Origin of the sequence: Acinetobacter sp. YH12142 (assembly GCF_013418435.1) — a bacterium.
GTDB lineage: Bacteria > Pseudomonadota > Gammaproteobacteria > Pseudomonadales > Moraxellaceae > Acinetobacter > Acinetobacter amyesii.
Window position 1 is genome coordinate 1 of record NZ_VPCB01000004.1, and the last position, 57245, is coordinate 57245.

Sequence of the window (57245 nt, forward strand, 5' to 3'; positions counted from 1 at the left end):
CAAGTAACTTGGACCAGTGTTGATCATTTAGCATTGTTCGAGGCATAGCGAGTGTAAAATTGGGTTTGGCGATTTAATTTTACTATCTCGCTATTTTTTTAATCAACAAATGTCAACAGACCCTAATGTAATAGATTTGATTTTCACAACATACTGTTGTTTTTGATTAGTGAACGACAGCGATAGGCTGTAAATATTTATTGATATACTCATCGCGAATAGCAGGTCTTTCATCAGGACTAGCTTTTTGCATACGTGTCGCGAGTTCTTTACGTTCTAAAGTACTCATTTTTTGCCATGTTTCGCGCATACGCTGCTTTTCACTATCTGGAAGTTGGGTGAACCAATCCATGCGCTGTTGCAAGCTGACACGTTGATCTGCAGGAATCTCTTTGAGAGCCTGATACTTTTTAATTAAAGCCTGTTGTTCTGCTTCAGATAGCGAATCCCAAGTTTCATTGACTTGAGTATTTGCATCTTTTGAAAATATCCAAAAGCGATCAAAGCCAGCAAAACTGGTTTGCAAAAAACTAAAAGCACAGAATGCAATTGCTAATTTTTTAGCTGCCATGTGGAACTTTGTCCTCACCCAGAACCATCAACATTTCAAGATCTTCCACCATTTGAGGGGAGAGCTTAGGGGTTGAAATCACCTGATTTTGTGGTTTGTCATCCAGTACAGTCGCATTCGGTAAAATGACAAAACCTGCAATTGCTGCTGCAAGTGCAAAGCCAGACATTTTCCAGAAACCATAACGTGAAGTTTCGCGCTGATGAATATCTTCAAGCACGTTATTCATGACAGTTGCTTTGTCTTTATGGTGCTGTGCGAGTCCATCAAGTTTGGAAGTTACTTGCTTTAAGAAATCATCTTGTTTCATTCGGATGATCCTCCCATATGTGGATTCAAATGTGCCAAAGCGGTACGTAAACCTTGAATGGCACGGTGGTAATGTGTTTTCACACTGCCTTCGGAACAATTCATAATTTCTGCAGTTGTATGCGTATCAAAGCCTTCCCAAGCTCGCAACATAAATGCTTGTTGCTGGCGGACTGGAAGTTCTGCGATAGCATCTTGTATTTCCTCTGCAGTGACAGCCTGATCCAGAAAGTCGAAAGGGTTTGGTGTAGATTCATCTACAACATCCTGTATTTCGACATCGTCGTCATCTAGGCTGACTTTTCTAAATAAGGAAAACGGCTGCGAACGACGTGCTTCTTTTCGACGCCAGTCTTGCAGCTTGTTATTTAAAATGGTGTAAAACAGGGGATACCATTCCTCTGTGGACTTTTCAGCATAAGCTTTATGTAAGGAAATAAAGGCTTCTTGCACCAAGTCCATGGCAATGCCATGTTGACCGTGCGTTGCACTTTCCATCATTACTAAAGCACGCCCCGTCACTTCATTCATGAAGTTTTTCAGGCGAGACTCAGCCGTGCTTTTTAAAACACTGCTGTCTTGCGTCTCGGACTTTTTGGGTGCTAAATCCATAGAGATGGAAAATCCTGTCATCGGATACCCACCATTATTTCCATATTCATATACAAATAACGATGGAAATAATGGTTAGGTTGACAAAAAGAATTATTATTTTTTCTAGTGTAGTCTATTTTTTTCAGGCTTAAGCGCTAAATACAATAAAATAACGATTTTACTGACGCTGACGTACCATTTCAAAAAAACAGATCGAGCCAGCAATGGCTACGTTTAACGATTCTTGACCACCCGGTTGAGGAATCGCAACGGCTTCTGCATGTTGTAATGCATACTCAGAAACACCTTGACCCTCATTGCCTAAAATCCACACACATTGTTTGCGCAAATTTTTGCTATATAGGTTTTCAGACTGATGTGAGCTTGTTGCATACACTGGAATTTTGAATTTCGTCAAAATATCTTCAAGGGCAATATTTTCAAAGGTATTTAATGAAAAATGTGCGCCCATACCTGCGCGTAATACACGCGGTGACCAGAGTGATGCAGAGCCTTTGGTACAAACGACTTGCTCAATACCTGCTGCGGCAGCAGAACGGAGTAGGGTGCCTACATTACCAGGGTCTTGAATGTTGTCTAAAATTAAGGTGTCTTCACTGAAGTTAAGCGCTTCACTTGAACTTGGTAAATCCACAATCGCTAAGCAAGCAATAGATGTTCCAAGTGTACTGATATCTTTGTATAAAGATTCACTTAGAATAAACACCGCACCTTGATATTGTTCCGCAATGCGGTCGAAGTCGGCATGATTAATTGCTTGTTCAGTGGTGAAAATCGATTTGATTGGACGTTTTGAGTCTAACCATGACAACACCAAGTGTGTGCCTTCCAAAACAGTTTGACCTTGTTTTTTACGGTAGGCATTTTGTTCAATTAAGCCACGTAGGTGCTTAATTTTCGGGTTGTCTTTTGATTCGAGATAAATCAGAGCCATGGGGGAGATATCCACGAAAGTCAGCAAAAATACTGACTTTCGTTATAAGAAATTAATTATGGTATGACGTAACTAGGTCAACTTCGTTTTTAGAACCAATAATCACAGGAACACGTTGATGAAGTTCTGTTGGTTGGATGTCTAGAATGCGGACACGGCCTGTTGTAGAAGCACCGCCAGCTTGTTCCATCAACATACTCATTGGGTTTGCTTCGTACATTAAACGTAGACGGCCTGCTTTTTTCGGATCTTTGAAGTCGTATGGATACATGAAGATACCGCTACGGCAAAGAATACGATGAATATCACCCACCATACATGCGACCCAACGCATATTGAAGTCTTTTTCACGCGGGCCAGTTTTACCTGCAAGAAGTTCGTCGATATAACGTTTTACAGGTTCTTCCCAGTGACGCTGGTTCGATGCATTAATTGCATATTCTTTAGTGTCTGCTGCAACCGCAATCGCATCTTTAGTTAATAAGAATTCTTTGCTTTCTGGATCAAAAGTAAAGAAGACTACGCCAGCACCGACAGTTAGAGCCATCATTGTTGATGGACCATACAGTACATAACCTGCAGCCGCTTGATTCACACCCGCTTGCATGAAATCTTCAGCTTGCGTTACCGCATTTTTTGCAGGAAGAATTGAGAAAATTGTGCCAACACACATGTTGATATCGATGTTGCTTGAACCATCTAATGGGTCGAACAAAACAAGATAATCGCCATTTTCTTGAGCTGGTGTGAATTCATCTAATTCTTCAGATGCCAAACCACCGACATGTGGATGAACTTTTAATGCATCGATGAGGTAATCATTTGAAATGACATCAAGTTTCTTTTGTTCTTCACCTTGAACGTTTTCGTGTTGCGCGCTACCCAATACACCAGCCAAAGCACCTTTTTGTAAAAGAAGGTCGATGTCTTTGCATGTATTACCAATTGTTTCAATAACTTGTGCTAATGCAGGAGTAAGATTACCACTTTGTTGTTGTAGAAATTGGGAAAGGGTGAGATTTGACATAACCGGAAAACTCCAAATATTAATTTATCAAAAATGATAAAAATGTGATTGTGCAACATTTTAGATGAGAACGAAGGAAAAGAAAAATTAAACTAGACTATTTGTCGTGATTTTACCCTTGCAAGTCCTGAATAACATGCTATGTTGAATCTAATGTATAAATCGAAAGACAGGGAGCACAACAATGACCACACAAAAATTTGATGCGACTCCGACTGCAACTGAGGGATTGAATTTAGACGATATTTCTGCGGATACCGTAAAAGCTGCATGGAGCAGTTACGAAGCAAAAGCAGAGTATAAAAAGTTCAATAAACATGACCTCATTGAGTCGATGCAAACAGAAAAAGAAAATGCTGAACATCCAGAAGCAGAAGCTTAATAATTTGGATTGTTAAGCTAATTTTCTAGTTGGTAAAGCTAAGGATCTCATTTTAAAAGTCGTTCATTTGCATTTTAATTTATTATTTTTTATGTTCTAAAGCCGCTAATCGAATTTATCCTGAGTTAAAGGGCTAAATTGCGTTAAAGCACAGAACGTTGCAATAGAATGATGCAAATGAAACGATATAAATTAAATGATACGGGTTAAATAAAAAAGCACTCATTAATGAGTGCTTTTTTTAGCTCAGACTTATTCAAGTCTTATTTAAGTAGCGGAGGAACAGCTTCGTAGTTAATTTCTACGCGGCGGTTTTCTTTCCATGCATTTTCATCATGACCCGCATTGATTGGCATTTCTTTACCATAGCTAACTGCTTCAAGCTGATTTGGACTTACACCCGTTGTAATCAGAAAGCTTTCAACAGCTTTGGCACGACGTTCACCAAGTGCCATGTTGTATTCACGAGTACCACGTTCATCGGTGTGACCTGTTAAAGCCACGCGTGAGTTTGCATTAGCAACAAGGAACTGTGCATGAGCTTGAAGGGTTTGTAAGTCTTCATTGCTTAGCTCGGTACTGTCGTAGTCAAAGTGTACTACGCGCTTCGCTAAAAATGCTTTATTCGCTTCAGTAACACCTTTAGATGATGCACCCGCTAGGTTTTGTGCATTGAGTGCTGCATCTTCACTTAAACCAGAAGTGTTTACAGTGGTTGAGCCATTTGGGTTTTGTCCTGCTTGTACGTCTGCTGCAGGTTTACGGCTGGCACAACCAGTCATTACTAATGCTGTAGCTAAAACAGGTAGCGCAATCAGTTTCATTGCTTTCATATTGATCTCCATGACGGTTATTTATGATGTTTCATTAAAAAGTTATTGTTGAATAAATCATGCAGTGTTTATTTCGGTGCCCAAGCTGGCTCACGAACTTCACCTTGTTCACTTGGTAAGTTCATGCGGAAACGACCATCTAAAGACATGATCGAGAGCAAACCACGGTTTGCTTCACGTGTTGCATACACCACCATTTGACCATTTGGAGAGAAGCTTGGGGATTCATCTAAACTTGTTGGTGTTAAAATATTGGTTACACCAGAACCAATGTCTTGAACCGCAACTTTATAGTTACTACCGCTAGGACGATGCACCAAAGCTAATTTTTTACCATCAGCACTTAAAGTGCCACGGGCATTAAATGCACCACGGAAAGTCAAACGTTTTACACTTTCAGTATTTAAGTTGTAGGTATAAATTTGTGGAGAGCCACCACGGTCAGAGGTAAAAATAAATGATTTACCGTCAGGGGCATAACGTGCTTCTGTATCAATCGCTGTGTCATTGGTCATGCGTTTTAATTGGCGAGTCTGTAAATCCATTTGATAGATTTCAGGATTGCCATGCATTGAAGCGGTAAACAACATGCTTTTACCATCTGGCGAGAAGCTTGGTGCACCATTCAGGCCACGGAAACTTGCTACTTTTTCACGGTTACCACTTGCTAAGTCTTGGATGTAAATCGCAGGGCGCTTGGTTTCAAAAGAAACATAAGCTAGCTTTTTCGCATCAGGTGTCCACGCAGGGGACAGGATTGGATCACGTGAAGTCAAAATGGTGCGTGGCTGCTCCCCATCTGTGTCGGCAATTTGTAGGGTATAGCGCTGATCTGGTGTTGCTGCATTACGCAATACATAGGCAATACGGCCGCTGAAGTCACCTGGAATACCCGTTAAAGCTTGATAGATTGCATCACTGATCATATGCGCTGCTTGACGATAACGTGAAGCAGGTACAGTGAGTAGTTCATTTAACAGGTATTGTTTTTTTTCAACATCATACAGTTGGTAGTGAATTTCATAAGAGCCATCAGCCGTTGTTTTTGATGTGCCTGTCACGACATAGGGTACGCCCGCAGCTTTCCATGCTTCTGCATTAGGTGAATTTATTGTTGCAGTTGCAGGTAAGTTTTTAGAGGCACTGGTAAATTTACCTGAGCGGTTCAAGTCATTTTCAACCACTGGATAAATATTTGAGTCATTACTAAAAGGCACGATCGCAATTTTAGGTGCTTCTTCAGGAGCTTTAGTGATTTCGAGGTGAAGCTGCGCATGCGTTTGAGTCACTAAAACTGGGCTCAAAGCAGTGAATACGGCTAAGCAAAGAAGATGTTTACGCGTCATTTCCATCATTCGCTAACTACTCTAAAAATGTGAGTTATTGTCTGTATTAGGTTGTGTCACATAATGGCATGATTTTGAATTATTAAAAGCACAACATTATGATTAATCTGTTATTCGTCTGTGAATTCGTGTCTAAATGTTTGCCTATTTTGATGATGCTTAATTATAAAAATATAAGGTTCTGCTGAACTGATGTCCTTATTTAGAGTGGAAAGACATATAAATCAACCGAGATTCACGGCGAGCATCTGGATTTTCTGGTAAATCAAAAGGGGCTGAGCTAAGGATGGCTTTTTCAATACTCTTTTTAAATGCACGATTTGGCGCATCAAGAATCACTATCGATTGAATTGAACCAAATGATGTCAGTGTAATTCGAGCATTGGCTTTTTGCCCAGTTGAATCTGCTGGAGCTTGCCAACGGCTCAAGATTAAATGTTTAATTTCGGTTTTGGTCCCAGATGCAAGCTTTTTGGCTTGTGATTTACGAGAAGCCTCAGCGCTTGCTGTTCGTTTAGCTGTCGCAGCAGTTTGTTCACGTTCGCGCTTGTATTGCTCAGACTTTGCCTTTGCGGTAGTCATAGGTACATTCGCGGAACTCACCGCGACCTTTTCAGGTTGAATCTGAGTCGATGCTGGATTGTCAGTAGGGCTGGCTAAGGTTGATGATGAGCCTGCCATTACAGAAAATAGAAACAAAAATTTCAAATGTGCCATAAGTTGTAATTAGTCCAATGATCAATTTAAAAATTTAAATGGGTATCGTTATTTCGCTATAAATTTTGTTATAAAAATGCGCGCTTGTTTACGTGCCTCTGGATCAGATGGCATGGGATAAGGTGCAGCATCGCGAACGGCAGTTTCAATACTGGCTTTCAAATCTGGATCGCTAGAATTGATAATAATAGAATGTACACGTCCATTGTCTGCGAGATTAACACGTACAGATGCCGATTTTCCTGTAGAACCTTTGGGAACTTGCCAAGCACGGCGAATTTTATCTGCAAAATCTTTTTTTGCTGTGAGAGCAATTTTTTTGGCTTCAGCTTTTTTCTTTGCAGCCTCATCATTTGAATTTTTTGCCATGGCTGTAGGCGGAAATTGTACTTCTTGTAAAGCTTGCTCAGGTTGATTTGTTTTAGCATTATCCTTCAGCAAAGCTTTAAATTGTTCGGATGATATATTTTCAGGCGTTGCCGAAGAGGGGATATAAATTGACCGACTTTGAGCAATTGTTTGGCTGCAAATAAGTAAGAGTGTAGAAAATAAAAAAAGTGGTTTCATCTTTTATGATTCTTTATAGAAGTAAATGAAAAATCCCCACAAGGTTTGCAGGGATTTAAAAATTAACGTGATGACTTGAAGGTGGACGTAAACCTTTGAGCTTCACGTTTTGCATCTGGGTCACTCGGCATTGGGTATGGTGCAGCAGCTCGAACAGCAGCCTCAATACTGGCTTTCATATCAGGGTCACTAGAGTTCACAATCACTGACTGAACTGAACCACTTTCCGTAAGGGTAACGCGAGCAGTTGCCGATTTACCAGCAGAGTCAAAAGGTGTATCCCATGCACGGCGGATTTTGTTTTCAAAATCACGTTTAGCAGTTGAGGCAATTTTCTTCGCTTCAGCCTTTTTCTGTGCGGCTTCTTCAGCTGCTTTTTTAGCTGATGAAGCTTTGGCTTCTTCGGCTGCACGTTCGCGTGCTTCGGCATCGGCTTTAGCCTTTGCATCTGCCTTGGCTTTTGCATCGGCATCTGCTTTACGTTTTGCAACTTCTGCATTGGCCTTGGCTTTCGCATCAGCATCTGCTTTACGTTTTGCAGCTTCCGCATTGGCCTTAGCTTTGGCATCAGCATCTGCTTTACGTTTTGCAGCTTCCGCATTGGCTTTAGCTTTTGCATCGGCATCTGCTTTACGTTTTGCAGCTTCTGCATTGGCCTTAGCTTTGGCATCAGCATCTGCTTTACGTTTTGCAGCTTCTGCATTGGCCTTGGCTTTCGCATCAGCATCTGCTTTACGTTTTGCAGCTTCCGCATTGGCTTTAGCTTTCGCGTCTGCATCTGCTTTACGTTTTGCAGCATCCGCATTGGCCTTGGCTTTGGCATCAGCATCTGCTTTACGTTTTGCTGCTTCAGCATTGGCTTTCGCCGTAGCATCTGCTTTTGCCTTAGCCGCATCCGCTTTAGCTTCTTGTTGTGCTTTTAGTTTTGCAGCTTCAGCCGCTTTAGCTTGTTCTTGAGCACGCTTTGCATTGTCCGCAGCTTTTTGTTCAGCAAGCTGCTGTGCTTTTGCCGCAGCGAGTGCCTGTTGAGCAGCAACCTGTGGATCTGCCTTAGGTGGTTCTGCTGGTTTAGGTGGTGCAGCCGTTGGAATCTCGGGTGCTGGTTCAACGCTAGGTTCTGCTGTTTGCGTGATTTGTTCAGCTACATTTTCATGCGCGGTTTCATCAAACTCTGTGACTTCACGAGTTACAGGTTTCAAATCTTCCGGTTTTACCAAAACAGTGGTTATTTTTTTAGGGGGCTCAGGTGGTTTACTCATGCCAAGATAAAGTAAGCCAACCACAGCGACGATATGCACACCTAGTGTGAAACCAATCGCAACGGCTTTTTGTTTAAAAGGCGGCTTGTTGAAATCTTTCATAAATTATTTTAATGGCTCAGTCAGTAAACCTACTTGTGTTAAACCTGCATCTTGAAGGGCAGACATGAGTTTCATGACTTCACCATAAGGACGAGATTCACTGCCGTTAATCAGGACACTCATTTGCTTTTTCTGTTCGTTCGCTTCATTTTGTGAAGCAGTTAAAACAGATTTTAGTTCATCAAGTGTGAGTACATCATTCTGATGATTTTTATCTTCGAGTTTGATCGTTCCATCCGCCTCAAGTGTAACAATCGCAGGGCGATCTTCCACTTGCATAGGCGTGCCATTTGCCTGTGGTAAGTCGACTTTGACGCCTGTGGTGATCATAGGTGCAGTGACCATGAAAATCACCAATAAAACCAACATGACATCAATATAAGGTACGACGTTCATGTCACTTTTTAATGGTTTTTTGATGCGCTCAAAGCGTCCAGAACGTTGAATAGCCATTAGTCATTGTCCTGAGTTGAACCTACAGACTGGCGTTGTAATAACGCAACCATTTCTTCGGCAAAAAGCGCACGATCGTTATAAACGGCTTCACCTTTGGCTGTGAAATGGTTAAATGCAAGTACAGCAGGAATCGCTGCAAAAAGACCAATTGCCGTTGCAATCAATGCCTCTGCAATACCAGGAGCAACCGTAGCAAGGGTGACTTGGTCAACATCTGCCAAACCAATAAAGGCGTTCATAATGCCCCAAACGGTACCAAATAAACCAACATAGGGAGCAACTGAGCCAATACTCGCAAGCGCGCCTAAACCATTTTCTAAATGTCCTTGGTCACGGCTTAAACCCACACGAAGAATACGTTCTGTACCTTCAATTGATTGTTCTGCACTGGCATGACGTTTTTTAAGTTTGAAAAACTCGCCTAAACCTTGATAGAAGACATCTTCAAGGCCAACACGTTTCGAGTTGAGTTGAGCATTGTTGTATAAAGTGTTGAGTTCGGCGCCAGACCAAAAGATTTTTTGGAAATGTTCATCATCAGCCTGCGCTTTTTTATAACTCATGTGTAACTTGGCAATCAGATACCAACTGAATAACGAAGCTAAGAGCAGCAGGAGCATTACCAGTTGTACGACAGGACTTGCTTGTAAGATGAGGTCTGAAACTTTGAGTGTTGATTCTAGTTGAGTTGCCATAGTTACTACATGTGCCAAATAATTTTTTTAATCTTGTTCCAATTCTTTCAGAATCAGTTCACGTATTTCATCAGGAAGGCGACGGGGTTTCATCTCTGCACTGATACATGCCAATTCTACCTCACCTGATGCCAGCATAATATCACCACGATAAATATTTTGTTGCAACACAAATGACGTAGCCTTACACGAAACTACACTTGCTGTAACAGTAATCAGGTCATCCATTAATATAGGGCGTGAATATTTCACATTAATTTTATGAACGACAAAGTTGTAATCTTTTTGATGCCAATAATGGTCTACACCTGAAGCGCGTAGCCATTCTGTGCGGGTACGCTCCATAAAGCGAATATGATTTGCGTGGTAAACAATGCCACCTGCATCTGTATCTTCAATATATACACGAATGTTGAATTCGAATTTATTCGCCATGAGAGTGTTCCGTCTTTATAAAATCTGAAAAATATTGTTCTGCACTTCAGCATAGAATTAGAGCATTTAAAAATGGCGATAATTCAATGATTCGTCAAGTGCTTCAATGACGGGCAGTTTAGCACCGTGAGTCATCAGTCCAATGGCACAAGGTTTCAACTCACGTAAATCTTTAACTTCCGTAGTTGTAATTATTGATTAAAAAAGAGACTGCTTTTAATTTGTTTGTTCATCTAATTTAAATTTTGTATCGACAAAATCCTGTAGATGAGCTGCTAAATATCCCGCAATATGAAAGTGAGTTTCTTCCATTTTCTTTTTCTGTTGCTTTGGGAGTAATGCTTTTAAAGATTCATACATATACGTTAAGCAGCAAAAGCCAAGGCCAATAACTAACATGAGTAAAAGTTTATTAGGTAGATCTATCCAGAAAAACACATAAACGAGTATGACTAAAGTAAAGAATGAGAAGCTGAAATACAACGTATTAATTTTTGCTGGCTTAAAGTTTTCCTTGACCAAAGCTTGTACGTCGTCGTGATAGTACGTCCCAATAAAAATGAGGGCAGAAGTATAGTTGAAGCTCAGGTTTTTTATACGATATGCAGAAGGCGATTGTTTAATAGTTAAGATATTATCTTCACTTACTTCTATGGTTTCTTTGCTAAGAATGTTTTCACATTCGACAGTGATAAAATAATTGTATTCGGTGTGGAATAAGCTTTCAAAATCACTCATTTGTTTTGGGCTAAATGAACTGATAGGTTGTTCTCTGGGAATGTGTTCAATGGCACTGTCTAATGGTAGGTTTTGAATGTAGTCGCTATTAATTTTGTTAATTATTCTATTCTCAAGATTTATCATTTTAGTCTATTGTTTGTAGTGGCTTGAATTTATTTTAAAAATTTAAATAAACATGCAGGGAGCATTTAACTCCCTGAAGTCGTTCAGTGAATTATCGTTTACTTATCTTTCGGCTCTGGTGGTGTCATCCCAAACTGTAAATACGCCATATTGGTGGCAATACGTCCACGCGCAGTACGCATGACATAGCCTTGCTGAATGAGGTAGGGCTCGATTACATCTTCTAGCGTCCCTGAGTCTTCTGCCATAGCAGCAGCTAGAGCTTCTACACCTGCAGGGCCACCATCAAAACGCTCTAGTAGCATTGATAAATAACGGCGGTCTAGCGTATCTAAACCATCTTTATCGACATTTAGCATGTCCAAAGCACGTTGAGCCATCTCTTGGGTTACTTCACCTGTGCCTTTGACTTGCGCATAATCACGGACCCGGCGTAATAAACGGTTTGCAATACGAGGTGTCCCACGAGCACGGCGTGCAACTTCTTGAGCACCTTCGGCGGTCATGGGCACATCCATCAAGTTGGCAGAACGAGTCACAATATGCGTTAAGTCTTTGACAGAATAGAACTCTAAACGTTGTACGATACCGAAACGGTCACGTAAAGGAGAGGTCAGTAGGCCTGCACGAGTCGTCGCTGCAACAAGAGTGAAGGGTGGTAAATCCAGTTTGATCGAACGGGCAGCAGGGCCTTCACCAATCATGATGTCGAGTTGGTAATCCTCCATCGCTGGATAGAGAATTTCCTCGATGACCGGTGAAAGACGATGGATCTCATCAATAAATAAAACATCACCTTCTTCGAGGTTGGTTAGCATTGCAGCCAAATCGCCTGCACGCTCAAGGACGGGGCCTGATGTTGATTTTAAGTTGCCGCCCATTTCACGGGCAATAATATTGGCCAGTGTGGTTTTACCTAAACCCGGTGGGCCAAAAATTAAGGTGTGATCAAGTGCTTCTTCACGGCCACGTGCAGCACCGATAAAGATTTCCATTTGTTCACGGACGACAGGCTGCCCGATGTAGTCATCAAGGGAAGTTGGGCGGATGGCGCGGTCGAAGTGGTCTTCGGGCTTTTCGGAACCACTGATAAGACGGTCTTGCATATAATTAAATCAATCTCTGGCTGAACTTTCGAGGCACAGCCTCAAGTTGTGATTTGTGTTAAGGTGCCATTGTGTAGGCATTGCTTTACTTTTGAAAGATCAAAAGTAACAAAAATCTTGTGTTGGATTGAGGATATATCCTTATATCCCAATCCAACATGGCGACATTCATGTCGCCTTCGTGTATACAATTTAGGTGTATTGGTATGTCTATTTGAATTATTTATTCATCGACTTAAGTGCTGCACGGATAATGTCGCTGGCTTCAGTATAATCAGCTTTGACGGCATTAATTAGCTTTTGTGCTTCAATTGGCTTGTAACCTAATGATTGCAATGCCGCCTCAGCTTCGGCAACGGCAGAGTTGCCTGTAAATTGAATTTGTTCAACAGTTGAATTGGTTGGTGCAGTCCCTGAAGCCATGGCTTTAAAGCGATCACGTAACTCAATCATGAGGCGTTCAGCGGTCTTTTTGCCTACACCCGGAACTTTGACTAAAGTGTTTACATCTTCATGTTCAACCGTGTGAATCAGCATTTCAACACTTAATGTTGATAAAATGCCCAGTGCCATTTTAGGGCCTACGCCGTTAACTTTTAACAGTGTGCGGAAGATCAGTTTTTCTTGAGCATTGCTAAATCCATACAGCAGTTGTGCATCTTCACGTACAGCCAGATGTGTCCACAAGGTAATTTTTTGACCTTTCTGTAGTTGGCAAAATGTTGAAAGTGGGGTGTCAATTTCATAGCCCACACCATTTACATTGAGTAATACCGTTGGTGCTTCCAATGCCAGCACTTCGCCAATTAAACATCCGATCATGTCATTTATTCACTTTATTTCAGTTTAGTCTGAGCTATTTGCTCAATTTCAATTTGTTGCGAGATTAGCGTGAAGGCCAGCGAATTACTAGCCTTCACATTTTTTCAGCTTTAAAAGAAACCAACTTTATTGCCTTGAAGTTCCTGTGCAAGGTTATAAGCCTGATGGTCTGAAAATTTAGAGATAATATCCAATACTTGCATGATGTTTTCATAATGCAACGGCCCAAAATGTGCCCCCGAACGGTGGAGAATGGACATCAGTCGCTGTTCTTTAAAACTCAAGGTTTTATTTGGCGTAGTTAGAGGAATAAATGCATCTAAAATATTTTGTAGACTTTGATGCGCAATAATCTCTAAGCCGGCTTTTTGTGGATGTTCAAAAATTTTATCGCGAGCTAATTCTTTTGCTCGGTTAATTCCACGCTCAATATCTTCACTGCAATATTGCAATAAACTGCCTTTGAGTTGACCTGACAAAATATCATGATGATGACGGGCAAAGGCAGTCGTGACTTCTTCGACTAGACGTTTCATCACACGACCTCGTAATGCGGCAATTTTTTGTTGCCAAGTGGTATCAGTCATAGCCAATTCGGCAGGTATGCCATAGTCACCGACCAAATCAAGGAAAATGGGCTCAACTTCGTTATAGTTCAACATGTTGAGGATAATGCCATCTTCAAGGTCAATTAAGGCATAACAAATATCATCTGCGGCTTCAAGCAAATAAGTCAACGGATGACGACAGTAGTGATATTCGCCCAGTTGAATTAAACCGAGTTGTTCTGCAATTTGCTGCAAGATTTCTTTTTCTGCTTGATAACAACCAAACTTTGCTCGTTGGCTCGCAGGTTTATTGCCTTGCGATGCAATGGTTTTTGAAAGCCAGGGGTATTTTAAATATGCACCTAAAGTTGCATAGGTTAAACGCATACCCCCATCATTTGGATGATAATCAATTTTAGTCAGTAGGCGTAAACCTTGGGCATTGCCTTCAAACTGTCTCACGTCGGCTTCTTCTTCAGGGCTTAAGTCCTGTAAAAAGTTGGTGTGTGATGCATCATCAAACCATTCTCGAATAGCATATTCACCTGCATGGCCAAAAGGTGGATTACCAATATCGTGTGCCAAGCACGCAGCTTGAATAATTGCACCGACATCGGCAGGTGAAATCCACATCGGGAGTTCATCTTTAATTTTTTCAGCCGCGAGCATCCCCAATGAACGTCCAATACAAGACACTTCTAAAGAGTGAGTCAGGCGAGTATGAATGCCATCATGTTGGGTGAGGGGATGGACTTGGGTCTTGTGGTTTAATTGTCGAAAGCTTTGCGAAAAAATAATGCGGTCGTAGTCTTTGTGGAAAGGGCTACGTGCCTGTTCAGAGCTATGTTTATTACTACCAATACGAACTGTAGAAAGCAGTTCAAGCCAACGCATTTGAGTCATTTATCATTATTCAGTTATTTACTAAAAACTATGATGCCAAACTTGTGACTAAAGTAATAGTGGGTCGCGTCATAGCTTGACACTTTATTTAAGGGTATCGGTGGAGGTATAGAGTTATTCGTATTAAGGTAGGGTGTTTTTAAGATAAATATTATTCATTGGCCAGACTATTCGCTGATTCAAACCGATTGGGAATGTCGCCTTGAAAACCTCAAAATTCTAAATTTGATATTAATTTTCGATTAATGTTTTTTACAATTTATTTTGTGCTAAGCTGCACTGCTGTATTCAATCTTTTTGACTGAAAATAAAAACAAAATTTAAAAAATCTTGTGCCATTCTCGAACAGAAAATGCTTTTCCCATCTAGCTGATTTCGCCAATACACAGTAGAATATGCGCTCTCTTCAAGTCACATTGCGGCTTGGTTCAAAAGACCAGCCCGTGGAGCCAAAATCAGCATGTTTATCGTGGCCGGTGCACCAGCACACTCTTCTTTTAAGAAAACGCAACTATTAACACGTCTATCTTCGATTAGTTCTGTTCAGGAAATTGAAAGCCAATTGGTCTATCTATTTGACCAAGCGCTAAGCGAACAGCAACAGCAATCTGCTTTACAGCTGCTTAATGATGGTCAATCTTTTGAATTGCGCCAGCCAGCAAGTGATGAAGTCCAAATATTAGTGACGCCACGCGTTGGGACAATCTCTCCGTGGTCGTCTAAGGCAACAGACATTTTTGCCAACTGTAATACACCGGTTCATCGCCTTGAACGCGGTGTTTTGTTTACTTTGAAGGGTGTAAATGCTGTTTCTGATGAAGTAAAACTAGCATTACATGATCGCATGACTGAAAGCGTTTTCAATGCTATTGAAGATGCTGCGGCACTTTTCTCTGAAACTGAACCAAAGCCTTTAAACTCAATTGATATTTTGGGTCAAGGTAAAGAAGCGTTGGTGAAAGCTAACTCTGAATTTGGTTTTGCGCTTTCTGATGAAGAAATCGATTATTTAACCGATGCATTCACAAAAATGGGTCGCAACCCGCATGACATCGAATTGATGATGTTTGCTCAAGCAAACTCTGAACACTGCCGTCATAAAATCTTTGGTTCAGAATGGACAATTGATGGTGAAGTTCAACCATTGTCATTGTTCCAAATGATTAAAAACACCTATAAAGAATCACCTACAGATGTATTGTCGGCATATAAAGACAACGCTTCTGTAATTGTGGGTTTTGACACACAGCGTTTTTATCCAAAACTAGATGCTGAAACAGGTCACCACGTTTATAAATACAAGAGTCAAGCCGCTCACATCTTGATGAAAGTGGAAACACATAACCATCCGACAGCGATTGCACCATTTGCTGGTGCAGCAACAGGTTCGGGCGGTGAAATCCGTGACGAAGGCGCAACAGGTCGTGGTGGTAAGCCAAAAGCAGGTTTAACAGGTTTCACTGTTTCTAACTTGAACATTCCGGGTTTTGAACAGCCATGGGAAGAAAACTACGGCAAACCATCTCGTATGGCATCTCCACTTCAAATTATGATTGAAGGCCCATTGGGTGGTGCAGCGTTTAACAATGAATTTGGTCGTCCTGCGTTAAATGGTTACTTCCGTACATTTGAACAAAATGTCAATGGTGATGTAAAAGGCTTCCATAAGCCAATTATGATTGCCGGTGGTTACGGTAACATCCGTCCTGACCATGTAGAAAAAGATGCGATTCAACCAGGCGATTTACTGATCGTACTAGGTGGTCCTGCAATGCTGATTGGTTTAGGCGGCGGTGCAGCGTCTTCTGTAGACAGCGGTAAGTTGGGTGAAAACCTAGACTTCGCATCTGTACAGCGTGAAAACCCAGAAATGGAACGCCGTTGCCAAGAAGTGATTGATGCTTGCTGGCGCATGGAAGATCATAACCCAATCGTGTCTGTACATGACGTAGGCGCGGGCGGTATCTCAAATGCCATGCCTGAACTTGTGAACGATCACGAGTTAGGTGCGGTACTTGATCTGCGTAAAATTCCATCGCTTGAAAAAGGCATGTCTCCGATGGAGATCTGGTCGAATGAAGCGCAAGAACGTTATGTTTTGGCGATCCGTCCAAGCTCATTAGAATTATTTGAATCACTGTGTGCACGTGAACGCTGTCCATTCGCCGTACTTGGTGAAGCAACTGAAGCGCGTCAATTGACAGTGAACGATCCACTGTTTGAAAACAAAGCTGTGGATATGCCAATGCAAGTGATGCTTGGCGGTACACCACGCATGAGCCGTTCATACGAAACCATTGAACGTAAAGGCGATGACTTCACTGCTGAAACAGTAACAGATTTGAAAGATGCGATTTACCGCGTTCTTAAGAATCCAACTGTTGCATCTAAATCGTTCTTGATCACGATTGGTGACCGTTCGATTACAGGTATGGTTGCACGTGATCAGTTCGTCGGTAAGTGGCAAGTGCCTGTAGCGGATGCTGCAGTAACAACGACTAGCCTTGTTGGTTATACAGGTGAAGCGATGGCAATGGGTGAGCGTCCACCAGTTGCGTTGTTGAATCCTGCTGCTTCTGCACGTTTATCTGTAGCAGAATCAATTTCAAACATCATGTCTGCAAAAATCGACCAGATCAGCGACATTAAATTGTCTGCAAACTGGATGGCTGCTGCAGGTCAACAAGGTGAAGACCAAGCGCTATTCGAAGGTGTTAAAGCCATCGGTATGGAAATGTGTCCTGCTTTAGGTATCGCAATTCCTGTAGGTAAAGACTCATTGTCTATGCGTACAACTTGGAATGATGACGGTGTTGATAAATCTGTAACATCTCCTATGACAGGCGTGATCACAGCATTTGCACCTGTAACAGATGTTCGTAAAACATTAACACCTGAACTTAAAAATATCGAGTCTGTACTTGTACGTATCGATCTTTCTAAAGGTCAATTCCGCCTTGGCGGTTCGATCCTTGCTCAGGTTTATAAAGCAATTGGTTCTGTAACACCTGATGTAGACAGTTTTGATGACTTCAAAGCATTCTTTGCGTTGGTTCAAGATTGGAACAACCGTGGTCTAATCAAGGCTTACCATGACATCGGTGATGGCGGTCTATTGGCAACTGTTGCAGAAATGATGTTTGCTTCACGCCTAGGTGCAGCACTTGAAGATCAATCTGTTGAATCTCTATTTGCAGAAGAAATTGGTGCAGTGCTTCAAATCAGCAAAGCGGATTGGGCTGCATTAGAAGCTGAAGTTGCAGCGTCTTCATTGCGCGATGCAATTGCAGTGGTAGGTACTGTAAACGATACAGATACTTTAACTGTAAATGGTTTGAGCTTAGACCGTGCTGAATTACAGCAAGCATGGACTGAAGTGTCACATCAAATCCAACGTCTGCGTGACAACGTAGAAACTGCGGATCAAGAATATGCGTTAATCGCGGACAAATCACATGCAGGTTTAATTGCAAAACCAACATTTGATTTGAACGAGCCAATCGAAGCACCGTACATCAATGAACGCCGTCCAAACATGGTGATTCTGCGTGAACAAGGTGTAAACGGTCATGTAGAAATGGCTGCTGCATTCGATAAAGTCGGCTTCAACACTGTAGATGTACACATGAGCGACTTGCTTGCTGGCCGTATCAGTCTTGATGACTTTGAAGGTTTAGTCGCGTGTGGCGGTTTCTCTTACGGTGACGTATTGGGCGCAGGCGGCGGTTGGGCTAAATCTGTATTGTTCAATCCTAAACTTCGTGACCAATTTGAGAAATTCTTCAACCGTGATGAAACTTTCTCTCTAGGTATTTGTAACGGCTGTCAAATGTTGTCTCAGCTTGCACCATTAATTCCAGGTGCAGACGCTTGGCCTCGTTTCCACCGCAATACTTCAGAGATGTTTGAAGCTCGTGCTGTAAACGTACGCGTTGAAAAATCAAATTCTGTATTGTTAGAAGGTATGGAAGGTTCGATTCTTCCTATCGCTGTAGCACATGGTGAAGGTCGTGTGGTTACAAGCGCAGAAAACATTGCAGCATTGAATGCTGGCGATCAGGTGATCTTGCGTTATGTAGATAGTCAAGGCAACCCAACGCAGCATTACCCAATGAACCCGAATGGTTCGCCAGAAGCGATTTCAGGTGTAACGTCTAAAGACGGTCGTGCAACGATTATGATGCCGCACCCTGAACGTAACTTCCGTGCGATTCAGCATTCTTGGAAACCAGAAGATTGGGATCAAGACGGTGCTTGGTTACGTATGTTCCGTAATGCACGTAAATTTATTGGTTAATCTTAGATAGATGAATAATAGAAAAGAGCCGCCTTCGGGTGGCTTTTTTTATGTTTAAAATTTACCAAAAGATATATTAATTATTGTGAATGCTTATTTTTACACATATAATCGCTTTCGATTTTTAACCACCTGCGGGTGGTTTTTTGTTGGTTTTAAATTTTTATTTCTCCCACTGAACTTGGTTTAGATTTTGCTTTTATATTTGTGGAAACATGCTAGTGTGTAATTTATGCACAATAACTATGCAAGATTAAAGACTAGCAAGATAAAAGAAAGATGGATAAGTAAACGAGTTCAGTATCAACACTCATGATGAGGTGATGACATGATTAAAATAGTAGAATATTCGGCAGTGGATAAGTCTGCGCTGCGTAAAAAGGGTTGGAAGCTTTTTGGTGCAGTGGTGTGTTTGCAGTTGGTGTTTTTATTTTTGGGTTATGCGTTGCAGATGTAATATTTGAACAATTGAAACCGCCGTGAGGCGGTTTTTATAAGCCTTCCGCGTTAGATGGTAACAAAGCACTATATTTTTCTTTCAATTGCTTTTTAAACTTCTTATCCCAAATAATAAAATCAATACCACCATCATAAGGTGCAACAATAATTTTTTTTTCAAATGAAACGAGAAATGCATGAATTTCTTCATTTGCAATTTTTAATAATAAATCATCATGTTTTTTAGGTTCCCATATTATTTGAGTGTATAAGGGTATAAAACAGACATCATTTTCATCACCATCATCAAAGTATTCAGGATCTATCTGATGTAGATTCATAGAAGGTGATTCTATTAAATTGTAGGAAATGATTTTTCTTCTATCATACTCAGGGTGGAAATAATTTGGCTCTGGCTGAGAATAATGTGGCGTAACATAATTACCTGTCACAAGGTAAACCGAGGTATCTAAGCCTAAACAATCTGTGATGATCTGATTTTGACGATCTAATAAAAGTAGCACTTCTTCTGTTGTGTCTGCATATTGTTTAGACTCGGGCAAGCTATGCATACGAAACCAATATTCCGAAAAATAAAATTTTAATACGTAAGGAATAGGTACTTTATTTGGAAAGTGATCATTCCATTGTTGTTCAAAGGTTTTAGTCATTGTTAATCTTTATATATTCTTAATGGGTTTAATATAACTTAGCATTAGGTAAATTTTCATATATCAAATGCAATGCTCAAGCTTATCTACTTCATACCTGAATAGCATCTTGAATCTACCAAACTTGCCGTATTTGAAGCAGGTGTCAGAGGTAGGCAATTTTGAGCACTGTACGTGGTAAATTTAGAGACAATACCAACTCAACATTTAGTCCGACAGAGTCTAACGGGCGACATCCATGTCGCAGGTTCCGTGATCAAATATTAAAATTTGATTTGATGATTGACTGTTAATGATTCTATTTAAATCATTAACTGAATCTGCTTTAAGACAGCCTTCAACGTATTTTCATAATCAAAAGCAGCATTAGTACTGTCTTGGTATCGCCAAGCGACATAACCATCTGGACGGACTAATACTGCACCTGATTCATGGATTTCAGATTTCGCATTCCATGTGCCATACACATCACGGTATTCACGAGAACCAATTTGAATCACATCTAAATAAGGTAGATTCAAAGATTCGGTAGCAGTTTTCCAACCTTTGCCTGAAAGACCTGTCAGTAGGGTAAAGCGACCATGCCCAGTAATATCTAAGGTTGATTGCTTATCACCTTTGGCATCAATAATCCAAGTATGTGGAACTTTTGCCCCCGGACGTGTGGTCGCTTGTAAGTACAGTTGTTGATCTTTGGCAAAGATCTCAGGCTCAGATTCAGCAATCATGGCATTGGATGTATAGCGCTGATTCAACTCTACACCTTGGGCATTAAATTCAAAGTTTTTAATTTCTAAGGCTTGATATAGCTTTTGGCGAATTTCTGCAGCTTGTTCATCTTCCGCAAAAATACGTTGCATCATTTGAGCTTGAGTTGTGATGCCTTGGTCAAAACCAAATACCTCTTTGAGATGCTTATAGTCAAAGCGAGATTGATTGGCACGCGCCACGATTTGCTTGCCGACAGGCGCACGCTCTAATGTATAAGAATCAAGTAGAGCAGGAGTAGCCCAACCTTTGATGGCATACGCTAATTTCCAACCGAGGTTAAAGGCATCTTGCATACAGGTATTTGAACCTAAGCCACTTGATGGTGGATGACGATGCACCGCATCACCGCCGCAGAATACACGACCTTTTGAATATTCGGTTGCCCATGTTTGGTTCACATACCAATAAGACAATTTTTGAATTTCGACATTTTCTACTTCAGCACCGACAAAGGCATTTAAACGCGCACGAACTTGCTCTTCGGTGACTTGTGGTTCGCCTTTGGAAATATCAAAGCCCCAACCCATAATCCATTCATTCCAAGGTGTAATGGCACGGAGTAAGCCCATGCCCAGATCACCAAAGCTCGCTTCAGGGTTAACAATCCATTGCAAAATAGCAGGGCGGTTTTTCACATATTGAGAGAGATCTGCTTTAAAAGTCACATACACCGTTCCTGCACGAGCCATGATCCCTTCGAGGGGTAAATCAAGCTCTTCAAGCACTTTAGAGCGAGCACCATCCATACCAATTAAATATTTGGCACGTAAGCTAAATTCAGTTTGGGTAATGCGATTAAGGAATGTTGCTGTTACGCCATGTTCATCTTGTATATGCGATAAATATTCAGTATTAAAATTATAAATCGCACCACGCTCGGCTGCATTTTTTACCAACAAAGCTTCCATTTTCGGTTGAATAAGATCGACCAATGGACAAGGACTGCCTTTAATATAATCGCCATGACGTTCATCGCCCGTTCCCCAAGCACTCATGCGGGCAATTTCTTCACCGACAAGACTTGTGGTAATGAGGCTTTCACCCATCTGTTCCCAAGGTGTGGCAATGTCGAGAACTTGTACTTCGATACCTAAGTCACGTAACACTTCCATCGCACGTTGGTTGGTAATATGGGCACGCGGACTATTGGCTAACCAATTAAATTGGGTAAAAAGCTGAACCTGTATGCCGTAATTTGCCAAGGCCAAACCTAAAGTAGAACCTGCAGGCCCTGTGCCAATAATCAGAACATCGGTATCGAATTGCTGTGTCATACAAAACTCCATGTGTATGTGAAGCGCAAACTTGGAATAGTCCGCAGTCTAGGCAAATGATTTTCCGAGTAGAATGGATATTCATATAAACTAAAGATCTATTGGTATTTTGACTGCATGACACGGGTGATGTAGTGAGTGTGTGGAGTGAAGCGAATGGAATTACGACATTTACGTTATTTTGTGACGGTGGCGAAAGAACAGAGCTTTACCAAGGCAGCGGAAAAACTATTTACAGCACAACCATCGCTCAGTCAGCAAATTAAAGACTTAGAGCAAGAGGTTGGGGTGCAATTATTTGAACGTTCTGCCCGAAAAGTCTTGCTGACCGATGAAGGGCAGGCTTTTCTCAAATATGCCGAGCAAGCACTTGAAAATGCCAAACAAGCTGTAGCTGCAGCTCGCCACGTGGCGCAAGCCAAAAATAATCAAATACATATTGGCTTTTTAAATGTCGCAGAATTGAAAATTATGCCGAGTATTTTGGCGCAATTAAAACAGCATATTCCTGATTTGAAAATTCATTTACATAGCTTGACGTGTACAGAGCAAATTCAAAAACTAAAAAATACCGAACTGGATATTAGCTTTACTCGTTACCACTTAAGCCATGATGACTTTACCAATATTCAGGTTTTAAGTGAGCAAATTTATTTGGTTGGCGCAGCGCATCTGCATCCATCAGATCGCATCTTAAAACTTCAAGAGTTAAAAAATCACACCATTATTATGTGTGAACAAAATGCTTCTCCCGTGTTTTACGATACCTTAAATGCCTTGATTCCTTTTGATCAGCATCAACATGATCATATGCTGTGGGTAACAAATGTCATGCAGCATTTAAATTTGATTAATATGGGCATGGGCCTGAGTTTTGTGCCCGAATATTTACTCAAATTTTTAAATGATTCGGTCAAAGTCATTCAAACAGATGTGGAATTACCGAAACTAGGTTTATATGCAACCTATCCGAATGCATCGAATAATGTTGCATTGAAAATGATTTACAGTGCTTTAAATAATGTAACTGCACAATAGCGTCTGGAATAACCAATGTTAAAACTGATTTATTATGTACCTGAGTCTCACCTAGAGTCGACTAAACTGGCTGTTTTTGAAGCTGGAGCAGGCGGTATAGGCAACTATGAACACTGCGCTTGGCAGGTGTTAGGTACAGGGCAATTTAAACCTGTAAAAGGCGCAAATCCTTTTATTGGTGAGTTGGATCAGCTGGAGTCTATCCCTGAATGGCGAGTGGAAACCATCGTGCCTGAAGAGAAGGCGAGTGAGGTCGCAAGGTCTTTAAAAGCAAGTCATCCTTATGAAGAGCCGGCATTTGAGTTTATTCAAATGGTGGATATTCAATTTTAATGATGCTTTTAAATTTTTAAGTTATAGAAAAAAGTAGATACACGAAGGGTGACATGGATGTCACCCGTTAGACAGAGATTCAAGGATGAATCTTCTGTCTAACAAGGGATTTTGGTTACTTTGATCCTTCAAAGTAACGTAATACCTACGCGTTATACACTAAAGTCACGTAGCTAATTGAGGTTGTGAGTATTCAATTGAAAGCAAGTTAAACCTTCTGAATAAATAAATCACGATCAAAACGATACTGCGGGAAGAACACACCATCTTTAGCACGTTCACCTGCACCAATCACCATCACTGGGTATTGCTGAGCATTTAATCCTAAAATCTTCTTCACCAAAGGTTCATCAAAACCTTCCATCATACAACTGTCAAAACCATAGGCACGTAATGCCAAAACTAAGTTTTCACAAGCCAATGCTGTAGTTTTGCTCGCCCAAAGTTTCGCATCTGCTTCATTAAATGCTGTTACAGGCAATTGTTTATCCAGTGTACGTGCAACTTTGAAAGCTACTTTCTTAAAGTTACCTAGTGCGTTGAAGTAACCTGTTTTATAGTTATAGGGAATAAACTTGTAATACTTTTGCACAGCTGCAGGTGCTTCAGGAAATGGAAATTCCGAAATATTACGTTTAGCCATTTCATCTACACGGTCGGTACGCGCGACACAGACAATCAATTCAGCAGCAGTTTTTGCCGCAAGTTGCCCTAAGCAAGCTTTCACCAACTGTTTTTTCTTTGCAGGGTTCTGAACGACATAGAATGTCCAAGGCTGTAAATTTGATGAATTTGGCGCAAGCAGGGCAAGGTCTAAGCATTCATCTAAAACATCGTTTGGAATGGCCTTGTCGGTAAACTTACGTACAGAACGACGGCTTTGTACAACTTTTTTAAAATTTTCGATATCGATGCCTTCAGGTGCAGGTTCGTAGTAGCGTTTCTTTTCAGGTTTATTTTCAGTTTGTGATGCTGCAGTCATGTGGAAACATCCAGTTTTTAATTTAGAAAATAGATTGGGGCTGAGATGAAAAAAACCACCCAAATATGAGTGGTTTTTAAGTTCCATTACAAATTAATTGAACTGAGAGAAGTCAGGTTTGCGTTTTTGCATAAAGGCTGCAACAGCTTCCATCATTTCTGGAGAACCTACTCGATCCATGAAAATCTCAGCTTCATGGTCAATCCATGCCACGATTTCATCTACATTATGTTTCATTAATGCTTTTGATTGAACCAAAGAAGCTAGTGGTAGTGCAGATAACTGTGCTGCTTTTTTCGCAGCCGTCGCATAAGCATCTTCTTCAATACTATTGACCAAATTTGCTGAAAGCGCTGTCGCACTATCAAACTTTTGAGCAGTTAACAGTAATTCAGCAGCTTTATGGTAGCCGGCTTGTTGAACCAATAGCTTGCTCGATGCACCTTCAGGTGATAAACCAAGGCTCACAAAGGGAATTTGGAATAGGGCGGTATTGTCGCTGTAGACTAGATCGCAATGAAGCAGAATCGTAACACCAATCCCAATGGCAACACCGCGAACCGCAGCAATCAGCGGCTTAGAAAATTGAGCAGCAGATTTTAATAAAATGAACGGTGCGCCTTCTGAAGCTGGAGCTTGTCCTTTTTGAGCAGCAGATTTCATAAAATCTTGCATGTCATTGCCCGCACTGAAGTCCGCATCTTGACCACGGAGTACAATTACACGCACTGAAGTATCCTGATCAGCTTCATCTAATGCTTTTGCAATCCACAGATATAATTCTGTATACAGCGCGTTCTTCGCCTGAGGTCGGTTAATGGCTAAGGTCAGTACGCCATTGTCCAAATTCGCATTCAAATGTTCATGGGGTTGTTGAATACAGCTCAGTGTCATCGTACTATCCTTGCGTAAAAGTTTCGTTTTGATTTTATGCTCAACATTATGTCGCATATTTCAGCCTGTGGCACAACTGCTCAGTTCATAAAAAGTTTGATTTGATATGAAATATACATTTGATTATTTGGTTTTCATTGGGCGTTTTCAGCCGTTCCATTTAGCGCATTTGCAAACCATTAAAATTGCCTTGCAACAAAGTCAATATGTGCTTTTAGCACTGGGTTCGGCGCAAAATGAACGTAATATCAAAAATCCATTTTTAGCGTCAGAACGTGAGCAGATGATCCTGTCGAATTTTTCAGAGCAAGATCAGAAGCGAATTAAGTTTGTGCATGTGATTGATGTATATAACGATGAAAAATGGCAAAAGTTAGTCAAATCTTTAGTAAGTGACGTGGTTGAAACGAATGCAAAAGTCGGTTTGATCGGGCATTTTAAAGATGATTCTTCTTATTATTTAAAATTCTTCCCCGAATGGGAAATGGTTGAGTTGGATAGTCTAGAAGGAGCCATTTCAGCGACACCGGTACGTGAAGCGTATTATCGTGGTGAAATTCAGCATGATGCTTTTCCTCAAGGTACCGTCGATTTTTTGAAAAAATTTCAACAGACAGACATTTATAAACAACTTCAACACAAATTTATGACTCAGGATAAAACAAATCTGCTATAAAAAAACGCTAAAATTTCTAGCACTACAATGGAGCAAAAAAATAAACATTGTAGTGATTTTAGGCTGTGTTTTATTCAGGAGAAAAACATGAATTTGCGTCACGGAACCTTAGCAAAATATATGGGAGCCTTCGCTTTATGCTGCGTATTGCCCCTACATGCTGCTGAGTGGACGCTAACGCCTAATAGTCAGGTCACATTTGGCATTAAATCTGTGGGGCTATCTATTGTTGAAGGGCGCTTTAATAAGGTTCAATCGAACCTAAAATTTGATCCTGAAATTCCGCATAAAGGTTCAGCGCATTTACTGTTAGATGTAGATAGCATCAGTTTTAGTAATCCAAGCTTAAAGGGATTAATCTTGGGCAGTGAATATTTTGATGCCGCTGAATTTAAGCAAGTGAAGTTTGTAAGTAAACAAATCGAACCCGTGGCTTATGCGAAATATATGATTCGAGGGGATCTCACCATTCGTGGTATCACTAAACCTGTGATCTTCGATACCACACTCACCCCAAATCCGCAAAATCCAAAAGTGTTGGATGTTCAATCTTTAGCAACCATTAAGCGTAGTGATTTTGGTATGCGTAAAGCACTGGGTGGTGTTGGTGAGCAAGTATTGATACAGCTCAAAGGCCAATGGCGGCTTGAATAACCGCAGTCTTACAGGGTTTAACACATATGATCTTTGGCATGTTGCAGCACAACAGCAGTCAATTTTTGTAATTGAACAGATTGTTGGTTCCAGTGATGCCAATACAAGGCTAAATCAATACTGAGTTCTGTTGAAAGCTCTATCAATTTTCCCTCTGCCAATAAGTCTTTGCTTTGATAGTCGGGTAACCATCCATAGCCCAAGCCCATCGTAATGGCATCAAAAAATGCCGTTGAAGAGGGAATGAAATGATGTGGATATTGTGAAGGATTGAGTCCGAAATTTTTCTGAATCGATTGCGTATGTAGGTCATCTTTCTCATTAAAAATCAGTGCAGGCGCAGCCCTTAACGCATTTCGCGTCACGCCTTGACCGAACCATCTTTGTATAAAATCAGGGGTTGCTACAAAGCGATAATGCATTTCACCCAGATATTCTGCGACGCAGCCTTTCATGGCTTCTGATTCTGTTGTGACACAGGCATTGACCAGTCCTGCTTCTAATAAATGATGTGTTTGTGACTGATCATCGACCTGAAAATGAATCACGATTTTTTCTTCAATTAAGAGATCTTTGAGTAGTGGAAGCAGCCATGTCGCAAGTGAGTCAGCATTGGTTGCAATATTGACTTGATAGAAAGCATTCGCCGTTTGTCCTGTTAGATTTTGCAGAAAATTATGTTCTAGTAATTTGCTGTGTTGTAAATAATGCAATAAAGATTGGCCTGCGAGTGTTGGGCGGCAGGGCCGTTCACGCACAATGAGCACATGACCTAATTTCTTTTCTAAGGTTTGTAGCCTGAGCGTGACCGCAGATGCCGTAATATTTAAACGCAGTGCCGCTTGTTCAAAGCTTCCTGTTTCTGCAACCGCAAGAAATGCTTCACTATGTTTGCTTTGTAACATGAGTCACCTACGAGTATTAGAAATTACATAAACTAAGAAAAACTTAGTTATATTGATATTTATTTATAAATACTTATTTTTAGCAATAAGCTTAGATAATAGCAAGATTCATTTAAAGCTTTGAAAGTGTAGTTAAAAATGTTGCACAGTTATATGCAAGGGCTCGCAATTGGATTTAGCCTAATTATCGCGATTGGTGCGCAAAATGCGTTTATTCTCAAGCAAGGGTTAAAAAAGCAGTATGTCTTTTGGCTCTGCGCTATTTGTGCTGCTTCTGATTCGATACTCATCTTATTGGGAGTGCTCGGATTCTCCCAATTGGTTGAAAGTCATCCGGAAATTGTGAGTGGGGCGAAATATTTGGGCGCAACCTTTTTAGCAGTTTATGGGGCACAGCATTTTCTGCAAGCCTTTAAAACTTCGAGCAGTTTAGCGCCCAGTGAGAAGAATGAAACCAAATTATTGAAACTGGTACTGATCTGCTTGGCTTTAACGTGGTTGAATCCACATGTGTATCTCGATACGGTTGTGCTGATTGGGTCTATTTCAACGAAGTTTGAATCGACAGCCGTATATTTTGCGATTGGGGCAATTACAGCTTCATGGGTGTTTTTCTTTGTCCTCGGATTTGGTGCGCGCTATTTATTACCGCTCTTCCAAAGTGCAAAGGCATGGAAAGTTTTAGACTTTATTATTGGCGTTGTGATGTGGGGAATTGCAATTTCATTATTGCTCTAGTTATATGTCCTCATTAAATTTGAGCCCATTCCTAAAGGAGCGGGCTCAAATCATTACTTTTATGCTGCTTGTAATGCTTTTAAATCTTCTAAGACTTGTTCTGCATGGCCTGCGGCTTTGACTTTACGATATTCTTTTACCAGCTTGCCATGATGGAAAATAAAGGTTGAGCGTTCGATGCCCATAACCTTTTTGCCATACATATTTTTTTCTTTAATCACATCGAAATGCTGACATAGCACTTCTTCTTTATCACTGATTAAATCAATGCTTAGATTTTGCTTTTCAGTGAAGTTTTGATGGGCTTTAACCGAGTCGCGAGAAATGCCGTAGATTGGTGTATTAAGCGCATCAAACTGATCTTTTAAGCATGAAAACCCAATGGCTTGCGTCGTACATCCTGGTGTTGAATCTTTAGGGTAGAAGTAGATGATCAGCCAGTCATTGTTTAGTTCTGCAAGGTTGACTTCACCTGAGGTGGTTGGGAAGGTTTGATTTGGTAAGCTAATTTCAGTCATGAAGATTTCCTTTTTCATGTCTTATCCCTAAATGGGCTTAAACAAAGTATGTGAAATATGACCATCATACAGAATTTACTTTGAACTTAAAGCAATAAAAAAGCCTGCATTTGCAGGCTTTTTTAAGACGAAAATTATTTTTTCGCTTGAGCAGATTTCATTGCTTCTTCAGTTAAATTTTTTAATTTACCTGTTAACTGAGGACCGAAACATGCTTGAAGGTCTTTATTTTGTTTTTGAACAAAAGCGAGTGTTGCAGGGCTTTTCTTCTGGTTGATTGTGCTTTGGATTTCCCATTTTTGAGCATTGGTTAAACGACCATCTGCTTCAACAGCACAAGTACAGTATTTGCTAACTTCAGCGGCAGTTAGTTTTTTACCTTTGCCAGTTTCTTCTTTACAAACATTAATTAACGAAGATTTTACGTTAGTGCTCTTATATGCTTGTTGAAGCTTGTCGTTGTCAGCGTGTGCAACTGAAGCAAACAATGCAGCTGCAGAGAAAGCAGCAGAAAGAATAATGTTTGATTTTAAATTTTTCATAAACCCTACCTTGTTATTTCGGTATGTAACGTGTCGGATCTTCAACACCTGCGTCAACGAAACCTTGTTTACGAAGACGGCAGCTATCGCATTTACCGCAAGCACGACCTTGGTCATCTGCTTGATAGCAAGACACCGTTTGACTGTAGTCTACGCCATGTTCTATACCTAAGCGAATGATATTTGCTTTGGATAAATGTAACAGAGGTGTTTCAAATTTAAGTGGTTTTCCTTCAACGCCAACTTTAGTTGCAAGGCGAGCCATGTTGGCAAAGGCTTCGATAAACTCTGGACGGCAGTCTGGATAGCCTGAGTAATCAACCGCATTAATACCAATGACAATTGCTTCTGCACCAAAAACTTCCGCCGCAGCTAAAGCATATGACAAGAAAATCGTGTTACGCGCTGGTACATAAGTTACAGGAATACCGGCTTGTTCATGATCAGGAACTTCAATGCTATGGTCCGTTAACGCAGAGCCACCTAAGTTACCTAAATCGATATTAATGACACGATGTTCTACACCAGCCTGCTTGGTTAACTCACGAGCAGCATCCAGTTCTGTCGTAGAACGTTGACCATACATAAAACTTAAGGCGATACATTCATAACGTGCTTGAGCCCAAGCTAAACAAGTGGTTGAGTCTAAGCCGCCAGACAATAAAACTATGGCACGAGGGCGCATATGCATTACTCCAAATAATTCTTTAAAACTTAACGACCAGTTTCATCGTTCCAAAGCAATTTATGTAATTGCAATTGGAAGCGAACAGGGAGATGGTCTTCTAAAATCCACTGTGCTAAATCACGTGCAAGCTGAGGTAAACGAACAGCGCCTTTTTCAACGGCAAAGGCCGGAGAGAACCAAATGGTGTTGACTTTTTCGTTTAGCTTATAGCGCTCAACTTGCTGTTTTGACCATTCATAGTCTTCACGATGACAAATCACAAATTTGATTTGATCATGTGGCGTTAAATGGTCGAAGTTGCTAAGCAAGTTTCGTGCAACTTCACCCGATGTTGGGGTTTTTAAATCCATAACTTTTGAAACACGTGGGTCAACTTTAGACACATCTAAAGCACCACTGGTTTCTAAAGAGACTTCGCAGCCTAAATCGGCCAGACGAGTCATGAGGGGAAGGGCGTTCGGTTGAGCAAGTGGCTCACCACCCGTCACGCAAATATAAGGAGTTTTAAAATCTAAAGTGGTTTGAATAATTTCTTCTAATGATTGGCGTTCACCGCCTTCAAACGAATAGGTTGTATCACAATAAGTGCAACGTAAGGGACAGCCCGTCAAGCGGATAAAGACCGTAGGCAAACCTGCGGTATTGGCTTCACCTTGCAATGAATAAAAAATCTCCGTAATACGTAAACCCGCAGACGGATCAGAAACAGGAATAGCGGAAGATCGAAGGGTACTCATAACAAAATTAACCAGATATAAAAAAACAAAAAATCTCTACGATCATTGCTAACCGTAGAGACGAGGAGCGATAGAAGCTCCACGGAACACGAATGCTCCGCTGAAATAAAGACTTAGTCTTCGCGTAATAATTCGTTCAAGCTTGTTTTCGCACGAGTTTTCGCGTCAACTTTTTTCACGATTACAGCAGCATATAGGCTGTATTTACCGCATTTAGAAGGCAGGCTGCCAGAAACCACAACAGAGCCAGCAGGAACACGACCGTAATGGATTTCGCCAGTTTCACGGTCATAAATCTTAGTCGATTGACCAATAAATACGCCCATTGAAATCACAGAACCTTCTTCTACGATCACACCTTCAACGATCTCAGAACGCGCGCCAATAAAGCAATTGTCTTCAATGATTGTTGGGTTCGCTTGAAGTGGTTCAAGAACACCACCAATACCAACACCACCAGACAAATGTACGTTTTTACCAATTTGTGCACATGAACCAACGGTTGCCCATGTATCAACCATTGTACCTTCGTCAACATATGCACCAATATTGACATATGAAGGCATCAATACAACATTTTTTGCTTGGAAAGAACCTTTACGTGCTACAGCAGGTGGTACTACACGTACACCAGCAGCTTTAAATTGTTCTTCAGTCCAGTCAGAGAACTTAGTATCTACTTTGTCATAGAAGCGTAAGTCACAAGCTTCCATTGGTTTGTTGTCGTTCAATTTGAATGAAAGCAAAACGGCTTTTTTCACCCATTGATGAACAATCCATTCACCATCAATTTTTTCAGCAACACGTAATGTACCGTTATCTAGGCCAGCGATTACTTCTTCTACTGCTGCGCGTACTTCAGCAGGACAGTCAGCTGCAGTGAAATTAGCACGGTCTTCAAACGCTTGTTCAATGATTGTTGAAAGCTGAGACATGTTCTTCCATCCAGAAAAAAATTTTCCAAGATTTTACACTAAATTGAGTTAAAAATAGATGGTAAATCGGCCTAGGATCGGAATTAATTATTAAGCAAGTACTAAAACCAAGAAATTAAGAGTGATGGATGTAGCACTTTCATAAGGTTTGTATAAAAAATACGCAAAATATACAGAATTGTTCTCAAGCATCATTATTATATTTAAAAAAGTGAAACAAAAACTCTTTATTAATCAATATTAAAATCTAAATGTATCAAAAGTTAACAAAAAATCAGTAAATTTGCATAAATGTTGAGCTTTGTTTCCTTTTAACATGTGCCATATAACAAGTCTGTAAAATCTGAATAACAGTTTATTTTGAGGAGAAACACATGAAATCATTACGTTTATTAACAGTAGCTGCTCTACTTACTGCTGCAGGTACTGCAATGGCAGATACCTCTGTAGTTCATGATGGCTATGCATTTGATCAAAACCAACTTATCCCAACTGGCGCTCGTCTAGAAGTGGGTACGACTGGTTATGGTGGTGCGTTACTTTGGACTGCGAACCCATACGTCGGCCTTGCTTTAGGTTATAACGGTGGTGATATTTCGTGGACAGACGATGTTTCTATTGATGGTACAAAGTACGATCTAGATATGGAAAATAGCACTGCATATTTGAATGCTGAGATTCGTCCTTGGGGGGCAAGTGCAAATCCATGGGCACAAGGTTTATACGTTGCAGCAGGGGTGGGTTACATTGATAACGAATATGACCTAACTAAACGTTCTAAAGATGGCACAATTAAAATCAATGGTACTAATTATTCGTATAACGGATCTGTTAACGGAAACATGTCTTACGAAAATGATATTGCACCGTATGTAGGTTTGGGTTTTGCGCCTAAATTAAATAAAAACTGGGGTGTTTTTGGTGAAGTAGGTGCTTACTACACAGGTAATCCTGCAGTTGATTTAGATAAATCTGGTACATTTGTTAATGCTGCTGGTGGTAATGCTTCTGCTGATTTACGAGCAGAAGAGCAAAAAATCCGTGAAGATGATAAATATCAATGGCTTCCAGTAGGTAAAGTAGGTGTGAGCTACCATTGGTAAGTTCTTACTGAAATAAAAAAACGAGCTTCGGCTCGTTTTTTTGTTGATACTGTTTTTAGAACCTGTGACCAAATTTCAAACCATAGATCATGGCATCATTGTCTGAGACACTTGCAAGACCTGAAATATGAGATTTTTCAGTATTCGATGGTTTTGAGAGTTTCATATAATACAGGCCAGTCGCTAGAAAATTGTTCGGGTTAAATTTATACATCATACCTAAACCTAAACCTCGATAGCCATCACTTGGGTTTAAGGTAGACACCGCATTTCCTGTCCCGTTGTCCCAAATAAATTCTGCAGCAGCGAGCCAACTCGGATTAAATTGATGTGCAATCCCCAATTTTCCTGACCATTGATCTTTTTGATATTCCACCAATTGGATATCAGCTAAATCACGGTATTGCGGATCGAGTGCTGCATATTGAAGCACGGCATTAAACTGCGGTGGTTGAATGCTAAAATCTTTCCAATTAATCCAACGAATTGTGCCATATACAACATTATGTGAGCTAACAGCTGTTTGAAATTCAAAATTGACGCTTTGTGGCGTTTGAATGGATGTATGGATGTCAGGGACTAACTGAAAAGGACCATTTGAATACAAAGTCGATTCAGATGTTTTATTGTCATGTTTGATTTTTGAACGATAGGTTAGGCTGGTTTTAAGTGCGTATTCAGGAATTTGATAACTGAAACCGAGCAGCCAGCCGATCGCTTCATCTTGTTTTAAATAAACATGATAGCCATTGAGAGCAGCATATTGTTGCCCAGAAATTTTTAAATCACCTTTAAATGTTTGTAGGCTTAAACCGCTATAAATATTCCAATTATTATTGGGTTGATAGCCTACCAGTCCAGTTAGGTTATGCGTTCTAAAGTTAATATCGGCGCTTTCAATATCGATATTTGAGCTATCTGGTAAGCGAGGACTATATTGATAATTGATATCAGTATGAAAAGGTTGCTCATAAATTACTCCCGCAGAAATATTTTCATGTGGTTGAATTTTAAGTGCAAATTTCCCAGAAAATTGTTGATGGGCGAGATTCCCTGTAGAAAAATCAGTGATGCCCAACTCACTGATTAAACCTTGGTTTTGAACTTTGCCGTCCACTTGAGCATCGACGTAAGCGAAACTGACTTCAGTATAATTTCCGGGTTCAAGAAAGGCCGAGATCGATTGATCTGAGTTTTCTATCCCTGCTGCATACATGATTTGTATGGGACAGACGATACCGACTGCCACTGCGACGAATTGATTTTTCATAAATATGGGTCGGAAGTAATAAGGTTTTAATTTTTATTGTGTTGGATGTATTTTAATCAAAATTAAAAATAAAGCCAAGAAAACTTAGATAAAATATGTGTTTACCAAAAAAAGAGGACAGTAGGTGTCCTCTTTAATTCGTCAATTGGCCTATCATTCTTCTGGGTAAGCGACTTTTTTCAACGCTTTGATGTCAGCATCTGGTGAACATAAAGAAATAAACTCATAGCCATAACCGCGTAGTAAATGTCCTTTGCGAACAGCAATCCAAGTGGTATTGACCCCAAAAATATCGGTTGGAATTTGTTTTAAACGGTAGTCACGTTCTGGGTCATATGCCACATCGTTGACAATACCAACCCCCATATTGAGTTCAACATAGGTTTTAATAACGTCTGCATCAAGTGCGGACATCACGATATCAACATCAAAGCCTGAATCTTCAAAGGCTTTATCAATTTTTGAACGACCCGTAAAACCACCGTGGTAAGTAATAATTGGATAGTTCGACAAATCTTCAATGGTGATATTTGATTTTTGGGTGAGTGGGTGCTCTTGTGGTGTGATGATACTGTGTTGCCAGTTATAGTAAGGCACACTTGCAAGGTTATCTTCGGTGGTTAACGATTCGGTTGCGATCCCGATATCCGCTTCACCTTGAAGGAGCATTTCTGTAATTTCAACAGGGCTTGCTTGTTGCAAAATTAGATGAACTTTTGGAAATTCTTTTTTAAATTGGTTCACAATCGGCGGCAAGACATAACGTGCTTGCGTATGTGTGGTCGCAATCGTCAATGTCCCTTCATCTACTTTGTTAAAGTCATCTGCCAGACGTTTAATATTGTCAGCATCCACGAGCATGCGTTCAACGATACCCAATAAAGACTGGCCTGGTTCGGTTAAACCGAGTAGACGTTTACCTTTACGAATAAACAGCTGTACACCAAGTTCATCTTCTAAATCTTTGATGTGTTTACTCACGCCAGACTGCGAGGTGTAAAGTGCAGCAGATGCTTCTGTTAAATTAAAATTCTGACGTACGGTTTCTCGAATAATTCTTAATTGTTGGAAATTCATAATTTTATTTTACCTTAAAAGCAAGTGGGGCTTGTGAAGGCCCCAACTTTTTGTTTTATGCAACTTGGTTTTCAAATAAATGCAAGTTAGTTGCACTTAACCATACCGTTTGATTTGGGCGGAATTGATGCGCTTTCGCTTCATCTGCCGTTAATGAAATTTCAATCAGATTGCCTTGACGGTCATGCAATTCAGCAATCACTTTACCTGCAATCCAAAGCTCACGTACAAAAGTCGCTTGAATGGCATTTTCTTGCGGCTGTGCATGAATACGCAGTTCATCCGGACGTGCGAAGGCAATGACATTGCCTTGCGGCGCATTGGCGTTTTGTGGCAACAAAATTCGGTCTTCACCAATTTGAATGAGGCCATTGCTATTTTGACCTTCAAAACGGTTGGCTTGACCTAAAAAGTCAAATACAAACGGTGTTGCAGGTTTTTCATAAACTTCACGTGGCGAGCCAATCTGTTCTACGTTACCTTTGTTCATCACAATGATTTGATCGGCCACTTCAAGTGCTTCTTCTTGGTCATGGGTCACGAAAATAGAGGTGATGTGGAGTTCGTCATGCAGGGTGCGTAACCAGCGGCGTAATTCCTTACGAACTTTGGCATCCAATGCACCGAAAGGTTCATCCAGTAATAACACACGCGGTTCAACCGCTAAAGCACGTGCTAGGGCAATACGTTGGCGTTGACCACCTGAAAGTTGTGCAGGGTAACGGTCAGCCAAGAAACCAAGCTGAACAAGATCAAGCAAACGAGTAACCCGTTTTTTGATTTCCGCTTCTGATGGACGTGTTGCACGTGGGCGTACGCGTAAACCAAAAGCAATGTTGTCAAATACGGTCATGTGGCGGAACAGTGCATAATGCTGGAATACAAAACCAACTTCACGTTCACGGACATGAACTTTAGTGGCATCTTCACCTTCTAGAATGACTTGACCGCCATCGGCAGATTCAAGTCCTGCAATGATACGGAGCAGGGTGGTTTTACCACAGCCTGATGGACCAAGTAACGCAACGAGCTGGCCATCAGGGAAATCTAAAGAGATATTTTTAAGTGCATGGAATGCACCAAAGTGTTTTTCAATATTTTTTACTTGAATACTCATGAGGTCATTCCTTAAGAAACTTGTGAATCTTCTTTACGCTTGTCTTGTCGTTCCTGACGTAGTTCAACCCATGTTTTTAAAATCAGGGTCACAATCGCCAAGAGCGCTAATAGTGAAGACACAGCAAAAGCAGCACTAAAGGTATATTCGTTATAAAGGATTTCTACGTGTAGCGGTAAGGTGTTGGTTTCGCCGCGAATGTGACCTGAAACCACAGAAACAGCACCAAACTCACCCATTGCACGTGCATTACATAGAATCACGCCGTAGATTAAGCCCCATTTAATATTTGGAAGTGTCACTTTCCAGAAGGTCTGCCAACCTGAAGCACCCAATACGATTGCCGCTTCTTCTTCCTCTGTCCCTTGAGCTTCCATTAACGGAATTAGCTCACGTGCCACAAAAGGAACGGTAATAAACACAGTAGCAAGGACAATGGCTGGAACGGCATATAAAATTTTGATGTCGTTATCCATTAGCCAGCCGCCTAACAAACCTTGAGTACCAAAAATCAATACCAACATTAAGCCAGCAATAACTGGAGAGACTGAAAATGGCATATCAATAATCGTGGTTAATATAGATTTACCACGGAAATTAAACTTGGCAACACACCATGCCGCAGCTACACCAAAGACCACGTTTAGCGGTACGGCAATCACAGCTGTTAATAATGTCAATTTCACCGCAGATAAGGTGTCTGGATGAACCAGTGCTTGGAAGTAAACGCCAACACCTTGCTTAAAGGCTTCAACGAAAACCAAAACCAATGGCAGAATCAGGCAGCTTAAGAAGAAAATTAAAGCAATGATGATCAGGGTATAACGAACCCATGTCGGTTCACGCGTTGCATCACGCGACTGTAATTTTTCCGCAAGCGCATTACTGTTCGTATTCATCGTGCAGTTCTCCCTGTACGGCGACTTGCCCATGCTTGAACCAAGTTAATTAAGAATAAAATGGCAAAAGAAATCACCAGCATCACGACTGCAATCGTGGTCGCGCCTGCATAATCATATTCTTCAAGGCGAGAGATGATCATCAATGGCGCAATTTCAGTTTTGAAGGGTTGGTTACCTGCGATAAAAATCACCGATCCATATTCACCCACACCGCGTGCAAAGGCCAAAGCAAAACCTGTTAACAGCGCAGGAAATAGAATAGGTAAGATCACTTTGGTCACGATCTGAAAGCGATTTGCGCCCAGTGCCGAAGCTGCTTCTTCAAGTTCAGTTTCTAGGTCGCTCAGTACAGGCTGTACAGTACGAACCACAAAAGGAATACCAATAAAGATGAGGGCTAAGGTAATACCGATCGGGGTATATGCGACTTTAATGCCAATAGGTTCAAGGTACTGACCGATCCAACCAGTCGGTGCATATAACGAAGTTAATGCAATACCAGCAACGGCAGTTGGCAATGCAAAAGGTAAATCAACCAATGCATCGACAATACGTTTACCCGGGAAGGTATAACGAACCAAACACCATGCTAAGAGTAAACCAAAAACCACATTAACTAACGCAGCAATAATGGCGGCACTAAAACTCAGATGTAACGATTTTAAAATACGTTCTGAGCTTAAAATCTCCCATAGTCCATCCCAACCGATACCTAAAGATTTAATAAATACGGCCGAAAGGGGGATGAGCACAATTAAGGATAAATACGCTAGGGTAAAGCCTAGAGAAAGACCAAATCCTGGCAGCACTCGGGATCGCTGCGACATGATGACTCCTCAAAATGAGAAAAGCTGACTTAAAAGGTCAGCAAAATTGAATAAATGATTTTGCGACAAGCTTAAAGCTCAGTACTTAAAAAGCAAATTGAAATAAATACTTGTTTTCATCAGTAAAGCTGATATGTTTCATGTGGTTTTCTGAAATTAAGTAATTGAAAATTTCAGGAAACGGTCCAAAACCTGATGCAACATTAATGTGTCCTACAGCGCCCATATTTACAGGGTAGAGCTTCCAAGCATCTGCAAGTTGTTTTGCATCTTCAAAGCCAAGCCAAGGATCATTTTCACTAATCAACATCGTTGTCGGCACACGAATACTCAGCTGATGAAAAAATGCTTTGTAATCCGTTGTACTGTCGCGTGCAAAGCCGTTTTCACCAAAGCGTGCTGGATTGGCTGGTGCGACCAAAACTAAATTTTTGATTTTTTTATTGAGTTCTGGATGCAATGCCAATGCTGCCACCGTGGTTAAACAACCAAAGCTATGCGCCACAATTTGAATTTCACCCTGTAAAGGTCGTACGGTTTGAACGAATTGTTTAATCCAGTCCTTGAGTACAGGATGATTCCAATCTTTTTGCTGAACACGAGAGCTAGACATGAGCTGACGTTGTAACCAAGATTGCCAATGTGCGTGTTCACTACCGCCTACACCCGGGACAATTACTGTATGTGTCATGTCAAGTTCTCCTGATTCAGTCAATGACTGGTCTTATTTTCCGTTGTTGGCTTTAACGATTTGGTCAAACACGCCGCCATTTTCAAAGTGTGCTTTTTGGACTTTATCCCAACCACCAAATTCTTTATCAATGGTCACGAGTTTAAGTGGCTTAAAGACTGATGTGTATTGTGCAAGCGTTGTAGCGTTGCGTGGACGGTAAAAATTCTGAGCTGCGATTTGCTGACCACGTGGTGAATAAAGGAAGTTTAAATAACCTTTGGCTAAATAAAGATTGCCTTTTTTCTCCGCATTTTTTTCAAGAACACCAACAGGTGGCTCAGCTAAAATTGAAAGTGAAGGGGTTACAATTTCAAACTTACCCGGTTGTTCACGAATCGCTAAATGTGCTTCATTTTCCCAAGCTAGTAATACATCACCAATACCACGTTCAGCAAAGGTCGTAGTCGAACCACGTGCGCCTGAATCGAGTACTTTGGTGTTTTTATAAATCTTACGGACGAATTCTTGAGCCGTTGTATCATTACCACCCGCTTGATGTTTTGCCCAAGCCCACGCAGCTAAATAGTTCCAACGTGCACCGCCTGAGGTTTTCGGGTTTGGGGTGATAATACCCACGCCTGGTTTAACCAGATCGCCCCAATCTTTAACTGCTTTTGGGTTGCCTTTACGGACTAAGAACACAATGGTTGAAGTATATGGTGTTGAGTTTTGTGGAAGTTTCTTTTGCCAATCTGCAGGTAAAAGTTTGGCTTTTTCTGCAATCACATCAATATCCGCTGCAAGTGCTAAAGTCACTACATCGGCATCTAAGCCATCAATGACTGCACGCGCTTGTTTGCCTGAACCACCATGAGATTGTTTAAAATTAATTTTTTGACCTGTACGGCTTTCCCAATATTTGCTGAAGTCTTTATTCACACTTTCATAGAGTTCACGCGTTGGGTCGTAAGATACGTTTAAAAAATCTTTCGCAGCTGCGCCAAAAGAAACCGTCGAAATGACTGCAGCAAGAACACCCAATTTTAACTTTGCGGAAATACTCATGTGAACCTCAATAATTTTTACTTTATCTGTAACATGGGTGAAGAATAGCGCCAATCTTTATGCATAAAAAATAATTAAAAACGAATTTTATATGAATAAAAAAGATAAAAGGCATGTCTATGAAAAAAAAGCATCGACCTTATTCGAAAGGAAGATGCTTTTCAGTATTTAAAGCATTATTTTGAATTATTGATCTTCACGATTTGATCAAAGACACCACCATTTTCAAAATGTTTTTTCTGCACTTTGCTCCAACCACCAAACTCTTTATCAATCGTGACGAGTTTTAAAGGTTTAAAAACATTTTTATATTTTGCTAAAACTGCCGCATTACGTGGACGATAATAGTTCTGTGCGGCAATAGTTTGACCTGCAGGTGAGTACAGATAATTTAAATACGCTTTGGCTAAATTTTCATTGCCATCTTTCTTAGCATTTTTTTCTACAATCGCAACAGGTGGCTCGGCCAAGATAGAAAGTGAAGGGGTCACGATCTCAAACTTACCCGGCTGTTCACGAACTGCCAAATGTGCTTCATTTTCCCAAGCCAATAGCACGTCACCAATACCACGTTCTGCGAATGTAGTTGTTGCACCACGTGCGCCTGAGTCGAGGACTTTGGTTTGCTTATAGATTTGGCGGACAAATTCTTGGGCTTTTGTATCATTGCCACCTGCTTGATGTTTGGCCCAAGCCCACGCTGCTAGATAGTTCCAACGCGCTCCCCCCGATGTTTTTGGGTTCGGGGTAATAATGTCGACACCCGGTTTAATTAAATCGCCCCAGTCCTTAATGCCTTTCGGGTTACCTTTATGCACTAGGAACACAATGGTCGATGTATATGGCGTTGAGTTTTGTGGGAATTTCTTTTGCCAGTCTTTTGCAACTAAACCACGTGCAGCTATTTCATCAATATCTGCAGCCAAAGCCAACGTAACAACATCGGCATCTAGACCATCAATAACAGCACGAGCCTGTTTACCTGATCCACCATGAGATTGTTTAAAGTTAATGTCTTGGCCTGTGGTTTTTTTCCAGTAAACACTAAAGTCTTTATTGAAGTTGTCATACAATTCACGGGTTGGATCATATGACACATTTAAGAAATCTTTGGCAGATGCACTAAATGCTGTGGCAGAAATGAATGCAGCCAAAACCCCAAGTTTTAATTTCGATAGATTCATGTTGTCCTCAATTTTTATACATGTTTTGTTGGATGAGGCAAGAATATCTGTAGTTTTTATGCAGAAAAAAATAATTAAAAAAGAATTTAATATGAACAAAAAAGAAATATATGCTGAACGATTATTTTTTAAAATAAAGTGATGTAATTGGGATGACGACGTATGCAGTGTTTTAAAAATGCGCAGCAAATAGAACAAGTTAATTTACTGGATCGCGCCTTTCACTATGGCGATGGTTGTTTTAGCACGGCACGTATTCGCCAAGGACAAATAGAACTTTTAGCTTTGCATATTGCACGATTAAAACTGAGTAATGAACGTTTAAAGCTAAATGCAGATTTAAGCCTTATTGAATACACTCTAAAATTGTTACGTAAACAAGATGTCGTCAATGGCACTTTAAAAATTGTGTTGAGTCGTGGTATTGGTCAGCGTGGCTATAGTTTACCTGAGCACCCAGCAGATGTTTGGGTGTTTTATTACCCCAAAACCGTTGCAGATTTTGAGTACGAAACTGTCGAAAGTGGTGTATTACATCAAGCTATTGGGTTAACCATGCCAAGTTTGGTGGGCTTAAAGTCCTTAAATCGATTAGAACAAGTCATGCTCAAAGCAGAGTTGGATCAAACCCCATGGGGCGAAGCTTTGGTGACGGATGTGCAAGGTACAGTTGTCGAAGGTGTGAGCAGTAATTGTTTTATTCGTACAAATGAAGGATGGATTACGCCCGAACTTCGTTATAATGGCGTGCATGGTGTCATGCGTGCAGAAATTTTAAAACGGATGCAGCAGCATCAGATTGCATGTACTCAACGTCACGTCAATATGGATGAAATTACGCATTTTCAGAGTGTTTTTTTCTGCAATGCTTTAAGTCCCATGAAAATTGCATCAACTCTGAATGGAGTTGAGTTAGATGTTCAAGCTTGTATTGAACTTTTCCGAACACTTCAATTAAGTCAGATTCGTTAATATGTCCACCGCGTCTAAAAAAACAAATAAGAAAAAATCTGCCAAAGCAGGTTTTCCATTTAAAGCATGTTTGGTTGTGCTACTTGGTATCGTTGTACTTGTGGCGATTTTACTGTGGTCGAGTTTATTTAAAGCCTATCCTGTGGAAGGCAAAAAGCAAATGTTGGCGATTGGTGCAGGGGATACCTATTCAGGTTTTATTGACCGACTTTCCAAAGAGAAACAAGTTCATTTTCCTATTATTTTAAAGTTGTACCAAAAGTTCATGATCAATGACACCCTGAAAGCGGGTGTATATGAAATTCATGAAGGCATGAGCGTACGTGAAGTCATGAAACTGATTTCTAACTCTGAAAATGCGCAAATGAATCGAATTTTAGTGATCGAAGGGACGACATTTAAGCAACTGATAGATGCTTTAAAAAATGACCCTTTGGTGACGCATGACATCAGTCATTTACCGTATGCAGAAATCTTAAAAGAGCTCGGCATTCCGTATTCACACCCTGAAGGATTATTTGCACCGAATACGTATTTCTTTGCAAAAGGCGAGTCTGATCGAAAAATTTTGAAGGATTTGTATAACCGACAAATCAAAGCCTTAGATCAGGCTTGGACTAATCGAGCTCAAAATTTACCGTACAAAGATAAATATGAAACCTTAATTATGGCGTCGATTATTGAAAAAGAAACCAGTATTGATAGTGAGCTTGAACAAGTGTCTGGTGTATTTGTGCGTCGTTTACAACAAGGCATGCGTTTACAAACGGACCCTACGGTTATTTATGGCATGGGCGATAAATACCAAGGTAATATCACTCGCCAAGATTTACGTACACCTACAGCATATAATACGTATACGATCAACGGCTTACCGCCTACACCGATTGCTTTGCCAAGTCAAAAAGCTATTGAAGCTGCGATGCATCCAGATGCGTCAAATAACATCTATTTCGTGGCAACAGGTAACGGTGGTCATAAATTTAGCAGTAATTTGTCAGACCATAACCGCGCAGTACAAGAATATTTATCTGTAATTCGTGCGAAAAACTAAGGAGTGAGCATGTTTATTAGCTTTGAAGGCACGGAAGGTGTGGGTAAAACTACACTCATTCGTAAATTACATGATCATTTCCAAAATTTGGGTAAAAATGTCGTACTTACACGTGAGCCGGGTGGTACACCTATGGCTGAACAAATTCGTGCATTACTTTTGGCCGTCAATCATGATGAAGCAATGAGTGATGATACAGAGTTGTTACTTATGTATGCTGCACGCGCACAGCATTTGGCGCGCGTGATTTTACCTGCATTGGCAGAAGGTAAAATCGTTTTATGTGATCGTTTTGCCGATTCGAGTTTTGCTTATCAATGTGCAGGACGTGGTTTAGATCGTGACAAGCTCAATGTCTTAAATGCAAGTTTTGTTGCGCGTATACCTGATATTACTTTTTGGCTTGATGCACCGATTGAAACAGGAATGTTAAGAGCAAGAGAGCGTGGTGCTTTAGACCGTTTTGAACAAGAGAAAGCAACTTTCTTTGAGAAAGTAAGATCAGGTTTTGCTGAGATTCATCAAACGCACCCTGAACGAATGAAACGCCTTGACGCAACCCAAACACCTGAGCATGTTTTCCAACAGGCATTATCGCATCTACAGCAGATCTAAAATGCCATAGTATTTGTTAGGCAATTGATTTAAAAATCATCCATAGCAAAAGTTATGGATGATTTTTTATGCATGCTACAAAACAGGAGATTATCAATTTCCTTAAGACTGAATTTGCGCCAAGCTTAAAGCATTGCACTATCGTTGAAGTTGGTGAAAAGGCTGCCACTTTAATTTGGCATGTGACTGAAAAAGATTTGCGGCCTGGCAATACTGTTTCAGGCCCGACTATGATGACTTTGGCGGACTTTGCGCTATATGTGGCTATATTGGGGGAGATCGGGATTGTAGGACTGGCGGTCACGACCAATATGAATATTAATTTTTTAAGAAAACCCGAAGCCAATCAAGATTTAATAGGCGAGTGTCGATTGCTGAAAGTGGGCAAAAGTATAATTTATGGTGAGGTGTTGGTGTATTCAGCAGGTGTGGATGAGCCTGTTGCACATATAACAGGGAGTTATTCTATTCCACCAAAACGAATATAAAGGCTCAATTGCATTTGCTGATTCAAATAAAAAGCCGAATTTATATTCGGCTTTTTATGGTTTTTAGACATTTTAGATGTTTAAGAAACCAGTTCTGTATTCACCAATGGACATTCCACTTGGAAATTGGGTGGAGTTAGGACTGTTTTTCGTAATTCTGCTGCTTGTTCAGGATAGTCTAAAGTGAAATGCAGACCACGAGATTCTTTACGTTCCATTGCACAGCGCACAATCATTTCTGATACCAGTACCAAGTTACGTAGTTCAATCAGATTTTTACTGACTTGGTAGTCTTGGTAATACTCGGTAATTTCACGATTAAGCATTTCAATACGATGGAGCGCTCGTTGAAGCCGCTTGGTCGTTCTGACAATGCCCACGTAGTTCCACATGGTTTGGCGAAGCTCGTCCCAATTTTGCAAAATCACTACATCTTCATCAGGGTTAGTCACTTGCGAGTCATCCCATTCTGGGACATGAGGCGCCTGATAAGTCCCTTGATGTTGTGCTGTGATATGTGTTGAAGCACTCATACCATAGACGAAACATTCAAGTAAGGAGTTACTGGCCATACGGTTTGCACCATGTAGGCCGGTATAAGAGGTTTCTCCAATGGCATATAGGCCTGGAATATCGGTCTGACTGTTTTCATCAACCACAACGCCACCACAGGTGTAGTGTGCTGCCGGAACCACCGGAATCATTTCTTTGGTAATATCAATACCGAGTTCCATTAAGCGTTCATACAATGTTGGGAAATGTTCTTTGACAAATTCTGCAGGTTTATGGGTGATATCAAGCCAAACATGACGGATTCCTAGACGTTTGATTTCATAATCAATAGCGCGCGCTACGATATCGCGTGGTGCTAATTCGGCACGCTCATCAAAGCGCAGCATAAAGCGTTCACCATCTGGAAGACGTAAATAGGCACCTTCGCCACGCATCGCTTCGGTAATTAAGAAAGAGCGAGCTTGAGGATGATATAAACAGGTTGGATGGAATTGGTTAAACTCCATATTGGCAACACGGCAGCCTGCACGATACGCCATGGCAATACCATCACCCGTCGCAATGTCGGGATTTGATGTATATAAATATGCCTTCATGGCACCACCACAGGCAAGGGCAGTGAACGGTGCTAAAAAGGTATGTACTTTTTCGGTTTTTTCATCTAAAGCATATAGACCGAGAGCACGGTTTTCAGCTTCAGGATTTAATTTTTGTGCGGTGATTAAATCGATTGCAATAAAATTTTCAAAAATATGAATATTGGCTTTTTCTTGCGCACGTTCAACCAATGTTGTGGAAATAGCACGACCTGTGGCATCTGCTGCATGGATAATCCGCCGGTGAGAGTGACCACCTTCACGTGTCAGATGTAACTGTTCTTGGTCGTCTAAAGTAAATTGCACACCCTGATTCAGTAGAAAATCGACAGAAGATTTACCACCTTCAACGGTTTGTTTTACCGCTGCCATTTCACATAAATGCGCACCGGCAATCATGGTGTCATTGATATGTTGTTCAATAGAATCTGTTTTATCGAGGACGGCAGCAACACCACCTTGGGCATAATATGTACTGGCATCCGTCAGCGTCGATTTAGCTAAAACAGCAATATTAAAATGATCTGGTAACGATAGGGCTAAACTTAGGCCTGCACCGCCACTTCCCACAATAATCACATCAAATTGATGTGTCGTGTTTAAATTAGACATGTCCATCAGCTAATTTTAAAAATGTCCGATCATCACAACTGTTTTTGCCTAAAAACGCAATGACTATAAATTAACTAAATAATGAAAAATATTCATAGATCTGTAATATTTAAGGAATGTTTAAGATTGTTTATCATAAATAATCATCAAACATTTTATTACGAAGCTTAGACTTGCATTGTGATAAAAACTAACGTATTTCAAATGATAAGCACAATTGAGTGAATGCTAACAATGAATAAATCGTATTTACAAAAGGGACTCTATGCAGCTGTGTTTACGGTTGCTAGCGTGCAGACTCAGGCAGCGGGTCCTGTTGATTTTTCCAATTTGGTTGAACAAGTCAGCCCAGCTGTCGTAAGCGTGAATGTGGTTAAAAAGCTTAGTCAAGAAGAGCTTTTGCAGCAACAAGTCCCAGAAATATTACGACGCTTTTTCGGTAATCAGGTGGTTATTCCGCAGCAAAAAATGCCGCAAGAAAAGACCGGTTATGGAAGCGCATTCTTTATTAGTAAAGATGGTTATCTGTTAACCAATCACCATGTGGTAGAAGATGCCTCGAAAGTCACCATCGTGCTGAATGACCGCCGTGAAATTGATGCCACAGTTGTGGGTAGTGATGAGCGGACTGACGTGGCTTTGTTAAAGGTCAAAGGTTCAAATTTTCCTGAGCTACGCACAGGCAATGTTGACCGTTTACGTGTAGGTGAGCCAGTGTTGGCCATTGGTTCACCATTTGGCTTTGACTATTCAGCTTCGGCAGGAATCGTTAGTGCTAAAATGCGTAATATGATGGGAGAAACCTCGGTTCCATTCATTCAAACCGACGTGGCATTGAACCCGGGTAATTCTGGTGGTCCATTATTTAATCAGTCTGGTGAAGTAGTCGGGGTAAATTCTCGTATCTTTAGTGGTACAGGCGGTTATATGGGGTTATCGTTCTCGATTCCCATTGATGTTGCAATGGATGTTGCAGACCAATTAAAGAAAAACGGCAAGGTAACACGTGCTTATTTAGGCGTCATGCTACAAGATATCGATCGTAATCTTGCAGAGTCTTATAACCTTTCAAAACCAGAAGGCTCTTTGATTACTCAAGTTGCACCAAATTCACCTGCTGCAAAAGCTGGCTTTAAAGTGGGTGATGTCATTTTGAAATTTAATGGCACACCAATTTCACGTACAGGCGAACTGCTGAATTATCTCAATCGTACAGGTCCTAATCAAAGTATTCAGCTTGAAGTATTACGTGATGATAAACGCCAAAACATTTCAGCAACCTTGATCACTGCACCAGATGATACGCCTGCAAAAGCTGAAATTGCACCTGTGAAAAAAGGCCCGGTGATTGGGGTGTCAATTCGTAATTTAACTGCAGATGAATTAAAACAACTGAGTCTAAAAGGCGGTGTCTTAATTCAAGATGTACGTGCAGGAGGTATAGCTTCACAGGCGCGAATTCAGCCGGGTGACGTTGTGACTCAAGTTAATAATAAAGCTGTGAATAATGCAGAAGATTTTGTGAAAGTTATTTCAGAATTGAAAAATGGCAGCATTGCACGTGTTTCTTTGATTCGTCAGGGGCAACGTGCGATTGTGGGCATGCGCATTCAATAATGATTTACTAAATGAAAACCACTCCAAGCGAGTGGTTTTTTAACTTTAGCGTTTTTGCAATTCACCCTTAGATAAAAATGGGTAGACTGTGGAGCATATTTTAAAATTTGCAGGACGCTATGAGCGATATCTTTGATTTAAAAATTACAGTTCAAGCTGAACATATCGACACATTAAATCATGTGAATAACGTGGTGTACGTCAGTTGGATGCAAGATGTCGCGACAGCACATATTGAAGCCTTGGGTTTAGGTTTAAAAGAATATATTGAATTGAAGCATGCCATGGTTGCTGTTGAGCATCATGTGCAATATCGCAAAGCAGCAGTTGAAGGTGAAGAGATTATTCTGCGAACGTGGCTCAATGATATCAATGCGTTGTATTCATTTCGTCAGTATGTATTTTATCGACCTAAAGACAAAGCGATATTATTTACAGGCAATACGCAGTGGGCATGCATTGAAATTGCCACAGGTCGTCCAAAACGCATGTCGCCAACCTTTACCCAAGCGTATCAACCTATTGCGGATAGCCTAAATCCGCTGGATTTTAGTGCTTATGATCTTTGAGTTTGATTTTATCGCAAAATTTCAAACCAAGACTAGCCAAGTTCTCCATGTAGGATGAATGACTTGCATAAAAGCAATGCATTATTTTCGATACTTTGAAAAATCCATCTGCTATAATCCTCGGCAATTTCTATTCGGCTTTTGCTATGCATAAAGAATTGCATGTATAGCGCTTTTATTTTTCCAAGGTAGCCCATGGCGCAAGCTAAAAAATCTGTTGATATAAAAAACATTCGTAACTTCTCGATCATTGCGCATATCGACCATGGTAAGTCGACCCTTGCCGACCGATTTATTCAAACTTGTGGTGGTTTGCAAGATCGTGAAATGCAGGCGCAGGTTCTAGATTCTATGGAATTGGAACGTGAGCGTGGTATTACGATTAAAGCTGCGTCAGTGACTTTGTATTACACCCATCCTAATGGTGAAGAATACCAACTCAACTTCATTGACACACCGGGGCACGTTGACTTTTCTTATGAAGTTTCACGTTCATTGGCTGCGTGTGAAGGTGCACTATTGGTTGTCGATGCTGCACAAGGGGTAGAAGCACAATCTGTAGCGAATTGCTATACCGCAATTGAACAAGGTTTAGAAGTCCTACCTGTTTTAAATAAAATTGATTTGCCGCAAGCAGAGCCAGAGCGTGTTATTCAAGAAATTGAAGACATTATTGGTATCGAAGCGACTGAAGCACCTACATGTTCAGCTAAAACCGGTCTAGGCATTGAAGGGGTGCTTGAAACACTGGTAAATGTTATTCCTGCACCCGAAGGCGATCGTAATGCACCATTACAAGCCTTAATTGTTGACTCTTGGTTCGACAACTATTTGGGCGTGGTTTCTTTAGTTCGTATTAAAGAAGGTCGTGTGCGTAAAGGCGATAAAATGTTGATGAAATCAACAGGTCAAACGCACATCATTACTTCAGTAGGTATTTTTAATCCGAAACACACAGAAACGGACATGCTCGAAGCAGGTGAAGTTGGTTTCGTGATCGCGGGTATTAAAGATATTTTTGGTGCTCCAGTTGGTGATACGATTACCTTGGCAACTACACCAGAAGTTGAAAGCTTACCGGGTTTCAAAAAAGTGAAACCACAGGTCTATGCAGGTTTATTCCCAATCGATTCAAGTGAATTTGAACCGTTCCGTGAGGCGCTGCACAAACTGCAAATTAATGACTCAGCGTTGTTCTTTGAACCTGAAAGTTCAGATGCACTTGGTTTTGGCTTCCGTTGTGGCTTCTTGGGTATGCTGCACATGGAAATTGTACAAGAACGTTTAGAACGTGAGTATGATCTGGACCTGATTTCTTCAGCACCAACCGTAATTTATGAAGCGGTGATGAAAAATGGTCAAACCATTTATATCGATAGTCCTTCTAAAATGCCGGATGGTTCAACAGTTGAAGACTTACGTGAGCCAATTGCTGAATGTCACATTTTAGTACCGCAAGAATACTTGGGTAATGTGATGACTTTATGTGTTGAACGTCGCGGCGTTCAAAAGAATATGAAGTTCATGGCGAACCAAGTGGCCATTACGTTTGAAATTCCAATGGCTGAAGTGGTAATGGATTTCTTTGATAAGTTGAAATCATGTTCACGTGGCTTTGCATCGCTTGACTATAGCTTTGTCCGTTTTGAGAGTTCATCTTTGGTTAAGGTAGATGTGCTAATTAATGGTGAGAAGGTTGATGCCTTGGCCATGATTTGTCACCGCCAAGATGCTCGTCATCGTGGTATTGCTCTAGTTGAAAAAATGAAAGATTTGATTCCACGTCAAATGTTTGATGTGGCTATTCAAGCAGCAATTGGTGCGCAAATCATTGCACGTTCAACTGTAAAAGCGATGCGTAAAAACGTATTGGCAAAATGTTATGGTGGTGACGTGTCACGTAAGAAGAAACTTCTTGCGAAACAAAAAGAAGGTAAGAAACGTATGAAGCAAGTGGGTAGTGTTGAAATCCCACAAGAAGCGTTCCTTGCGGTATTGAAAGTAGAAAGATAATAAATAGAGGTTTATGAGCTCATGGATTTTGACTTTAATTTGATCCTTGTTCCTGCCACAGTCATTTTTTTCCTAATTTGGCTGTTGGATAAGTTTGTCTGGAAACAACGGCAGACCAAAGGTAAAGGGAATGAAAACGTCGTTATCGCGTGGGCTTATGACTTCTGGCCGATTCTAGCGATAGTTTTGGTGATGCGTTCATTCTTATATGAGCCATTTAATATTCCATCAGACTCTATGGTTCCAACTTTAGAGACAGGTGATTTTATTGTGGTGAATAAATATCAGTATGGTGTACGATTACCTATTATTAATAAAAAAATTATTGATGTTGGTGAACCTGAGCGTGGAGATGTAATTGTATTCCGTTATCCACCGCAACCAACCATTAGCTATATTAAACGTGTGGTCGGTTTACCAGGTGATCATATTATTTATGATCATGGTCAACTGAGTGTGAATGGTCAGAAAGTGGCAAAAGTTCCAGTTGAATTTAGCCGTGAAAAAGATCAACTCGATACACCTACATCGATTTATCATAAAGAAACCATGGGTAAGCATACGTTTACCATGCGTGAGCTTGACGGCGTCAATGTTGCGCGCCAAGCGCCATTTATCAACTATGTTGAAAATGGTAAATATTCAACAGAAAATGGTTTATATTGGGAAGTTAAGGTTCCTGAAGGTCACTATTTCGCGATGGGGGATAATCGCGATCAAAGTGCGGACAGTCGTTTTTGGGGCTTTGTGCCTGAAGAAAACCTCACTGGACGTGCTTTTTACAAGTGGATGCATAAGGAACCTGGTTTAAAACTGCCTTCATTTAGTCGTAATGGCAGTATTGATTAGTCTTACATCAGGAAAATAAAATGAGACATCAACGGGGAACGTCTTATATTGCAATTTTAATTGCTATTATTGGTTTTGCTTTTTTAGCTAAAGCATTAATTGCGGTTTGGGGACCGTATGTTGACGACCGTCTCGTCAACAATGAAATTGAAGATTTGATGAAGAGCAGTCCTAAAAATATTGCTCCTAGTAAGTTTGAGTCACAAATGTCACAACGCTTAGATATGAATGGTGTGCGTGATTTAAACTTTAAAGATATTGCTCAAGTCACTAATGTAGACGGTCTACAAGTGAAAACAGATTATGAAATAAGAAAGCCTTTCTTATTGAATATTGATATTGTGTTGAAGTTCGAGAAAAGTTTTGATCAAAGCTCAGTCCAAGCTAAATGAAGCTCGTTTAGCAAGTCGTATCGGTTATCAGTTTAAACAACCTGAATTGTTACAACTGGCCTTGACCCACCGATCGGTGAGCCATAAATACAATTATGAACGCCTAGAATATCTGGGCGATTCATTATTGGGTATGATAATTGCCAATTATCTATACCATGCCTACCCGCATGAAAATGAAGGGCGTCTAACGCGTATGCGTGCGACACTGGTTCGTCAGGAAGCGTTAGGTAAAATTGCCAATGACTTAAAACTCAGTCAAGAATTAATCTTGAGTACAGGTGAGTTGAAATCTGGCGGTCATCATCGCGAGTCTATACTGGCGGATACTGTTGAATCGATCATTGGAGCAATCTATGTCGATTGTCAGGATTTAAAAATTCTGGAACCGATTGTTCTTAAATGGTATGTGCCATATTTAGATCATATTGAACCGACCGATCAACTGAAAGACCCTAAATCACGTTTACAAGAGTATTTACAAGCACGTAAAAAACCTCTCCCGGTTTACGAGGTTGTAGATATTCAGGGTGATGCTCCAAACCAACATTTTAAAGTTGAATGTACGGTAGAAGGGCTACCTGTTAAATACGGTGAAGGTTCAAGCCGTCGCTTTGCTGAACAGGCAGTAGCGGCAGAAATCTTAGAAATTTTGGAGAAAAAGTCTTAATGACTACTCATTCCGATCACGTAGATGCTGATCACGAGTCGCAAGGCGACAGTAACGATTTAATTAGTCAGTTTTTTAGTGCACAAGGTACTGAAATTCCTGCCGATTTTAAAAGTGGTTTTGTGGCGATTGTCGGTCGTCCAAACGTGGGTAAATCAACGTTAATGAACCATATTTTGGGTCAAAAACTTTCCATTACCTCTCGTAAACCACAGACCACACGTCATAAAATTGTGGGTATTGACTCACGCGAAAAATCTCAAGCGGTATTTGTAGATACCCCGGGGATGCACAAAAAAGAAGTCCGTGCCATCAATAAAATGATGAACCGTGCGGCACATTCTGCACTTCGTGATGTGAACTTAGTTTTGTTTGTGATTGATGCAGACAAATGGACACAGAATGATGATTTAGTGTTAGAAAAGCTAAAAAATGCCGATATGCCAGTGATTCTTGTGATCAATAAAATTGATACACTAGAGAATAAAAACCATGCATTACCATTGATACAAGAGCGTGCAAAATTAATGAATTTTGCAGAAATTGTTCCTGTATCAGCATTACGTGGTGCAAATTTAGATCATTTGCGCAGCACGATTGAGAAATATTTACCATTCCAACCACCACTGTATTCACTTGAGCAATTGACTGATCGTTCAGAGCGTTTCCTTGCCTCTGAAATTATCCGTGAAAAAATCATGCGCCAATTGGGGGAAGAGCTTCCTTATGATCTAACCGTTCAAATTGAGTCGTTTAAAACAGAAGAAGCAACAGTTAATCCAAAAACGGGTCGTCCTAAAGCGGCGTGTACCTATATTGATGCGACGATTTTTGTTGATCGCTCTGGCCAAAAAGCCATTGTGATTGGTGAAAAAGGTGCCAAACTGAAGAAAATCGGTATGGATGCACGTGTGGATATGGAAAAAATGTTCGAGCAAAAAATCATGCTAACACTTTGGGTGAAAGTCAAAGGTGGTTGGTCTGATGATGAACGTGCATTGAAAAGCTTGGGTTATAGCGATATTTAATTGCTAGACATTTAAAACTTTGAGGGAAGAGTAATGATGAAAGTATTAGCTGTAGTGGCGTTTGTATTGTTTCTACAAGGGTGTATTCATAAAATCGTTACTGTTCCTGTCAAAGTGGCTTATAAAACCACAAAAGGCGTGGTCAAAGGGACCGCTGCAGTTGTAGGTGCAGTCATTCCAGATGGGGATGATGAAGAAGAAGACGACAAGAAAAAGAAAGACAAGGATTAATATTTTAAATCATGCGTAATGAGATACTGCATGGTTATTTAATTCACCATCGTAAATATCGTGAAAAAAGTCATATCGTGCACCTGTTTACGCAGGAGCATGGCCGAGTTGACGGTATTCTCAGACAAACACCTCCGCCACAGTATCAACCGATTTGCTTGCAAGCATCCGGCAAGTCTGAACTTAAAAATTTCAGTAAACTTGAAATTGTAAATCAACCCATTTTCTTTTTTGGGGATGCTTTTTTTTCAGGGTTTTATTTGAATGAAGTCTTATTGAGGCTATGTCCCTTAGAGGTTGAGATGCCAGAGACATTTGCTCAATATGCGCATACATTAGAACAACTCCAATGCATGTCTGCGCAGGATAATCCTGACCTGTTTTTGCGACAAATCCTTAGACAGTTTGAGCATGAGTTGCTTGAAGAATTGGGTTATGCACTAGATTATTCAACTGATGCAAATCAACAGCAAATTCAGCCTCATGAAAATTATCAATTTCATTTAAACGAAGGTTTTCAACCTGTCATTAAAGCCTCACGCGCAACATTGTCAGGTCAACATATTTTAAGTATGTGTGATTATGAAAAAGGTGGGGAATTTAATCCTGAACAGTTACAATTACTGTCTAAGTTGTACCGACAAATGATTACTTCCTTGCTTGGCGATCGTCCATTAAAAAGTCGTCAATTGTGGATACAGAATTCTCAAACTCAACGTCATTAGGAAAGAATTATGGCAGCTTTGCTTGGTGTAAATATTGACCATGTGGCAACACTACGAAATGCACGTGGGACAACTTATCCAGATCCTGTGAATGCCGCAATTATTTGTGAGCAAGCGGGGGCGGAAGGGATTACGCTGCATTTACGTGAAGATCGTCGCCATATTAAGGATGATGATGTACGTCGTATGCGTTCTGTATTAAAAACCCATATGAATCTTGAAATGGCAGTGACCAATGAAATGGTTGAATTTGCCAAAGAGATTCAGCCGCATCATGTATGCTTTGTTCCTGAAAAGCGTGAAGAAGTGACGACTGAGGGTGGTTTAGATGTTGTTGGGCATTTTGAAGATGTAAAAAACGCGACTCAAGCACTCGCAGCGATTGGTTGCGAAGTTTCATTATTTATTGATGCTGACTTTGCTCAAATTGATGCAGCAATTGCCTGTGGCGCACCTACGATTGAGTTGCATACAGGTGCATATGCAGATGCTGAAACACCTGAAGCGCAGAAGGCAGAGCTGGAACGTATTATTCAAGGTGCTGAATATGCCGCATCTAAAGGTTTGATTGTGAATGCTGGCCATGGCTTAAATCTTGACAATGTCACTCCGATTGCGCGCATTGCGCAAATTCATGAACTAAATATTGGTCACTCGATTATTGCTGATGCTGTATTTATTGGATTGGCACAGTCTGTAAAACAAATGAAAGCTGCGATTAAAGCCGCACGTTAATTATTTAAGTAAAGTATATGTCAAATATTGATTATGATGCCCTAATGAAGCCAGTCATTGGCTTCTTGGGGTGTGAAACACCAAAAGCATGGCTAGATGAAGCTTTAAATAATTTGGATATCCTGATGCAGGATCATGCCAATTGTGAAAAGAAAGCAGCAAGTACAGCAATGAATTTGATGTTTCGTTATAGTTTTTTCTCGGATTTACAAATCAAACTGGCACAGCTAGTACGCGAAGAAATGCTGCACTATGAGCAAGTGCTGGAACTGATGGCAAAACGTGGTCAGAAATGGACTGCAATCAGTGCTGGTCGGTATGCAGGTGGTCTACGTAAAGAAGTGCGGACTTACGAGCCAGAAGCGTTAATTGATATCTTGGTGATTGGCGCATTTGTTGAAGCACGGTCATGTGAGCGTTTCTATGCGCTTGCACCACATGTGGATGAAGAGTTGGGGCGTTACTACCGCTATTTGCTAAAGTCTGAATCACGCCATTATGAGGACTATTTAGCATTGGCCATGGATGTGGCGACGACCAATAAGCTAAAGAATCCGAAAGAAGATATTCAGATGCGTATTGAGCATATTCGTGAAGTTGAAAAAAATTTGATTAGCAGCCCAGATGATTTATTCCGCTTTCATAGTGGTGTGCCAGTCAAAGCAGCTTGATAAAATAATCCTCCAGAATGGGGGATTTTTTATGCACTTAAAATAAATGATAATAAGAATTATTTACAATTATCTTGGGTGAATCTAAAATGAAACGATCTCTATGAATCAAACAATTTAAGCTCACTTATTTAATATGAAATTACAATTCACTTTACTCTGTATCGCTTTGTGTGCGGTTGGTCAGGCTGAAGCGCATTATCCTTATGTGGCGCCATTAAACTATCAAACATTTAATAATCATAGTGCCATTCTTTCTGGTTTTTATGACAATCCGTTTGTTTCTGAAATAGCCATTAAAAATTTTAATTTCCATGTACATACACCGTCAGGTGAAAAGCTGCATCTAACAGATGCCGATTGGGCAAAAACTCAAACAGTCAGCAGTTATAGTTTAGAAAATAAGCAGGATGGCACGTATCGTATTCGTGGTGAAAAGCAGGGAAGTACAGCGCGTTTTGCTTATGATCAAAAGCAGTGGAAAGCGTTAATCAATGGTGTACGTGATCCTCAAAAAACTGCGAATGCAAATGTCATTTATACAGCCGAGTTGACTCAAAAGTCGCAAATCAAAAGTATTCAAACCCAAGAAATCATTGAAACTTTTGTATCGCGCCGTGTAACGTCTACAAATGTAGTGAATCATTTGCATGATGGTTTTGATGTGCAATTTAGAACCCATCCGAATGCCATTATGCAAAATGAGCCAGTACAACTGAAAGTGCTAGATCAGAAAAAAGCGGTTCCGGGTTTACAGGTTGAAATTTTGCAGCAAACCACGGATTACAGCCGTGAAGGAAAAGTTTATAAAACGCTTAAAACTGATCAAGATGGAAATTTGAATTTTAACCTATCAGATCGTGGTCAGTATTTGCTGAAAATGGATTATCAACAGCCTTTTGAAATGAAGGAACACGCATTAAAACGATATAAATATACTTTGAGTTTTAATGTGTGTCTTGTCCTGAAATAGATTGACAGTATTCCACTTCAAACCGAGTTAAGCAATTAGCTCGGTTTTAGTTTGCTCATACGTCTGATTCGGGGTGTTCATATTTAAACTTAAATGTGGTCTATAGCAATTATAAATCATAATAGATTCCGCAATTAAGTGATCTAACTCCTTCATGGTTTGACATCGTGTAATTAAAAACTCCTGCTTTAATATTCCATTAATCCGCTCTGCTAATGCATTCTGGTAACAGTCTCCTCCATCTGTCATAGAAGGACATACCCCATAATGGCGTAATGCCGATTGATATAGTTCAGAGCAATACTGAGAGCCTCTGTCTGAATGATGAATCATCCTTGTCGCTCGATCCGTCACATGCTGCATAGCCATATGTAGAGCCTGCACAACATTCTCCGCACGCATATCATTCGATAACTTATAACCTTTAATCTGACGGGTATAAGCATCTGTCACTAAGGATAAATAATGTACGCCTTCAGCACTCTCAACATAAGTAATATCACTAACAAAGACTTCGTTGGCTTGCACTGCTGAATAATCCTTTAATAAATTTGGATGCTTCTTCATCCAATGCTTGCTATCCGTAGTTTTTGTATAGCGACGCTTGGGGCGAATCAATAAATTATGCTCTTTCAATATTTTAAATAACTGATCCCGTCCACACTTTAAACCACGCTGCAACAATTTGCCTTTAATAAGCCAATACAGCTTACGTGTTCCGATACTTGGCATGAGACAACAATATTCCATAACCAACTCAAGTATTTGTTCAGTTGCTTGTGCAGTCATTTGAGCACGTTTTTCTGCTTGATAATAAGCTTGTCGGGTGATTCCCAACCACTGACAATAACGTGAAACGCTTAGTCTTCTTTGGCTTTGCCAATCTTTGAAACGTGCTCGGTATACTTTTTTCCAAGATCAGTCCCACATTCTTTATCAATGTGATAAATCACATCCTGAATAAATTCAGTTTTAAGCTTTTCTGCGGCTAACTGCTTTTCTAATTGGCGGATTCGTTGTTGGGGGGTTAATTGGCGTTTAGAAGAAGTCGGCATATTCGAAGTCCAGTCCTGTTGTCCGTGCTTGCGTAACCATACCAGCACAGTTGATCTTCCTTGAATA

At 40.6% G+C, this 57245-nt stretch carries 62 protein-coding genes (1 of these 62 running past the window's edge); 25 read left to right on the plus strand and 37 right to left on the minus strand.

Annotated elements, in window-relative coordinates; genetic code table 11:
* Positions 1 to 166 precede the first annotated feature (166 nt).
* The 5 genes from FTU77_RS04555 to FTU77_RS04575 form a co-directional block, all read right to left on the minus strand.
* Positions 167 to 571, minus strand: a complete 405-nt coding sequence (locus FTU77_RS04555) for a DUF3106 domain-containing protein (protein ID WP_180054931.1) — start codon at positions 569 to 571, stop codon at positions 167 to 169.
* Complete coding sequence (locus FTU77_RS04560) at positions 561 to 881, minus strand: hypothetical protein (RefSeq protein WP_078190377.1); 321 nt, start codon at positions 879 to 881, stop codon at positions 561 to 563. Before FTU77_RS04560 ends, FTU77_RS04555 begins: the two co-directional genes overlap by 11 nt.
* Positions 878 to 1492 (minus strand): RNA polymerase sigma factor, encoded by a 615-nt coding sequence (locus tag FTU77_RS04565; protein WP_111883945.1) that lies wholly within the window; start codon positions 1490 to 1492, stop codon positions 878 to 880. The genes FTU77_RS04560 and FTU77_RS04565 overlap by 4 nt, the downstream gene beginning before the upstream one ends.
* 160 nt (positions 1493 to 1652) lie before the next feature.
* A complete protein-coding gene (locus tag FTU77_RS04570; RefSeq protein ID WP_078192042.1) occupies positions 1653 to 2429 on the minus strand; it encodes an RNA methyltransferase in 777 nt (258 codons plus the stop codon).
* A 52-nt stretch (positions 2430 to 2481) separates the two neighbouring features.
* Positions 2482 to 3456, minus strand: coding sequence for a class 1 fructose-bisphosphatase (locus tag FTU77_RS04575; RefSeq protein ID WP_078192041.1), 975 nt, complete (start codon positions 3454 to 3456; stop codon positions 2482 to 2484).
* Positions 3457 to 3640: 184 nt separating this feature from the next.
* On the opposite strand from FTU77_RS04575, the gene FTU77_RS04580 reads away from it, so the two are divergent.
* Positions 3641 to 3838 carry an NF038105 family protein gene (locus FTU77_RS04580; RefSeq protein WP_078190373.1) on the plus strand — a complete coding sequence of 66 codons (198 nt, stop codon included), beginning with the start codon at positions 3641 to 3643 and terminating at the stop codon, positions 3836 to 3838.
* Between the two features lie 263 nt (positions 3839 to 4101).
* On the opposite strand, the gene pal is transcribed toward FTU77_RS04580, so the two are convergent.
* The 12 genes from pal to FTU77_RS04640 form a co-directional block, all read right to left on the minus strand.
* Positions 4102 to 4671, minus strand: a complete 570-nt coding sequence (pal, locus tag FTU77_RS04585; RefSeq protein WP_168378062.1) for a peptidoglycan-associated lipoprotein Pal — start codon at positions 4669 to 4671, stop codon at positions 4102 to 4104.
* 68 nt (positions 4672 to 4739) lie between these two features.
* Positions 4740 to 6023 carry a Tol-Pal system beta propeller repeat protein TolB gene (gene tolB, locus FTU77_RS04590; protein WP_180055186.1) on the minus strand — a complete coding sequence of 428 codons (1284 nt, stop codon included), beginning with the start codon at positions 6021 to 6023 and terminating at the stop codon, positions 4740 to 4742.
* A 192-nt stretch (positions 6024 to 6215) separates the two neighbouring features.
* Positions 6216 to 6734: a TonB C-terminal domain-containing protein gene (locus FTU77_RS04595; RefSeq protein ID WP_257222184.1), complete on the minus strand. Its 519-nt coding sequence runs from the start codon at positions 6732 to 6734 to the stop codon at positions 6216 to 6218.
* 48 nt (positions 6735 to 6782) lie between these two features.
* On the minus strand, positions 6783 to 7301 hold the full coding sequence (locus tag FTU77_RS16145; RefSeq protein WP_180054933.1) for a cell envelope integrity protein TolA: 519 nt from the start codon (positions 7299 to 7301) through the stop codon (positions 6783 to 6785).
* A 62-nt stretch (positions 7302 to 7363) separates the two neighbouring features.
* On the minus strand, positions 7364 to 8662 hold the full coding sequence (gene tolA / locus FTU77_RS04605) for a cell envelope integrity protein TolA (RefSeq protein WP_180054935.1): 1299 nt from the start codon (positions 8660 to 8662) through the stop codon (positions 7364 to 7366).
* 3 nt (positions 8663 to 8665) lie between these two features.
* Positions 8666 to 9115 carry a protein TolR gene (tolR, locus tag FTU77_RS04610; RefSeq protein WP_180054938.1) on the minus strand — a complete coding sequence of 150 codons (450 nt, stop codon included), beginning with the start codon at positions 9113 to 9115 and terminating at the stop codon, positions 8666 to 8668.
* Complete coding sequence (gene tolQ / locus FTU77_RS04615; protein ID WP_078190368.1) at positions 9115 to 9813, minus strand: protein TolQ; 699 nt, start codon at positions 9811 to 9813, stop codon at positions 9115 to 9117. The genes tolR and tolQ overlap by 1 nt, the downstream gene beginning before the upstream one ends.
* A 27-nt stretch (positions 9814 to 9840) precedes the next feature.
* Positions 9841 to 10248, minus strand: coding sequence for a tol-pal system-associated acyl-CoA thioesterase (gene ybgC / locus FTU77_RS04620; RefSeq protein ID WP_078190367.1), 408 nt, complete (start codon positions 10246 to 10248; stop codon positions 9841 to 9843).
* A gap of 216 nt (positions 10249 to 10464) precedes the next feature.
* Complete coding sequence (locus tag FTU77_RS04625) at positions 10465 to 11112, minus strand: hypothetical protein (RefSeq protein WP_180054940.1); 648 nt, start codon at positions 11110 to 11112, stop codon at positions 10465 to 10467.
* Between the two features lie 98 nt (positions 11113 to 11210).
* Complete coding sequence (gene ruvB, locus FTU77_RS04630; protein ID WP_168378058.1) at positions 11211 to 12218, minus strand: Holliday junction branch migration DNA helicase RuvB; 1008 nt, start codon at positions 12216 to 12218, stop codon at positions 11211 to 11213.
* Positions 12219 to 12437: 219 nt separating this feature from the next.
* On the minus strand, positions 12438 to 13040 hold the full coding sequence (gene ruvA, locus FTU77_RS04635) for a Holliday junction branch migration protein RuvA (protein WP_180026954.1): 603 nt from the start codon (positions 13038 to 13040) through the stop codon (positions 12438 to 12440).
* Between the two features lie 110 nt (positions 13041 to 13150).
* Complete coding sequence (locus FTU77_RS04640) at positions 13151 to 14491, minus strand: deoxyguanosinetriphosphate triphosphohydrolase (protein WP_180054942.1); 1341 nt, start codon at positions 14489 to 14491, stop codon at positions 13151 to 13153.
* A gap of 460 nt (positions 14492 to 14951) precedes the next feature.
* Here FTU77_RS04640 and purL point away from each other — a divergent pair, with 460 nt between their 5' ends.
* Both purL and FTU77_RS15960 read left to right on the plus strand, forming a co-directional pair.
* Entirely contained in the window at positions 14952 to 18788 is a 3837-nt protein-coding gene (gene purL, locus FTU77_RS04645; protein WP_180054944.1) for a phosphoribosylformylglycinamidine synthase, read from the plus strand.
* A gap of 328 nt (positions 18789 to 19116) precedes the next feature.
* Positions 19117 to 19245, plus strand: a complete 129-nt coding sequence (locus FTU77_RS15960) for a KGW motif small protein (RefSeq protein WP_257220672.1) — start codon at positions 19117 to 19119, stop codon at positions 19243 to 19245.
* 34 nt (positions 19246 to 19279) lie between these two features.
* Here FTU77_RS15960 and FTU77_RS04650 read toward each other — a convergent pair whose 3' ends face one another.
* Both FTU77_RS04650 and FTU77_RS04655 read right to left on the minus strand, forming a co-directional pair.
* Positions 19280 to 19897 (minus strand): hypothetical protein, encoded by a 618-nt coding sequence (locus FTU77_RS04650; protein WP_180040158.1) that lies wholly within the window; start codon positions 19895 to 19897, stop codon positions 19280 to 19282.
* A gap of 302 nt (positions 19898 to 20199) precedes the next feature.
* Positions 20200 to 21942 (minus strand): FAD-dependent monooxygenase, encoded by a 1743-nt coding sequence (locus tag FTU77_RS04655; protein ID WP_180054946.1) that lies wholly within the window; start codon positions 21940 to 21942, stop codon positions 20200 to 20202.
* A 156-nt stretch (positions 21943 to 22098) separates the two neighbouring features.
* Here FTU77_RS04655 and FTU77_RS04660 point away from each other — a divergent pair, with 156 nt between their 5' ends.
* Both FTU77_RS04660 and FTU77_RS04665 read left to right on the plus strand, forming a co-directional pair.
* Entirely contained in the window at positions 22099 to 22980 is an 882-nt protein-coding gene (locus FTU77_RS04660) for a LysR family transcriptional regulator (protein WP_180054948.1), read from the plus strand.
* A 15-nt stretch (positions 22981 to 22995) separates the two neighbouring features.
* Entirely contained in the window at positions 22996 to 23313 is a 318-nt protein-coding gene (locus FTU77_RS04665; protein ID WP_180054950.1) for a YqfO family protein, read from the plus strand.
* Between the two features lie 208 nt (positions 23314 to 23521).
* Here the strand turns inward: FTU77_RS04665 and FTU77_RS04670 are convergent, their stop codons facing one another.
* Both FTU77_RS04670 and FTU77_RS04675 read right to left on the minus strand, forming a co-directional pair.
* The gene (locus tag FTU77_RS04670; RefSeq protein WP_180040150.1) at positions 23522 to 24295 is read right to left on the minus strand and encodes a nitroreductase family protein; all 774 of its coding nucleotides are present in this window, start codon (positions 24293 to 24295) and stop codon (positions 23522 to 23524) included.
* A 93-nt stretch (positions 24296 to 24388) separates the two neighbouring features.
* Positions 24389 to 25189 (minus strand): enoyl-CoA hydratase-related protein, encoded by an 801-nt coding sequence (locus FTU77_RS04675; protein WP_078190356.1) that lies wholly within the window; start codon positions 25187 to 25189, stop codon positions 24389 to 24391.
* A 106-nt stretch (positions 25190 to 25295) separates the two neighbouring features.
* Here FTU77_RS04675 and FTU77_RS04680 point away from each other — a divergent pair, with 106 nt between their 5' ends.
* Together FTU77_RS04680 and FTU77_RS04685 are read left to right on the plus strand one after the other, a co-directional pair.
* Positions 25296 to 25865, plus strand: a complete 570-nt coding sequence (locus FTU77_RS04680; RefSeq protein ID WP_180054952.1) for a nicotinate-nicotinamide nucleotide adenylyltransferase — start codon at positions 25296 to 25298, stop codon at positions 25863 to 25865.
* An 87-nt stretch (positions 25866 to 25952) separates the two neighbouring features.
* Positions 25953 to 26519, plus strand: a complete 567-nt coding sequence (locus tag FTU77_RS04685) for a YceI family protein (RefSeq protein ID WP_180003275.1) — start codon at positions 25953 to 25955, stop codon at positions 26517 to 26519.
* Between the two features lie 17 nt (positions 26520 to 26536).
* Here the strand turns inward: FTU77_RS04685 and FTU77_RS04690 are convergent, their stop codons facing one another.
* A complete protein-coding gene (locus tag FTU77_RS04690; RefSeq protein ID WP_180026887.1) occupies positions 26537 to 27424 on the minus strand; it encodes a LysR family transcriptional regulator ArgP in 888 nt (295 codons plus the stop codon).
* A gap of 138 nt (positions 27425 to 27562) precedes the next feature.
* On the opposite strand from FTU77_RS04690, the gene FTU77_RS04695 reads away from it, so the two are divergent.
* Positions 27563 to 28162, plus strand: a complete 600-nt coding sequence (locus FTU77_RS04695) for a LysE/ArgO family amino acid transporter (protein WP_180054954.1) — start codon at positions 27563 to 27565, stop codon at positions 28160 to 28162.
* Between the two features lie 59 nt (positions 28163 to 28221).
* Here the strand turns inward: FTU77_RS04695 and FTU77_RS04700 are convergent, their stop codons facing one another.
* From FTU77_RS04700 to dapD, 5 genes are all read right to left on the minus strand, one after another.
* Complete coding sequence (locus FTU77_RS04700; protein ID WP_180003271.1) at positions 28222 to 28680, minus strand: peroxiredoxin; 459 nt, start codon at positions 28678 to 28680, stop codon at positions 28222 to 28224.
* A gap of 134 nt (positions 28681 to 28814) precedes the next feature.
* On the minus strand, positions 28815 to 29222 hold the full coding sequence (locus tag FTU77_RS04705) for a hypothetical protein (protein WP_078192024.1): 408 nt from the start codon (positions 29220 to 29222) through the stop codon (positions 28815 to 28817).
* Positions 29223 to 29235: 13 nt separating this feature from the next.
* Positions 29236 to 29907 (minus strand): 7-cyano-7-deazaguanine synthase QueC, encoded by a 672-nt coding sequence (queC, locus tag FTU77_RS04710; protein ID WP_078190349.1) that lies wholly within the window; start codon positions 29905 to 29907, stop codon positions 29236 to 29238.
* A 29-nt stretch (positions 29908 to 29936) separates the two neighbouring features.
* Positions 29937 to 30647: a 7-carboxy-7-deazaguanine synthase QueE gene (gene queE, locus FTU77_RS04715; RefSeq protein ID WP_180054956.1), complete on the minus strand. Its 711-nt coding sequence runs from the start codon at positions 30645 to 30647 to the stop codon at positions 29937 to 29939.
* Between the two features lie 113 nt (positions 30648 to 30760).
* A complete protein-coding gene (gene dapD / locus FTU77_RS04720; RefSeq protein WP_078190347.1) occupies positions 30761 to 31582 on the minus strand; it encodes a 2,3,4,5-tetrahydropyridine-2,6-dicarboxylate N-succinyltransferase in 822 nt (273 codons plus the stop codon).
* Positions 31583 to 31956: 374 nt separating this feature from the next.
* Between dapD and carO the strand changes: the two genes are divergently transcribed.
* Entirely contained in the window at positions 31957 to 32685 is a 729-nt protein-coding gene (gene carO, locus FTU77_RS04725) for an ornithine uptake porin CarO (protein WP_111883964.1), read from the plus strand.
* Positions 32686 to 32740: 55 nt separating this feature from the next.
* Here carO and FTU77_RS04730 read toward each other — a convergent pair whose 3' ends face one another.
* The 8 genes from FTU77_RS04730 to FTU77_RS04765 all read right to left on the minus strand — a co-directional run bounded on the left by FTU77_RS04730 (position 32741) and on the right by FTU77_RS04765 (position 40800).
* Positions 32741 to 33955, minus strand: a complete 1215-nt coding sequence (locus tag FTU77_RS04730) for an OmpP1/FadL family transporter (RefSeq protein WP_257223575.1) — start codon at positions 33953 to 33955, stop codon at positions 32741 to 32743.
* Between the two features lie 153 nt (positions 33956 to 34108).
* Positions 34109 to 35032 (minus strand): CysB family HTH-type transcriptional regulator, encoded by a 924-nt coding sequence (locus FTU77_RS04735; protein ID WP_180009951.1) that lies wholly within the window; start codon positions 35030 to 35032, stop codon positions 34109 to 34111.
* 55 nt (positions 35033 to 35087) lie between these two features.
* The gene (locus FTU77_RS04740; RefSeq protein WP_078190344.1) at positions 35088 to 36149 is read right to left on the minus strand and encodes a sulfate/molybdate ABC transporter ATP-binding protein; all 1062 of its coding nucleotides are present in this window, start codon (positions 36147 to 36149) and stop codon (positions 35088 to 35090) included.
* A gap of 11 nt (positions 36150 to 36160) precedes the next feature.
* Positions 36161 to 37048: a sulfate ABC transporter permease subunit CysW gene (gene cysW / locus FTU77_RS04745; protein WP_180054959.1), complete on the minus strand. Its 888-nt coding sequence runs from the start codon at positions 37046 to 37048 to the stop codon at positions 36161 to 36163.
* Positions 37045 to 37878, minus strand: coding sequence for a sulfate ABC transporter permease subunit CysT (gene cysT / locus FTU77_RS04750; protein WP_180054960.1), 834 nt, complete (start codon positions 37876 to 37878; stop codon positions 37045 to 37047). The genes cysW and cysT overlap by 4 nt, the downstream gene beginning before the upstream one ends.
* 85 nt (positions 37879 to 37963) lie before the next feature.
* A complete protein-coding gene (locus FTU77_RS04755; protein WP_078190341.1) occupies positions 37964 to 38569 on the minus strand; it encodes an alpha/beta hydrolase in 606 nt (201 codons plus the stop codon).
* 33 nt (positions 38570 to 38602) lie between these two features.
* Positions 38603 to 39616 carry a sulfate ABC transporter substrate-binding protein gene (locus FTU77_RS04760; RefSeq protein WP_180054962.1) on the minus strand — a complete coding sequence of 338 codons (1014 nt, stop codon included), beginning with the start codon at positions 39614 to 39616 and terminating at the stop codon, positions 38603 to 38605.
* 176 nt (positions 39617 to 39792) lie between these two features.
* Entirely contained in the window at positions 39793 to 40800 is a 1008-nt protein-coding gene (locus tag FTU77_RS04765; protein WP_180054964.1) for a sulfate ABC transporter substrate-binding protein, read from the minus strand.
* Positions 40801 to 40962: 162 nt separating this feature from the next.
* Between FTU77_RS04765 and pabC the strand changes: the two genes are divergently transcribed.
* From pabC to FTU77_RS04785, 4 genes are all read left to right on the plus strand, one after another.
* Positions 40963 to 41772, plus strand: coding sequence for an aminodeoxychorismate lyase (pabC, locus tag FTU77_RS04770; protein ID WP_180054966.1), 810 nt, complete (start codon positions 40963 to 40965; stop codon positions 41770 to 41772).
* Position 41773: 1 nt separating this feature from the next.
* Positions 41774 to 42826 carry an endolytic transglycosylase MltG gene (gene mltG / locus FTU77_RS04775; protein WP_180054968.1) on the plus strand — a complete coding sequence of 351 codons (1053 nt, stop codon included), beginning with the start codon at positions 41774 to 41776 and terminating at the stop codon, positions 42824 to 42826.
* Positions 42827 to 42835: 9 nt separating this feature from the next.
* Complete coding sequence (gene tmk / locus FTU77_RS04780; protein ID WP_180040130.1) at positions 42836 to 43441, plus strand: dTMP kinase; 606 nt, start codon at positions 42836 to 42838, stop codon at positions 43439 to 43441.
* Positions 43442 to 43509: 68 nt separating this feature from the next.
* Positions 43510 to 43929, plus strand: a complete 420-nt coding sequence (locus FTU77_RS04785; RefSeq protein WP_180003387.1) for a PaaI family thioesterase — start codon at positions 43510 to 43512, stop codon at positions 43927 to 43929.
* 80 nt (positions 43930 to 44009) lie between these two features.
* On the opposite strand, the gene nadB is transcribed toward FTU77_RS04785, so the two are convergent.
* A complete protein-coding gene (gene nadB, locus FTU77_RS04790) occupies positions 44010 to 45656 on the minus strand; it encodes an L-aspartate oxidase (protein WP_180054970.1) in 1647 nt (548 codons plus the stop codon).
* A 228-nt stretch (positions 45657 to 45884) separates the two neighbouring features.
* Here nadB and FTU77_RS04795 point away from each other — a divergent pair, with 228 nt between their 5' ends.
* The 12 genes from FTU77_RS04795 (at position 45885) to FTU77_RS04850 (ending at position 56123) form a co-directional block, all read left to right on the plus strand.
* A complete protein-coding gene (locus FTU77_RS04795; RefSeq protein ID WP_180054972.1) occupies positions 45885 to 47267 on the plus strand; it encodes a Do family serine endopeptidase in 1383 nt (460 codons plus the stop codon).
* A 119-nt stretch (positions 47268 to 47386) separates the two neighbouring features.
* On the plus strand, positions 47387 to 47836 hold the full coding sequence (locus FTU77_RS04800; RefSeq protein ID WP_078190331.1) for a thioesterase family protein: 450 nt from the start codon (positions 47387 to 47389) through the stop codon (positions 47834 to 47836).
* A 195-nt stretch (positions 47837 to 48031) separates the two neighbouring features.
* Complete coding sequence (gene lepA, locus FTU77_RS04805; RefSeq protein WP_168378033.1) at positions 48032 to 49849, plus strand: translation elongation factor 4; 1818 nt, start codon at positions 48032 to 48034, stop codon at positions 49847 to 49849.
* Between the two features lie 21 nt (positions 49850 to 49870).
* Positions 49871 to 50698: a signal peptidase I gene (gene lepB, locus FTU77_RS04810; protein ID WP_180054974.1), complete on the plus strand. Its 828-nt coding sequence runs from the start codon at positions 49871 to 49873 to the stop codon at positions 50696 to 50698.
* 20 nt (positions 50699 to 50718) lie between these two features.
* On the plus strand, positions 50719 to 51090 hold the full coding sequence (locus FTU77_RS04815) for a DUF4845 domain-containing protein (RefSeq protein ID WP_180007637.1): 372 nt from the start codon (positions 50719 to 50721) through the stop codon (positions 51088 to 51090).
* Positions 51062 to 51760, plus strand: coding sequence for a ribonuclease III (gene rnc, locus FTU77_RS04820; RefSeq protein ID WP_111883979.1), 699 nt, complete (start codon positions 51062 to 51064; stop codon positions 51758 to 51760). Before FTU77_RS04815 ends, rnc begins: the two co-directional genes overlap by 29 nt.
* On the plus strand, positions 51760 to 52788 hold the full coding sequence (era, locus tag FTU77_RS04825; protein ID WP_067765139.1) for a GTPase Era: 1029 nt from the start codon (positions 51760 to 51762) through the stop codon (positions 52786 to 52788). The genes rnc and era overlap by 1 nt, the downstream gene beginning before the upstream one ends.
* Before the next feature lie 33 nt (positions 52789 to 52821).
* Entirely contained in the window at positions 52822 to 53019 is a 198-nt protein-coding gene (locus FTU77_RS04830; RefSeq protein WP_180054976.1) for an NF038104 family lipoprotein, read from the plus strand.
* An 8-nt stretch (positions 53020 to 53027) separates the two neighbouring features.
* Positions 53028 to 53744, plus strand: coding sequence for a DNA repair protein RecO (gene recO, locus FTU77_RS04835; RefSeq protein WP_180055190.1), 717 nt, complete (start codon positions 53028 to 53030; stop codon positions 53742 to 53744).
* A gap of 9 nt (positions 53745 to 53753) precedes the next feature.
* Complete coding sequence (gene pdxJ / locus FTU77_RS04840) at positions 53754 to 54479, plus strand: pyridoxine 5'-phosphate synthase (RefSeq protein WP_180054978.1); 726 nt, start codon at positions 53754 to 53756, stop codon at positions 54477 to 54479.
* A 17-nt stretch (positions 54480 to 54496) separates the two neighbouring features.
* Positions 54497 to 55150 (plus strand): tRNA-(ms[2]io[6]A)-hydroxylase, encoded by a 654-nt coding sequence (locus FTU77_RS04845; RefSeq protein ID WP_180040116.1) that lies wholly within the window; start codon positions 54497 to 54499, stop codon positions 55148 to 55150.
* A gap of 136 nt (positions 55151 to 55286) precedes the next feature.
* The gene (locus tag FTU77_RS04850; protein ID WP_180054980.1) at positions 55287 to 56123 is read left to right on the plus strand and encodes a DUF4198 domain-containing protein; all 837 of its coding nucleotides are present in this window, start codon (positions 55287 to 55289) and stop codon (positions 56121 to 56123) included.
* Positions 56124 to 56150: 27 nt separating this feature from the next.
* On the opposite strand, the gene FTU77_RS04855 is transcribed toward FTU77_RS04850, so the two are convergent.
* Positions 56151 to 57245, minus strand: a protein-coding gene (locus tag FTU77_RS04855) for an IS3 family transposase (RefSeq protein WP_180054983.1) whose coding sequence is annotated in 2 segments (ribosomal slippage) — positions 56151 to 57037 and positions 57037 to 57245 — 1224 coding nt in all (it continues 128 nt past the right edge of the window). Because the reading frame shifts where the segments join, the coding sequence is not laid out codon by codon here.

Bases quoted from the DNA above. Each gene is read 5' to 3' on its own strand.
- FTU77_RS04795 (WP_180054972.1), top strand. From the start codon at position 45,885: ATGAATAAATCGTATTTACAAAAGGGACTCTATGCAGCTGTGTTTACG.
- queE (WP_180054956.1), bottom strand. From the start codon at position 30,647: ATGAGTACCCTTCGATCTTCCGCTATTCCTGTTTCTGATCCGTCTGCG.
- FTU77_RS04640 (WP_180054942.1), bottom strand. From the start codon at position 14,491: ATGACTCAAATGCGTTGGCTTGAACTGCTTTCTACAGTTCGTATTGGT.
- FTU77_RS04625 (WP_180054940.1), bottom strand. From the start codon at position 11,112: ATGATAAATCTTGAGAATAGAATAATTAACAAAATTAATAGCGACTAC.
- FTU77_RS04570 (WP_078192042.1), bottom strand. From the start codon at position 2,429: ATGGCTCTGATTTATCTCGAATCAAAAGACAACCCGAAAATTAAGCAC.
- FTU77_RS04680 (WP_180054952.1), top strand. From the start codon at position 25,296: ATGAAATATACATTTGATTATTTGGTTTTCATTGGGCGTTTTCAGCCG.
- lepA (WP_168378033.1), top strand. From the start codon at position 48,032: ATGGCGCAAGCTAAAAAATCTGTTGATATAAAAAACATTCGTAACTTC.
- FTU77_RS04850 (WP_180054980.1), top strand. From the start codon at position 55,287: ATGAAATTACAATTCACTTTACTCTGTATCGCTTTGTGTGCGGTTGGT.
- dapD (WP_078190347.1), bottom strand. From the start codon at position 31,582: ATGTCTCAGCTTTCAACAATCATTGAACAAGCGTTTGAAGACCGTGCT.
- FTU77_RS04665 (WP_180054950.1), top strand. From the start codon at position 22,996: ATGTTAAAACTGATTTATTATGTACCTGAGTCTCACCTAGAGTCGACT.
- FTU77_RS15960 (WP_257220672.1), top strand. From the start codon at position 19,117: ATGATTAAAATAGTAGAATATTCGGCAGTGGATAAGTCTGCGCTGCGT.
- FTU77_RS04830 (WP_180054976.1), top strand. From the start codon at position 52,822: ATGATGAAAGTATTAGCTGTAGTGGCGTTTGTATTGTTTCTACAAGGG.
- ruvB (WP_168378058.1), bottom strand. From the start codon at position 12,218: ATGCAAGACCGTCTTATCAGTGGTTCCGAAAAGCCCGAAGACCACTTC.
- FTU77_RS04660 (WP_180054948.1), top strand. From the start codon at position 22,099: ATGGAATTACGACATTTACGTTATTTTGTGACGGTGGCGAAAGAACAG.
- FTU77_RS04595 (WP_257222184.1), bottom strand. From the start codon at position 6,734: ATGGCACATTTGAAATTTTTGTTTCTATTTTCTGTAATGGCAGGCTCA.
- FTU77_RS04555 (WP_180054931.1), bottom strand. From the start codon at position 571: ATGGCAGCTAAAAAATTAGCAATTGCATTCTGTGCTTTTAGTTTTTTG.
- FTU77_RS04580 (WP_078190373.1), top strand. From the start codon at position 3,641: ATGACCACACAAAAATTTGATGCGACTCCGACTGCAACTGAGGGATTG.
- pabC (WP_180054966.1), top strand. From the start codon at position 40,963: ATGCAGTGTTTTAAAAATGCGCAGCAAATAGAACAAGTTAATTTACTG.
- FTU77_RS04560 (WP_078190377.1), bottom strand. From the start codon at position 881: ATGAAACAAGATGATTTCTTAAAGCAAGTAACTTCCAAACTTGATGGA.
- FTU77_RS04705 (WP_078192024.1), bottom strand. From the start codon at position 29,222: ATGAAAAATTTAAAATCAAACATTATTCTTTCTGCTGCTTTCTCTGCA.
- nadB (WP_180054970.1), bottom strand. From the start codon at position 45,656: ATGGACATGTCTAATTTAAACACGACACATCAATTTGATGTGATTATT.
- FTU77_RS04740 (WP_078190344.1), bottom strand. From the start codon at position 36,149: ATGAGTATTCAAGTAAAAAATATTGAAAAACACTTTGGTGCATTCCAT.
- FTU77_RS04815 (WP_180007637.1), top strand. From the start codon at position 50,719: ATGAGACATCAACGGGGAACGTCTTATATTGCAATTTTAATTGCTATT.
- purL (WP_180054944.1), top strand. From the start codon at position 14,952: ATGTTTATCGTGGCCGGTGCACCAGCACACTCTTCTTTTAAGAAAACG.
- FTU77_RS04735 (WP_180009951.1), bottom strand. From the start codon at position 35,032: ATGAATTTCCAACAATTAAGAATTATTCGAGAAACCGTACGTCAGAAT.
- FTU77_RS04760 (WP_180054962.1), bottom strand. From the start codon at position 39,616: ATGAGTATTTCCGCAAAGTTAAAATTGGGTGTTCTTGCTGCAGTCATT.
- FTU77_RS04700 (WP_180003271.1), bottom strand. From the start codon at position 28,680: ATGACTGAAATTAGCTTACCAAATCAAACCTTCCCAACCACCTCAGGT.
- FTU77_RS04755 (WP_078190341.1), bottom strand. From the start codon at position 38,569: ATGACACATACAGTAATTGTCCCGGGTGTAGGCGGTAGTGAACACGCA.
- FTU77_RS16145 (WP_180054933.1), bottom strand. From the start codon at position 7,301: ATGAAACCACTTTTTTTATTTTCTACACTCTTACTTATTTGCAGCCAA.
- tolQ (WP_078190368.1), bottom strand. From the start codon at position 9,813: ATGGCAACTCAACTAGAATCAACACTCAAAGTTTCAGACCTCATCTTA.
- tolB (WP_180055186.1), bottom strand. From the start codon at position 6,023: ATGGAAATGACGCGTAAACATCTTCTTTGCTTAGCCGTATTCACTGCT.
- FTU77_RS04695 (WP_180054954.1), top strand. From the start codon at position 27,563: ATGTTGCACAGTTATATGCAAGGGCTCGCAATTGGATTTAGCCTAATT.
- pdxJ (WP_180054978.1), top strand. From the start codon at position 53,754: ATGGCAGCTTTGCTTGGTGTAAATATTGACCATGTGGCAACACTACGA.
- pal (WP_168378062.1), bottom strand. From the start codon at position 4,671: ATGAAAGCAATGAAACTGATTGCGCTACCTGTTTTAGCTACAGCATTA.
- FTU77_RS04730 (WP_257223575.1), bottom strand. From the start codon at position 33,955: ATGAAAAATCAATTCGTCGCAGTGGCAGTCGGTATCGTCTGTCCCATA.
- FTU77_RS04655 (WP_180054946.1), bottom strand. From the start codon at position 21,942: ATGACACAGCAATTCGATACCGATGTTCTGATTATTGGCACAGGGCCT.
- tolA (WP_180054935.1), bottom strand. From the start codon at position 8,662: ATGAAAGATTTCAACAAGCCGCCTTTTAAACAAAAAGCCGTTGCGATT.
- FTU77_RS04670 (WP_180040150.1), bottom strand. From the start codon at position 24,295: ATGACTGCAGCATCACAAACTGAAAATAAACCTGAAAAGAAACGCTAC.
- FTU77_RS04650 (WP_180040158.1), bottom strand. From the start codon at position 19,897: ATGACTAAAACCTTTGAACAACAATGGAATGATCACTTTCCAAATAAA.
- FTU77_RS04690 (WP_180026887.1), bottom strand. From the start codon at position 27,424: ATGTTACAAAGCAAACATAGTGAAGCATTTCTTGCGGTTGCAGAAACA.
- era (WP_067765139.1), top strand. From the start codon at position 51,760: ATGACTACTCATTCCGATCACGTAGATGCTGATCACGAGTCGCAAGGC.
- FTU77_RS04765 (WP_180054964.1), bottom strand. From the start codon at position 40,800: ATGAATCTATCGAAATTAAAACTTGGGGTTTTGGCTGCATTCATTTCT.
- tmk (WP_180040130.1), top strand. From the start codon at position 42,836: ATGTTTATTAGCTTTGAAGGCACGGAAGGTGTGGGTAAAACTACACTC.
- FTU77_RS04785 (WP_180003387.1), top strand. From the start codon at position 43,510: ATGCATGCTACAAAACAGGAGATTATCAATTTCCTTAAGACTGAATTT.
- tolR (WP_180054938.1), bottom strand. From the start codon at position 9,115: ATGGCTATTCAACGTTCTGGACGCTTTGAGCGCATCAAAAAACCATTA.
- FTU77_RS04845 (WP_180040116.1), top strand. From the start codon at position 54,497: ATGTCAAATATTGATTATGATGCCCTAATGAAGCCAGTCATTGGCTTC.
- FTU77_RS04575 (WP_078192041.1), bottom strand. From the start codon at position 3,456: ATGTCAAATCTCACCCTTTCCCAATTTCTACAACAACAAAGTGGTAAT.
- FTU77_RS04800 (WP_078190331.1), top strand. From the start codon at position 47,387: ATGAGCGATATCTTTGATTTAAAAATTACAGTTCAAGCTGAACATATC.
- FTU77_RS04565 (WP_111883945.1), bottom strand. From the start codon at position 1,492: ATGGATTTAGCACCCAAAAAGTCCGAGACGCAAGACAGCAGTGTTTTA.
- mltG (WP_180054968.1), top strand. From the start codon at position 41,774: ATGTCCACCGCGTCTAAAAAAACAAATAAGAAAAAATCTGCCAAAGCA.
- queC (WP_078190349.1), bottom strand. From the start codon at position 29,907: ATGCGCCCTCGTGCCATAGTTTTATTGTCTGGCGGCTTAGACTCAACC.
- carO (WP_111883964.1), top strand. From the start codon at position 31,957: ATGAAATCATTACGTTTATTAACAGTAGCTGCTCTACTTACTGCTGCA.
- lepB (WP_180054974.1), top strand. From the start codon at position 49,871: ATGGATTTTGACTTTAATTTGATCCTTGTTCCTGCCACAGTCATTTTT.
- cysT (WP_180054960.1), bottom strand. From the start codon at position 37,878: ATGTCGCAGCGATCCCGAGTGCTGCCAGGATTTGGTCTTTCTCTAGGC.
- ruvA (WP_180026954.1), bottom strand. From the start codon at position 13,040: ATGATCGGATGTTTAATTGGCGAAGTGCTGGCATTGGAAGCACCAACG.
- FTU77_RS04675 (WP_078190356.1), bottom strand. From the start codon at position 25,189: ATGACACTGAGCTGTATTCAACAACCCCATGAACATTTGAATGCGAAT.
- cysW (WP_180054959.1), bottom strand. From the start codon at position 37,048: ATGAATACGAACAGTAATGCGCTTGCGGAAAAATTACAGTCGCGTGAT.
- FTU77_RS04685 (WP_180003275.1), top strand. From the start codon at position 25,953: ATGAATTTGCGTCACGGAACCTTAGCAAAATATATGGGAGCCTTCGCT.
- ybgC (WP_078190367.1), bottom strand. From the start codon at position 10,248: ATGGCGAATAAATTCGAATTCAACATTCGTGTATATATTGAAGATACA.